Genomic DNA, 57671 nt, shown 5'->3' with positions numbered 1-57671 from the left:
TCAGCGACTCCCACGTCTCGTTGGGCAGGCCGAACGCGCCGAACGCCTCTTGGGTGGCGTGGTCGCCTGGGGCCAGCATCAGCCGCTTGGGGGTGGTCAGCGCGCTGTAGAAGTCGATGATCTGGCCGGGCGGGAAGATGCCGTCGTTCCAGGCGTGCGCGATCATGACCGCGGTGCCGTGCGCGTTGATGGCGTCGACTTTGGTCGCGGGGGAGCGCACGGGGGCGGCGTCCAGGGCGGGCTGCACGTCGCCTCGGCGGTAGCCCTGCTCCATCTCCTGGAGGGTGGTGCCGGGCCGCCCGGTCAGGTGGGCGGAGGAGAGCAGGAGTTCGACGGCCTGGGTGCTGAAGGTTTCGTTGGGGTAGATGGAGGCGGTGAGGTCAGCCCAGCCGCTCATGGCGCCGACGGCTTTGATCCGCGCGTCTTCGGCGGCGGTGAGCAGGCTGATGCCTGCGCCGTAGGAGATGCCGGCCATGCCGATACGGTCCGGGTCGGCGTCGGTGTTGGCGAGCGCCCAGTCGATGATGGCGCGGGCGTCGGCGACGTCCCGTGGTCCGGCGACTTCGATCCGGCCCCCGGATTCGTGGAAGCCGCGGGAGGTGTAGCTGATCACCTGGTAGCCGGATTCGCGGGCGAGTTTCCAGGCCGCGCCCACGTAGAGCAGTTTGTTCGTGGACCAGGCCGAAGGCATGACGAGGAGGGGGTGGGGGCCTTCGGTGCCGGTCGGGGTGATGACGAGTGCGCTGAGTTCCGTCCCGTCGTCGACGGGGATGCGGACTTTCTGGGTGGTGGACCCGACAGTAGCGTGAGCGGGGGGTGACAGTACTGCTGCGCTGAGTAGCGCAGCAAGGGTGACGCTGATGACTGCGGACAGTCGTTTCATAAGACCTCGTTCCGGAATGAGCGGGAGATACCGACGGCCGCGCCTGCCGTCGCATCCCGGGTGGGCCGTAGGGGGCCTTTGGGGAGGCCCCCGCTACTGTGAAGTAAGTTACTTCGTCGTTAAGTTAAAGCCGGGATAAGTCTTTTGTAAAGGCCTTCTTGTGAAGGCACTCACTCTTCCTGGTGGGGAAGGCCACTGGGCTGCGTGTCTCCTGGCTTCACCGGTACCGCGCCCTCGAAGCCGCCGATCCAGGACAAACGAAGCGGACGCTACGCCACAATGGGGGTGTGACCACTGCTGTTCCACCCCAAGAGGTGTTCGACCCGACCCCCGCACCGGCTGCCCGCATGCCACGCAGAGTCGTCATCCTCGGCTCCACCGGATCGATCGGCACCCAAGCCATCGAGGTGGTCCGGCAAGAACCCCACCGCTTCGACGTGGTCGGACTCGCCGCTGGCGGCGGACGCCTCGACCTGCTCGCCGACCAAGCCTGCGCCCTCGACGTCCAAGCCGTCGCGGTCGCCGACGCCGTCAAAGCCGCTGAACTGCGCGACAAGCTCTCCGCACGGGGCAGTGCCGCCAAAGTCCTAGCCGGACCCGAAGGAGTCGCGGAGCTCGCCGCCTGGGACTGCGACGTGGTGCTCAACGGCATCACCGGGGCGCTCGGCCTGGAATCCACCCTCGCTGCGCTGCGCGCCGGACGGCTGCTCGCCCTTGCCAACAAAGAATCGCTGATCATCGGCGGCCCGCTCGTCCGGGAGCTCGCCGTCCCCGGACAGATCGTGCCCGTGGACTCCGAGCACTACGCGATCGCCCAGTGCTTCCCCCGCCTGCCCGCCGACCAGCTCACCAGCCTGGCGCAAGGCAACCTCGCCGCCCGCCGCGACCACGTGCGCCGCCTCGTCATCACCGCCAGCGGCGGACCGTTCCGCGGCCGCTCCTCCGCCGAGCTCGCCGACGTCACCCCCGAGCAGGCGCTCGCCCACCCCACGTGGCGCATGGGCCCGGTCATCACCATCAACTCCGCGACCCTGGTCAACAAAGGGCTGGAAGTCATCGAAGCGCACCTGCTCTTCGACATCCCCTTCGAACAGATCGAGGTCGTCGTCCACCCGCAGTCGGTCATCCACTCGATGGTGGAGTACGTCGACGGCTCCACCATCGCCCAGGCGAGCCCGCCCAGCATGCGCATCCCCATCGCCTACGGCATCGCCTGGCCGGACCGGGTCCCGGAAGCCGCTCCCGCCATCGACTGGACCCGGGCCCACCAGTGGACCTTCGAACCCCTCGACCACGAGGCGTTCCCCGCCGTGCGGCTGGCCTGCGAAGTCGGATCTGTGGGCGGGACCGCGCCGGCCGTGTACAACGCCGCCAACGAGGAGGCCGTCGCCGCTTTCCTCGCCGGGCGTCTGGCATTTCCGGCGATCCTGGACACCGTGGCGCGGGTAGTCTCAGAACACCGGGGAGAGAGCCGAGGGACTGTGCCGCGGCTCGAAGATGTCTACGAAGCCGACGACTGGGCCCGACAACGGGCCAAGGAGCTCATCTCCCGGCAGGGATGAGGAGACGTACATGGTGGCGTTGCTGACCGTGCTGGGGATCGTCCTCATGATCCTCGGCCTGCTGTTCTCAATCGCCTGGCATGAGCTGGGACACCTGGTACCGGCCAAGCTGTTCGGTATCCGCTGCACCCAGTACATGGTCGGCTTCGGAAAAACGCTGTGGTCGGTCAAACGCGGCGACACCGAGTACGGCCTCAAAGCGATCCCGCTCGGCGGATACGTGCGCATGGTCGGGATGATCCCGCCCGCCGCGCCCGCCGACCCCGACAAGCCCATGTCGCGGTGGCGCGCCATGATCGAGGACGCGCGTGAAGCGTCCTACGTGGAAGTCGAACCCGGCGACGAAGACCGGCAGTTCTACCAGCGGCCGCCGTGGAAACGGCTCATCGTCATGTTCGGCGGGCCGTTCATGAACCTCGTCCTGGCCGTGGTCCTGTTCGCGGTCCTGCTCATGGGGATCGGCGTCTACCAGCCCACCACCGTGGTCGGCGCCGTCCACGAATGCGTGGTGCCCGCCACCGCGGCGACCAGCGAATGCCCGGAGGACGCCGACCCGTCCCCCGCTGCCGCGGCCGGGCTGCAAGTCGGCGACCGGATCGTCGCGGTCAACGGCCAGCCCACCCCCGACTGGGAGGCCGTGCAGTCCGCGATCCGCGCGCACATCGGTCCCGGCACGGTCGACGTGATCCGGGACGGCGAGAAGATCACCCTGCACGCCGACTTCATCGAAAACCAGGTGGTGAAACGGGACGAGGACGGCAACACGGTCGTCCGCCGGGACGCCGACGGCGATCCGATCCTCGACGAGGAAGGACGGCAGATCCCGGAGACGGTCACCGCCGGCTTCCTCGGTTTCGCGCCGCAAGAGCAGCGGCAGACGCTCAGCGCCGCAGAGACCGCTGCGTTCTTCGGTGACACCGTGGTCTCCGTCGGCAAGGCGATCATCACGCTGCCGTCGAAGATCCCCGACGTGTTCGCGGCGGCGTTCCTCGGCGCGGAACGCACCCCCGACTCCCCCGTCGGCGTGGTCGGCGCCTCCCGCATCAGCGGCGAGATCCTCGCGATGCCCGCCCCCGTCCTGGACCGGGTCGCGATGCTGATCAACCTGCTGGCCGGGATCAACCTGTTCCTCTTCGCCTTCAACATGCTGCCGATCCTGCCGCTGGACGGCGGGCATATCGTCGGCGCGCTGTGGGAGTCGGTCCGCCGCTGGACCGCCCGGATCTTCAAACGCCCCGACCCCGGACCTTTCGATGTGGCCCAGCTCATGCCCGTGGCCTACATCATGGTCGCCTGCTTCGTGGGCTTCAGTCTGATGCTGCTGGTCGCCGACATCGTCAACCCGGTCCGCCTGATCTACTAGCAGCCCGGGGAGTACCTTCGGTGATACGTCGGCAACACACAGGTGAACCAGCGGGAATGCCTGGGCGAAGTCCGAGGCGTTCCCAGCCCGACCATGGCAGGGAACGGTGCCCGATCCGGGTAGCCTTGTGACACATCGACTCACGGCGAGGTCTCCATCCCCCGTGCCCTGCCGCGACGCAGGTCTGCGCCGCGGCGACGTTCCCCGGTAACCAAGTAAGTCGAGCGATGCCGTCGGCCACCCCGGCGGCCAGCGAGGTGAAATCGCGTGTCCGTCGATCTCGGAATGCCCGTTGCTCCTCCGCAGCCGCTGGCGCCGCGCCGCAAAACGCGGCAGGTCATGGTCGGCAACGTCCCCGTGGGCGGCGACGCTCCTATCTCGGTGCAGTCGATGACCACCACGGTCACCGCGGACATCAACGCCACGCTGCAGCAGATCGCCGAGCTGACCGCGGCGGGGTGCCAGATCGTGCGGGTCGCGGTGCCGAGCGCCGACGACGCTGAAGCGCTGCCGATCATCGCGAAGAAATCGCAGATCCCGGTGATCGCCGACATCCACTTCCAGCCCAAGTACGTGTTCGCCGCGATCGACGCGGGCTGCGCGGCGGTACGCGTCAACCCGGGCAACATCAAGAAGTTCGACGACAAGGTCGGGGAGATCGCCAAGGCCGCCTCTGAAGCGGGGATCCCGATCCGGATCGGCGTCAACGCCGGGTCGCTGGACAAGCGGCTGCTCGCCAAGTACGGCAAGGCCACGGCCGAAGCGCTCGTGGAATCAGCCCTGTGGGAGTGCTCCCTGTTCGAAGAGCACGGCTTCCACGACATCAAGATCTCGGTCAAGCACCACGACCCGGTCGTCATGATCCGCGCCTACCGGATGCTCGCCGAACGCTGCGACTACCCGCTGCACCTGGGGGTCACCGAAGCGGGCCCGGCCTTCCAAGGCACGATCAAGTCCGCGGTGGCTTTCGGTGCACTGCTGGCCGAAGGTATCGGCGACACGATCCGGGTCTCCCTGTCGGCTCCCCCCGCGGAAGAGGTCAAGGTCGGCATCCAGATCCTGGAGTCGCTCGGGCTGCGGCAGCGCGGCCTGGAGATCGTCTCCTGCCCGAGCTGCGGACGGGCCCAAGTCGACGTCTACACCCTCGCCAACCGGGTCACCGCGGGCCTGGAAGGGCTGGACGTGCCGCTGCGCGTGGCGGTCATGGGATGCGTGGTCAACGGCCCCGGTGAGGCCCGTGAAGCGGACCTGGGCGTGGCCTCCGGCAACGGCAAGGGCCAGATCTTCGTCAAGGGCAAGGTCATCAAGACGGTGCCGGAGTCGCAGATCGTGGAAACCCTGATCGAGGAGGCTCTGCGGATCGCTGAGGAGATGCGCGCCGAAGGCGTGCCCTCGGGCCAGCCCAGCGTGGACGTGGCGGGCTAGACCGCACAGTCTTCGCGCGGGGGCCGGACCGGCCCCCCTTTTTTTTGGTGGGACACCGGTCCTGAAACACCGGAGACCCCAGCCCTGCCCGCGGGGAGGGGAGTGTCGTTTCCTGACTCTGCGGCCCCGCCTCGGCAGAATGCCCCCGGAACTGCTGTCACTCACAGAGGCGGGATCAATGCGGTACGTGGTGGCGAAGCTGGTCGGGGCTGTGGTGGCGGGCGTGCTGGCCGCCTCCGGGACGGCTGTGCCCGCGGCAGCGGACGACATCCTGGACTGGTCTGAGTGCGCCGACCTGGAACCCCCCGACGACGAGATCCTGCTGGAGTGCGCGGAACTCAGCGTCCCCCTCGACCACGGGCGCGGCCCGTCCGCTGGCGAGACCGTGGTGCTCGCCCTCTCCCGGGTGCCGGCGAGCGGGCAGCGGCGCGGGGTGCTGGTCGTCAACCCGGGAGGCCCAGGCAGTCCCGGCCGTGCCTGGGCGGGCATTGTCGCTATGCGGCTCCCTGACGACCTGCGCGCCGCCTACGACGTCGTGGGCTTCGACCCGCGGGGGACAGGCGCGTCCCGGCCCGCTGTCGTCTGCGATCCCGCCTACTTCGCCCCGGTGCGCCCCGACACGGTTCCCGCGGACGAGCAGGCCGAGCAAGAGCTCGTGGACCGGGCCGCCGCCTATGCGCGCGCCTGCGCGGAGCATTCAGGGCCCCTCCTGCACCACATGACCACCGTGGACCACGCCACCGACCTGGACGCTCTCCGGCGGGCGCTCGGCGTGGCGCAGATCGACTACCTCGGCTACTCGTACGGCACCTACCTGGGCGCGGTCTATGCCACCCGCTACCCCGAGCGGGTGCGCCGCCTCGTGCTGGACAGCATCGTCCACCCTGGTCGGCCCTGGTATGAGGGGAACGTGGCGCAGAGCCGCTCCCTGGACGCCACTGCCCGCCACTTCTTCGCCTGGGCTGCCCGCCACCACGACACCTACGGGCTGGGAACCACGGGGGACCAGGTCGCCGACCGCTACTTTGCGCTGCGGGACGAACTGGCCCGGCAGCCGCTCGCCGGTCTCCTCGGCCCCACCGAGCTGGAGACCCTCGTCCTCTACGTCGCCTACACCAGCGCGGCCTGGCCGCCGATCGCCCAAGCCCTGTCCGCGCAGGTCGTCCACGACGACAGCACCCTGCTGCTGGACCTCCACGAGAGGTTGGGGGAAGACGCCGCCAGCGACCCCGAGTACGGGGCCTACCTGGCCACCGAGTGCACGGATGCGCCGTGGCCTGCCGACTGGGGGAGGTGGCGGGAGGACGCGGTGAAAACCCACCGCGACGCACCCTTCATCGCGTGGAACAACGTCTGGTACAACGCGCCGTGTCGATTCTGGTCCGCCCCGGCCCGTCCCTGGTTCGACGTGGACGGCACCGCGGTGGACAGCGCCCTGCTCCTGCACGCCACCGCGGACGGGCCGACCCCGGTGGACGGGGCCTATGCGATGCGGGCCCGGTTCCCGCACGGGCGGCTCGTCATCGAAGACGGGGGAGTGGACCACGGTATTTCGCTCAGCGGCAACCCGTGCATCGACGACACGCTCACCGCCTATCTGCGCGACGGTACCCTGCCCGCCGCGCAGGGCGGAGCTGACGGCGCCGACCTGACCTGCGCGGCCCGGCCCTTGCCGGAACCGTCCCCTGTACAGAAGGACAGTGAAGACGCCCGGACAGTCCTCCGATACGCCCAAGAAAGGTGATCTTGCGGTAAATCATGGTCGGCAAACCGTCAAACCGGTAAGAAAAGAGCGCAGCAGTGCGTTTCCCGTACCGGTACCGCGGCTACGATTGCCCTGAGGCGGAAGCCGATCCCGCCCTGGAAACGCGCAGGTGAGGTGATACGGATGCTACGGACCTCGCCGATCCGGGTGCTTGGGGAACGGGACTATCCCGAGGTGTGCGCGCTGCTTGACCGGGATCCGGTCGGGAACGTGTTCGTCGCCTCCCGGCTGCGCGTCGCGGGCCTGGATCCTGCGCGGCTCGGCGCGGAAGTGTGGGGGTACATCGAAGACGAAGCCATTACCGCGCTGTGCTACGCGGGTGCGAACCTGATCCCCGTCAACGCGGGTCCCGAAGCGATCCGACACTTCGCCAACCGCGCTCGCTGGCAGGGGCGGCGCTGCTCGTCGATCGTGGGGCCGATCCCGGCCGTGACCGACCTGTGGCGCAGGCTGCGGCCCTACTGGGGGCCTGCCCGGGCAATCCGGGCCCGGCAACCGGTGATGGCCACCTCCCAGGAGCCTGCGGTGCCCGCCGACCCGCTCGTGCGGCGGGTCCGGCTCGACGAGCTGGGCATCCTGCTGCCTGCCAGTATCGCCATGTTCACCGAAGAAGTCGGGCTGCCCCCGGATGTCGGGGACGGCGGCCTGCTGTATCGGGCCCGGGTGGAGGAACTGATCCGGATGGGCCGCGCATTCGCCCGGATCGAGGACGGCCGGGTGGTGTTCAAAGCGGAGATCGGCGCGGTCACCCCGCGGGCCTGCCAAATACAGGGGGTCTGGGTGCATCCGGAGCTGCGGGGCCGCGGCCACGCGGTGGCCGGGATGGCTGCCGTGGTGCGGTATGCGCTCGCGGAATTCGCCCCTGTCGTCACCCTCTACGTCAACGACTTCAACGCTCCGGCCCGCGCCGTCTACCGCAAAGTGGGTTTTGAAGAGATCGGCGAAGTCATGTCGATCCTGTTCTAGCCGGCCGCCGCCCCCTCGACCGGGGGGCTTTCTGCCACCGCGAATCTCCGTAGGCCGGGGTGGAGGCGTGCCCGCGCTCCACTGGCAGGCTGCTGCACGGAATTCGTTCCGATCTGATGAGCGGAATGATTACGACCCATGGTGACGGAATAGCGGTTCTGTATTACGCATCGGAATTCCGTGAAAACAGAGCGTGGTCGAGTGTTTTGGTGGGTCGCGACGACGTTGGAAAATGTCGCGAAAGGTGAAGAGGGTTATGTATGGCCACGTCACGGGTAAAGTCTGACCAATTGGAGCAACCACACATAGGGTGGAAAATGTGATTGACGACGCATATCCTGGAGTGCCTAAAGGAGGTGGCGTAGGCGGTCCCGGCCAGTCACCTTTGTGGCTTTGGAGTCCGCCCTGACATGACCCAGACCGACCAGCGCGGTACGACAAAAAAGTCCAAATCTTTCATATTCGTCGCCGCCACAGTTCTCTCCTCGTTCTTCATCGCCCTGTGGCAGGAGTTCTTGGGGCAGACCCTCGGCGCGCTGCTGGGAGACCTCCTCTGGGTCGGCTCGCTCCTCCTCTTCTCCGGGTCCCTCATCTTGCTCCTCGCGCACGCACAGCGGGACAGCCCGCACGAAGGACTCCGCCTCGTCGCTAAAACGCTGCCTGACTCGCCCGTCACCGGATACGTCCTCACCGTGCTGGCCGGGATCGCCGCGGCCGCTTTCCTCGCCCCCTGGATCTGGCCGATACTGCGGCCCGCGTGCCCGATCCCCACCCAGATCGTCGTCGCCACCGCGACAGACAGTGAAGCGGTGCTGCGAGCCGCCGCCGACAAATACGAGATCATGCGCCGTGACGAAAACGGCGGATGCCGACCGGCAGACGTGGTGGTCTACTCGGCGGGAACGACAGAAGTCGTCCAGAAGACTTTGCAGAACAACTGGCAGCTTCCCACCACCGCGGAACCCGGATCCGGATCAACAGGGCCTAGTTATCTCATCGACCGCTCTTTAGGAGCCAAACCCCATTACTGGATTCCTGAATCCACTGTTGAATACCTCGATTTAGTGAACCCGGTTGATAAGCGGATCATCAAGAGCGCGGAACTCGACCACAACGAAGAGGCAGGAGGGCTCGAATACCTGGGGGCCACGCGGCTGACCCCGCTGGTCTGGGCGGTTCCCACGACATTTCCCCACGACGTGGAACCGGGAATTCCCTACGACGACCCGGACGTGAACTGGGCGCGCCCCGGACTGCGGTGGACCTCGGTGGGACGGCTGCACGGCGCCCACCAGACCCGCCTGCTGGTGGAAGACGACCGGATACTCGACGTGGAAGAAGCCGAGGCCCGTTTCGTTGGGGACGAGGGGGCGGACAGCAGCGCGGCGCTTCTATGCCGCCTCGACACAGGGTCCGACACGGTCGCGCTGGTCAGTGAAGCGGCCCTGTACCGGGCCTACCACGCCAGCGACAGCGTCTCCCCTGACTGCCCGGAGGGGATCAGAACCGACCTGGTCCCCCGCTACAGTCCGGACCTTCCCTTCCTCGACCATCCGCTCATCCGGGTGAACTGGGAGACGGTAGAGCCCGACGACATCACCAAGGAACGCCGGAAGTTCGAAGACTTCCTCCTCGACCTCGCCGACGACGAGGAGGCGTACCGCAGCTCCGGCGTCTACGCCGGATACCGGTCGGTGACCGGGCAGGGTGCTGCGGCCGCCGAGCTGGCGGCCGGCCACGGCGTCTCGCGGGAAGGGGAAATCCCCCAGTGGGCGGCCCAGTTCGACGCCGTGGAATGGTTCTCCTGGGCGACCCGGGCGAAGACCGCGCACGAGAAAGCCGCCGAACCCGCGACCGTGCTGCTCGCCTTCGACCGTTCCACGTCGATGGCTTCGCTCCCGCAGCAGTTCGACGCTGCCCGCACCGCTGCGACCACGATCATCCGGGACCTGCGGGAACAGGACCGCTTCGGACTGTGGTCCTATCCGGCGGGCGACACCGGGGCAGCCGCGACCACCGCCGCCACCCTCGTGGACATGGTGCACCGCGACGAACTCCCTCAAGGGTTGATCTCCGCAGTGGAAGGGCTCACCCCCATCTACCGGCCCACCCCGCTGCGCGAAGTGATCCGCGACGGGGTGCTCGCCCTGGAAAAAGAGCAGGCCCCCCAAGCGGTCCTCGTGGTCATCACCGACGGGGTGCGCATCCAGGACGACCCCGGGCTGGGCCAGGAGGAACTGGAGCGGGTGCTCGACGAGAGCGACGTACGCGTGCGGATCATCGCGGTCGGCGGGGGAGCCCAGCAGGCCGAGGAGCAGAACGCGTGCGAGGTGGGACTCCTGCCCCAGCTCACCGAGCACCCGAATGTCGAATGCCGCGCCGCTGACGAGGGCAGGGCGGACGAGAGTGCGCGCGGCGTAGCCGAGGAAGCACGTGGCGGGAGGTAGTGCGGGAAGTGCGGAGGATAGCGGCCGCGGCGGCAGCGCTGGCCGTACTGGCGGCGGCCGCATGCGAGGTGGAGGAGGACCGGATCATCTACCTGGCGACCGGCCGGGACGTCAGCGGCAACAACCTCTACCTCAGTCTCATCCAGGAGTGGAACAGAGCCCACCAGAAGGAGGGCTACCGCGCCTACCTCGTGGAACTGCCGGGGAGCGCCGATGAGCAGTACGCGGAGATGGTCCGCGACGCCCAGAGCGGCAGCCCCGAGTACGACATCATCAACATTGACAACCAGTTCATCGCCATGTTCGCCGAGGCCGGGTGGATCAAAGAGATCGGCCCTGGCTGGGCAGAGGCCAACGGGTTCCCTGACGCGGACGGCACCGCCCTGCTGGAAGGGACGTTCCGGGAGAAGCTGATCCGGTCGGTGACCTACGAGGATGAGGCCTACGCGGTCCCCTTCACCGCGGACGTGGGCATGCTCTACTACCGCCGGGACCTGGTCGGCCAGGGGTCGCTGACCGCGGGGCGCACGTTCCACGAGATCCTCGCAGAGCTCGCGGACGCCGCGGAAGGCACCGACGTCGACCACCTCTACATCGGGCAGTTCGCCCAGTACGAGGGGTTCACGGTCAACACGATGGAGATCGTCGCCGGGGAGCAGGGGAGGCTCATCGTCCCCGGTGAGCAGCGCCTCGCCGACATCCACCGCAACGGGGCGGAACACCAGGCGCTCAACCTCATCGCAGCCAGTTTCGAGGACGGCACCTTCCACCCTGCCGCGTTGGACAGCAACGAAGAGGAGGCATACGTCCGCTTCCTCAGCGGGGAGACGGTGGCGATGCGCAACTGGCCGATCTGGTACCGCCGACTGCTCATCGCGTCCACGGAGAACGACTCCGGGCATGCCTCCGAGTACGCGGTGGAGGCCCTGCCCGGAGCGGTCCTAGGCGGGCAGAGTCTCGCGCTGGCAGCGGAAACCCCCCACGAGGAAGCCGCGCTCGACCTCATCCGCTTCCTCACCGGGGAGGAACAGCAGCAGCTTCTGTTCTACTGCGGCGGGTACGCCCCCACCCGCCAGGACATCTACGTGAACAAGCTGTCCCCGGAACAGGCCGCGCAGTTGTGCGCCTCCTACGAGATCACAGGGGAGGACGCCTGGCACAACCAGGCCAACCAGCTCTTGGACACGATCCGACTGGCGATCGACGACGCCCAGCTCCGGCCGGTCACCCCCTACTATTCGCAGTTCAGCGAGGAGGTCTTCTCCGGTCTGCACCCGATGTTCGCGGACGCGCTCCACGGCGCGGTCCCGCTCGATGCCAAGCGGTTGGCGCAGGTGTATACGGCGGCGGACAGGGCGCTTGACGGGAGCTGATCAGCACCACTGCCGGGACGCGGCCAGCGCCTCAGGCCCCATGGTGAACTCGGGGTCCACCTGGGCGGCCAGGTCGACCCCGGTTGCGGCGTTGGCCCATTTCTCAGCGTTGCGCAGGTGGAACTCGACGGTCTGGCGGGTGAACTTCTCCCAGTCCTGTTCGGCCGCGTCCACGAGGTCGCGCATGCGGGCGAGCGCTTTGAGGTTGTCCTCTTCCAGTTCGGCGAGGTCGAGGAACCGTCCTTTCTCCATGGCGCGCACGAAGCCGGAGTGGGTGAGGCAGACGGTGAGGGCGTCGCCGACGTGGTCGCGGAGGAACTCCACGTCGTCCGGTCCGTGCACTTTGTTGCCGATGACGTGCACGGTCACGTCGTAGTCGCGGGCGTAGTCGACGTACTGGCGGTAGACGCCGACTCCGCGCACCGTGGGCTCAGCGACGAGGAAGGTGACGTCGAAGCGGGTGAACAGGCCTGAGGCGAAGGAGTCCGCTCCGGCGGTCATGTCCACGACGACGTACTCGCCGGGGCCGTCCACCAGGTGGTTGAGGTACATCTCGACCGCGCCCACTTTGGAGTGGTAGCAGGAGACGCCCAGGTCGTCTTCGCTGAACGGTCCGGTGAGCATGAGGAGCACTCCGCCGATGTCGCGGCCGAAGCGCTGGTGCACCGGGTTGTCTGCGGAGAGGTCGAGGAGCCGGGAACCCCGCCCGGGCGGGGTGGTTTTCACCATCTGCTCCGCGGAGGCGATCCGCGGGTTGCGGCCGCGGAGGATCTCTTTGAGGTCGGTGAGGTGGCTGCCGAGCGGGGGGATCGTGCTGAGCTCGGCGGGTGAGGCGCCCAGCGCGGTGCCGAGGTGTTGGTTGATGTCGGCGTCGATCGCGACCACGGGGACGCCGCAGTGCGCGAGATAGCGGGAGAAGAGGGCGGACAGGGTGGTTTTCCCGCTGCCGCCTTTGCCGACGAATGCGATCTTCATGCGGACTCCCTCTGCTGGTCTTGAGATGGTGGCGTACCGGCCATCGGTGGTCACCGTGCGTGTCCACCATGCTATTGGAAACGATTATCGTTTTCTTTCCAGAGTAGAGAAAGGATTGAATAACGATTCAGTCGCTTATTGAATAAGGGGTGGTATCGAATCTGTGGAGGGGGTCGCTGTTGCCGGAACGTTGCCGCGCGAAAGGGATATCCATGCCCCTGACGTGGAATTCTTTGTGCTACCTCTGCGGGACACGTGACCGTGTTTTGCGGGGCTGCTGTATCCGGAAAACCGTTGGTGTGCTGTCCTGTTATTGAGTTCCGCCATGACGGCTTCGCGGGCGTGCGATCCTGGCGGTCCCACCGAAGAGCGATGGGAGTGACATGGGGACGACCGATTCACAGGAGGTGCGCACCTTCGCTTCCGCTGATACCTCCAGTGCGCCCGTGGTCGACCCCGTGGAGTACACCGGTTCGACCACTGACCACACGGTGTGGAGCTGCGTCGGCAACCTCACCGCGGTCCGCTCCATCCGATCCCGGGTCCGCGAGTTCCTCGGCCGCACCGGATGCGCTGAGCACGTCCGGGACGACGCCGAGCTCGCGGTCAGTGAACTGGCTACGAACGCCCTGCTGCACTCCCGGTCAGGTCAGATCGGCGGAGTGATGACCCTGTTCATCAGGGTCGATTCCCGGACCGTGCGCGTGGCAGTCGCCGACCAGGGCCGCAAAGACCCCCACGTGAGCGACGTGATCAGTCGGGAAGACCAGAACGAGTACGGGCGGGGCAAGCTCATCGTCGAGAACTGCTCCTCCCGCAGCGGCGAGTACTGGACTGAGGCCACCCATGTCGCCTGGTTCGAGATCGACCTGCGATGAGTGCGGGGACACGGCCGGGGCCGCGGCCAGCCCAACGCGGCCCCGGCCGTGTCATGCGGGGCGGAGGCTCATGCGAGACGGCAGCGGGACTCCCCGGACCACGGCCTGGTGAGCGCGGAGAGCCGTAGCTGCGACCGTCGCGTTCTCATCCGCCAAGGAAAGCACCGAGGCGCCGTTCCACAGCGCGACCGCAGCCAGGATGTACCGGTCGCACTCGGTCATCCCGTTCTCCAGCACCACGGTATCCCCCCGAGAAAGACGCAACCCGGTATTCAGACGCAGGAAGTGGGCGATCAGCTCCCAAGGGGAGTGGCAGACCGTGCGAGGAGAAGCGTCCGGAAGCACCGTGTAGTCCATGAGACCGCTGCCGTGCGGACCGGGCACGGTCCCAGAGCTGCTGTGCCGCGGACCCGGGCGGAGCAGGTCAGCGAAGGGTGTCGTCTCCGGGGCGCCGCCGAACGAGACCACCTGGCGCACCCGGGAGCAGTCCGCCAGCCTGACCGCCAGGGGAGCGAGTTCCCCCGTGGCCAGGATCATCCGGGCATCCGTGTCGACCAGCACCTTGATGAGAATGTCAACGTCTGAGGACGGCTGCAAGGGGAGGGCCACGCACCCCACCGCCAGGGCAGTGCAGACGGAGACGAGCCGGGCGGTGGACACCGGGGCGAGTACGGCAACCACATCTTCCGGGTGGAGCCCGCGACTGCGCAACCCCGCGGCAGCGCGGTAGACCACGCCGGCGAACTCGGCGCCGCTCATCCGCATCCCCTTGTGGTCGGCGACCATGCCGGAGTCCACGCAGTAGCGCAACCGGTCCAGCAGGCCGTGGATGAGCGACCCGTTCTGGAGTCCTCCGCGCGACGGGTGCACGGAGGACTCGCTGCCGGTGCAGGGCCGTCGCTCGACCCTCATGTGCCTCCCCCGGTTTCCCAGTGCTCCTCCCCGGTGGACGCGCCCCGGGTTCGCCACGCCCCCTCCACGTGGCGAACCCGGGGAGTCCCGCGGTCAATGCCGCGGGTCGCTTCCCCTCACAGCAACCCGCGGCGGTCGACGCCCTCAGTAGAGCCACGGCCGTCCTCCCACCGCGTGCCGTGGTCTCCGTAGCGTGCCCAAGGGCGTGATGAGGTGACCGGGGACACCGTGACGGGTGCGCCCCAACGGCGTGCGGGCCGACCGCGGTACTCTGCGCGTCACAACCGCACGGAAGAAAGACTACCCCCACAGAAATCGTCTGCACATGCATTTTCCCGTGCATATGCATATGTAGATTCCGGGTTTGGGGGTATGTAGACAGCTTTTCCGCAGTTCAAAGAAGGGGCCACCGGTGAAGGCATAACGTACCCGCTGCAGCCGTGCCGCAAAAGAACGCACTCCCTCCGCAGGCCACTCTTCACAAAACGGACATCAACGGTTGATCCACGCAGCGATCTGGTTTCGGGAGTTGAACCCCAGTTTCGTGTTGATATTGGCCACGTGCCGGGCCACTGTTGCCGGACTGATGAACAGCCGTTCCGCAATCGACCGGTTGCTCATCCCCTGGCCAATCAGCTCGGCCACCTCGCGCTCCCGCGGGGTGAGCACCGCCTCGTCCGCGTCGAGCAGCGGAGCAGCATCCGACGCCGCCCCCGCTTCCGCCACCTGCACAGCGGCACAGACCGCCTCGTCAGAGTCCATGCGGCGGCCCTCCTCCCACCGCAGCGTGAACGTCCCGCCCTGCAGCGGCCACTTCTTCCGCGGGGCGGGATGCCCAGAACGCTCCCGGAGCGCATCCGCCGCCCCCGCCAACCGGGTGGCCTCGTCCGCACGCCCCTCGGCCAGCGCCACCTTGGCGATCGCAAGCAGTCCGCGGGCCGTCCCCAGCCGCTGCCCGGTGTTGTGGCAGAGCGTCAGACTCTCCTGCAGGCAGCGGTAGGCTTCCGCGACCTTGCCCTGACTGGCCAAGACCCGGCCCACCCCGGCCAGGCAGCGGGCCAGCTCCGGGGGACCGCCGATCATCCGCTGAATGTCCAAAGCCTCCCGGAAGCACCGCTCTGCCCCGCGGAGATCCCCGCTCGCTTCCGCGACCCGGCCCCGGCCGATGAGCGTGATCCCCACCCCCCACCAGTGGTCGATCGTGCGCAGCAGGGTCAGCGCCTCCTCGTAGCGGTCCCGGGCCTCCTCCCACCGGCCCTGCCGGGCCGCCAACGCCCCCTGGGTGCTGCGGGCAATCCCCTCGTTCCACGGGTCGTCGGTGGCGCGCGTCAACGTGACCGACTCGGCAAGCCGCTGCTCAGCCCGGTCAAACCGTCCCGCGCGGATATCGCTCATCGCCAGAATGTTCAACCCCAGCGCCACCGACCCGTGGTCCCCCGCCTGCTGGCAGAGCCGGAGCCCTTCCTCGCCGATCGTGACCGCGTGAGACGGGTCAGCGCGGTCCCACGCCAGTTCAGCCCGGCGCACCATCGCCTGCCCGCGCAGCGTCTCATCGGCGCAGTCCATGGCCAAGAAACGGTCGGTCCAATAGGCCCCCTCCGCGAGCAGACCGTTGACCATCCAATACGGGCGCAGCGCCACACACAGCCGCAGCCCTTCAACAACGTCCCCGCGCTCCGCCGACCAGGTGAGCGCGGTCCGCACATTGTCGCGCTCCGCGCACACCCGCTGGAACGCGGAGAACCGCTGCTCCCACGAGACGCCGTACCCGGCGACGGCATAGTGCGCCAGCTCTTCAGCGAGCGCCAGGACCTGCTCCCGGTGGCGCAGCCGCAGCCGCGTCTCCTCCCCGCTCTCCGCCAGCCGGGCTAACGCGTACTGCCGGATCGTGTCCAGCATCCGGTACCGCATCCGGCCCTGGACTTCCCCGACCACGGTGACTAAGGAACGGTCCACCAGCGAGACCATCAAGTCCAACAGGCAGTGCGCGGGCAGGCTCTCATCCGCGCAGACCCGTTCAGCCAAGTCCAGATCCCAGTCGGAGAACACGGACAGCCGGCGCAACAGCCGCCGCTCCGGCTCGTCCAGCATGTCGTAGCTCCAGTCGAGGACTGCACGCAGCGTCCGCTGGCGCACCGGAGCATTCCGGTCGCCGTACGTCAGCATGGTGAACCGGTCGCGGAGCCGTTCGGCGATCTGCGCGACCGACAGCAGCCGCACCCGGGCGGCAGCCAGTTCGATCCCCAAGGGGATGCCGTCGAGGCGGCGGCAGATCGTCGCGATCGCCTCCAACCGCTCGGGTGTCACGGTGAAATCGTGGGCATGCGCGCGGGCCCGGTCCACGAACAACTGGACGGATTCCGCTTCGAGCGGGTCCCCGTGGCCGGGGTCAGGCACGGTCAACGGCGGGACCCGCCACAGCGCCTCCCCTTCGATATGCAGCGGTTCCCGGCTGGTCACCAGGAAAGAGACGTTCGGGCAGCGGGGCAGCAGCTGCTCGATCACGGAAGCGACGTGCTGGACCGCGTGCTCGCAGTTGTCCAACACCAGCAGCAGGCGGCGGGAACGCAGCAGGTCGACGAGGACCTGGTCGGGAGCGCACTCGTGGTCGCTCCGCACCCCGAGGACGCACGCAATCCGCGCCGCCACCGCCTCGCGGGTCGTGGTCTCGGACATTTCGCACAGCCACACGCCGTCGGAGAACCGGTCCACTGCCTGCGCCGCGGCCCGCAGAGCCAGCCGAGTCTTTCCGATCCCTCCCATCCCGCACAGGGTGACGACCCGGTGGACCCCCAGCAGACGGAGGATGGCATCGAGGTCGCGGGCACGGCCGACGAAACTGTCGAGTTCCAGGGGAAGGTTCTGCTGCACCTGCGTCGTATTCGTTGCCATGGACTCCGGTGAGATCAGGCGGTGGGGAAACGCGACATTATGCTCAGTCGAGGACGGGTGGGGGGAATGACAGACTGAAACGGAAGAAACGAACGTCACATTCTGTCTTAGTGGTTATTGACTCCCAGTGCAACCAAAACAGATATTTTCACTGTTCGGAATGGTTGTTTTGACAATACGGGTGGAAGATCACGACCGGCACGGGGAAGTGTCCGCCGATTGCGGGTGTCCGTCTGTCTGAGTTTTCCGGAGTGCGGCAAGCCGAGCGGGCAATTCAGCGCGTTTGGAGATGTTCAGTTTGGCGAAGATGTTGGCGATATGCCGCGCCACGGTTGCCTGGCTGATCACCAGCCGGGCTGCGATCTCCCGGTTGGACAGTCCCGAACCCGCGAGTCGGGCGATCTGACGCTCCCGCGGGGTGAGTGTGCGCACATCTCCGAAATGGGGGGCGGCGAGCGCGGCATCCAGCGCTTCTTCGAGGGGCAGGGTGCGGGCCCGGGTCCAGGCTGCGGCTGCGGACGCGTCCCCCCACTGTCGGGCAACGTGCTCGCGCAACCGCTGACTGCCTGGGGAAGGGGCGTGGGCCCACTGGCGCAGCATTTCCGCCTGCGCGCCGAGGAGCACAACCCGGTCGGTCATGTTCTTTGAGGCCGCGAACCAGGCCAGGTCCTCCATTGCGCGGGCCAGAGTCAGCCGCCGCCCCGACAGCCTGCTGCGGCGGACAGCCCCGCTCAAGTGCTCCCAGGCGGTCTGCGACTGCCCGCGCTGCGCGGCGAGACGGCCCAGCGCTGAGAGGCACCGCGCAGCACCCAGCGCCGATCCCAGCTCGGAGAACAGGGTGAGGGCACGGTGCAGGTGCTCTTCAGCCTGCTGAGAGGCGCCTTCCCGGAGCGCCTGGGCGCTCAGCGACTCGTGGCAGTAGGCCAGGGCCCAGCCGCAGCCGGTCTGCTCGCTCAACGCCAAGGTCCGCGACAGCCACTGCTGGGCGTCGTCGACATCGCCTGCCGCCTCAGCCAGGCGGCTCCGCACCCCCATGACGTGGACTTCGAGGAGCCGGTCGCCGAGGCGTCGCGCCAACTCCAGGGATTCCGTGGCGTGGGCGATGCCCGTCGAGAACTCTTCCTGGCGGAGCGCGAGGACCGCCAGGGCAGCCAGGGCGTGGGCGCGGGCAGTGTCGTCGCCGAGCGACTCCGCCAAGCGGAGCCCGGTGGTGAGCCGTTCGTGGACGATCTGGTCGCCGTCGAGGTCCAAGGTCAGTTCGCCGTACAGGACCAGGGCGCGGGTCCGGAGCGGCGTGGGCAGCTGGTCGGGGGCCGCGGCCAGCAGGGCGGACAGGAAGGCGGCGCCTTCCGCGCACCGGTCGAATGCGAGCCAGTAGGACCGCAGGAGGACGCAGACCTGCAGTCCGGGCTCTACGAGGTCGCCAGTGGCGGCCCGGTGCAGGAAGGAGCGCATGTTGTCCAGGTTGCGCTCCACCCGGTTCAGGAGTTTCAGCCGCTCCTGCCAGGGCAGGTCTTCGCCCATCGCGGACGCGAACTCCCCGGCCCAGTACACCCCCTGTTCGAGGGCGCGCCGCAGATAGTGCTCGGTTTCCCCCGCGGCCTGCAGTTTCTCGGCGGCGTAGACGCGGACGCTGTCGAGGATGCGGTAGTAGGCGATGCCCTCTACCTCGTCTTCCAGCACGATCAGCGACTTGTCCAGCAGCGAGGCGTGCAGTTGCAGCAGGTTGTCCCCGAAGTCGGCGGTAAAGAGGGCCTCCGCCATGTCGAGCGACCAGTTCGTGAAGATCGACAGGCGGCGGAGCAGGGCTTTCTCCGCGTCGGTGAGCAGGGCGTGGCTCCACTCCACCACGGCCCGCATGGTGCGCTGCCGTTCCGGGAGCTGCTGGTCCGTGCTGTTGAGCAGGGTGAAACGGTCGTCGAGGCGTTGCAGGATCTGTTCGACTGACAGCACCTGGACGCGGGCCGCGGCCAGTTCGATAGCGAGGGGCACCCCGTCGAGGATGCGGCAGATCTGCACGACTGTGTCGACGGTTTCGGGGGTGATGGTGAACCCCGGGCGTGCCTGGTGGGCACGCGCGGCGAACAAGCGGACCGCTGGGGAGCGCATCGCTTCGTGGACGCTCAACCGTCCCGGGGAAGGGGGGGACCAAGGGACGCTGACCGGTGCTTTTGGGGGAGCGGGGGGAAGGTCGAGCGGAGGAACCCGCCAGACGTTCTCCCCGGGGATGCGCAGCGGCTCCCGGCTGGTGGCGAGCAGCCGCAGCCGGGGGCAGGTGCGCAGGAGGCTGCGGCAGAGGTCAGCCAGCGGGGCCACGATGCGGTCGCAGGTGTCCAAGACCAGCAGCAGTTCACAGGAGCGGAGGGCCAGCAGCACGGCTTCGTGGAGTGACTGGCCGCGAGCGGTCTCGATGCCCAGAGCCTGGGCGATCGAGTACAGCACGTGGTCGCCGGCGGTGGCCGCACTCAGGTCGACGAAGAGCATTCCGTCGGCGAACCGGCTGCGCTCCTGTTCGGCGACGCGTAGCGCCAGGCGGGTCTTGCCGATACCGCCGGAGCCGGTGAGCGTCACCATGCGCACGGTGTGCAGCAGGCTGATCAGATCGGCGACGTCGCGTTCTCGGCCGATGAACGGGGTGCGGGGAGCGGGCAGGTGCTGTCGTGGCGCTGGCATGGTCTTGTCTCTGCAACCGTGGTGTCGCCCCCTTCCGTCTCCTTCCCCCGACGGATATGTGAGAGATCCGGCGATCCGGGAGAAAACGAGAGGTCGCGGCCTGAGACGCGGCCACCCGCACGGCGTGGGATTGCACCGAGGCCTGCCTTGGCCGGGGCAATCCCACGCCTCGGAGGCTCATCCGTTCCAGGAAGCGGGATCGGCTTCCACCTGCTCCCCAGTGGCCAGGTTCTTGACCTCATGGGGCCGACCGTCGTCGAAGGGCGGGAACCACACGAAGGGAATGTCCTTCTTCACGGCGTATTGGATCTGCTTACCGATTTTGGCTGCCTGGTGGTAGACCTCGGTGTTGAAGCCGCGTTCGCGCAGCTGCGCCGCGACGGCCAAGGCGGCGCTGCGCCGCTCGTCGCTGGGGAGGACGACGAGCACATCGGTGGGGCAGAAGCGGCCGCCGGTGATGCGGCCTTCGGACACGAGTTTGGCGAAGATCCGGGTCAGCCCGATGGAGATCCCCACGCCAGGCAGGGAGCGGCGGATGAACTGTCCGGCAAGGTTCTCGTAGCGGCCTCCCGCGCAGATGCTTCCGTAGCCGGGATCGTCGTTGAACGTCGCCTCGTAGACGGTTCCCGTGTAGTAGTCCAGGCCGCGCGCGATGGACAGGTCCGCGACGACGCTTCCGGAGGGCAGGTCCGACAGTTCGTCCAACACCTCGCCCAGTTCGTCCAGACCGGCGGTGAGCGTGGGGTGGGAGACACCCAGTTTGGCGACCGCGTCGACCACCGTGGTGTCGGAGCCGCGGATTTCCGCCAGCTCCAGGCAGGCCGCTGCCTGGTCGGAGCTGAGGCCGGCCTGGTCGATGAGGATCTCGCGGACCGCGTCAGCGCCGATCTTGTGCAGCTTGTCCACCGCGCGGATCACCGCGAGCGGGTCGGTGATGCCGAGGCCCTCGTAGAAGCCCTGGAGCACCTTGCGGTTGTTGATGTTGAGGGTCCACGCAGGGATGTCCAGGCCGGTGAGGACTTCGTGCACGATGCGCGGCAGTTCGGCGTCGAAGTGCAGCGGGATGCGGTCGACGTTGATGACGTCGATGTCGCACTGGGTGAACTCGCGGAACCGGCCTTCCTGGGGGCGCTCACCGCGCCAGACCCGCTGGATCTGGTAGCGCTTGAACGGGAAGACCAGGTCGTTGAAGTGCTGGGCCACATACCGGGCGAACGGCACGGTCAAGTCGAAGTGCAGGCCGAGCCGTGCGTCACTGCTGTCGTCGGCGTCCGCTTGGAGCCGCTGCAGCGTGTAGATCTCCTGGGAGGTCTCGCCCTTGGACAGCAGGACGTCGAGCACCTCCACCGACGGGGTCTCCACCGAGGAGAACCCGTACCGTTCGAAACCGCGGCGGATATGGTCCAGCCAGCGCAGCTCCACGGACCGGATGCGGGGCGTCCACTCGGGGAATCCGCTGATGGGCGTGGGTCGGATGATGCGCTGTTCGGACATGGGTGCGGTTGGCTCCTTAGCCAGGGACCGTTCGGGTACGGCCTAATCGTAGGCCCTGAAGCGGGGAAGGGCTCACACCTGGGCTCTCGCCGGCCCGGCCGGGCGGGCACGCTGCTGCTGTCCGGCCGGTTGCACGGGCAGCGGGGAGGTGGCCCGGTGCAGCGGTGGCCGCGGACCGGGAGCTGCCGGGTGCGAGCAGGAAAGAAGGAAGAAATACGGGGTGCGGACTGAATTCAGTGATGGATAAGGAGAATTCGGAAAAATCCCCCGCAGGATCGAGAGTTTTGGCATTTTCTTGACCTCGGGTGGTAGAAAGCCTAAGCTTGGTTTTGGAGATGACGAGAGGCGGTGACTGTCCCCCCTCGTGAGGTTTCTCTCCAAAACCCACGGTGTTACCGCCCTTGTCTTCCTGCCCCCGGAGCAGCCGTTCCGGGGGTTTCTTTGTGGCCAGTCCCCGACAGAAAAACGGCAGCGTTTTCTCTGGAGAAAACGCTTCGCATAAATTCTTGAGGAGGTGCCTGGAACGGTGGTGGCGGATCTGTTGCTGCCGATCCAGTCCGCCGTGGAGAAAGGACGAAAACCGCGACGGTTGCGCACTGCGCCGTGCCGAAACAAAGGACTTTCTTCCCTTGCAAACTGGACGGATGTGGGCTAGAAGCTGACCGGTGGCGGCCCGGCGCTGCCCCGGACGCGGAGAATACGCATCCGGGCCCTTCCAGGGAACAGCTCACTTGTCCGGCTGAGACCCCTATACCCCGCGATAGGCGGGCACCGCGGCACGCTACACGGAGCGCCCGCTCCGCCTTCGCCTGCAGAATCGGTGGAGAACGCCGCGGCTACCCCGAGACGGTGCTAGGTTCACCTGTGATGATCATGTCCGTCGGCCGCTCCCACCCCCAGCGGACCTTCCGGAGCGGGGCCGCGCACGCGCTCCCTCAGTGTCTCGAGGTAACGAACCCGTGAACGATTCCCCGAAACTCACCACGAAGATCATCGTCGCCGGGGGCTTCGGCGTCGGAAAGACCACGTTCATCGGCTCGATTTCCGAAATCCCTCCCGTGCGCACCGAGGCGGCGATCACGAATGCCAGTGCCGGGGTGGACGACCTGTCCATGACCCCGGAGAAGCGGAGCACCACGGTGGCCATGGACTTCGGCCGGATCTCCCTCCCCACCGACCTGGTGCTCTACCTGTTCGGCACCCCCGGCCAGCAGCGGTTCTGGTTCATGTGGGATGACCTGGTGCGAGGCGCCCTGGGTGCGGTCATCCTCGTGGACACCCGGCGGCTGGAGGACTGCTTTCCTGCCATCGAGTACTTCGAACAGCAGCACCCCATACCGTTCATCATCGCGGTGAACTCCTTTGAAACCGAGGAGGAGTACTACCACTACCCGGAGGACGAGCTGCGCGAGGCGCTCGCGCTCCCGCCCGACGTGCCGATCGTGACGACGGACGCCCGCAAGCGGGAAGCGGTGCGGGAGACACTGATCAGCCTGGTCAAGCACGCGATGGTGGTGGAGGAGCGGCGGAGCCGCCAGCTCGTCCACTAACCCCCATGGTCGGTACCGCAAGCAGCGGCGCAGCCCCGGCCTGCCGGAGGAACCGCGGTCCACAATCCGTGGTGGACGAGTAACAGCAGGTCAGAAGAGAGGTTCCGGTAGCAGGGTGCCGCGGAGCCGGTCCTACGGCGTGATCTCGCACTTTACGCAGGGAACTCGGACGGTGTGAACAGCGTTACTCTGCTGTGGTGTTCGCACGAATGGCAGAGGGCGTACGACGCCTCCTGGGGAAACCGGGATCGGTGTCACTCCAGCCCTACATCAAGCTGCTCAAGACGATTGAGGAACGCGAAGAGGCGCTGCGTAAGCTGAGCGACGCCGAGCTGACCGAGGTCGCGACCGAACTCGGGAACGCAGAACTGCCCTACGACCGCGACGACCTCGCCGAGCTGTGCGCGCTGGGCCGGGAAGCCGCCCGCCGTACGCTGGGGGAACGCCCCTTCGACACCCAGCTCATCGGCATGATGGCGCTGCTGGACGGGCACGTCGCGGAGATGGCTACAGGTGAGGGCAAGACCCTCACCGGTGCACTTGCCGCTGTCGGATTCGCCTTGCGCGGACAGCGGGTGCATGTGCTCAGCGTCAACGACTACCTGGCTCGACGCGACGCCGAGTGGATGCGGCCGCTGTACACGCTGCTCGGTGTCGAAGTCGGCTGGATCAGCCAGGAGTCCACTACGGAGGAACGGCGCGCCGCTTACGCCGCTGACATCACCTACGCTTCCGTGAGCGAGCTCGGTTTCGACGTGCTGCGGGACCGGCTCGCCACCGACGTGTCCGAACTGGTGGTTCCCGAACCGAACGTGGCGATCATCGACGAGGCCGACTCCGTGCTCGTCGATGAAGCCCGGGTCCCCCTCGTGCTGGCGGGAGCCGCCGAACCGGCCGAATCCGACGCGGCCATGGCCGAGCTGGTGCGCCGGCTGCGTCCCGGCATCGACTACAAGGTCGACGACGACGGGCGCAACGTCCACCTCACCGACACCGGGATCAACGTGGTGGAGAAGGCCCTGGGCGGGGTCGACCTGTTCTCCGCGGAGGACACGACGCTGCTCTCCCGGGTCAACCTGGCGCTCCACGCCCACGCCCTGCTCCACCGCGACGTGCACTACGTGGTGCGGGACGGCAAGGTGCGGCTCATCAACGAGTCGCGCGGCCGTATCGCGCTGCTCCAGCGCTGGCCCGACGGCCTGCAGGCCGCGGTGGAAGCCAAGGAGCACCTGACGCCCAGTGAGACCGGCGAGGTGCTGGACTCCATCACGGTGCAGTCGCTGGTGCTGCGCTATCCGATCCGCTGCGGGATGACCGGTACCGCGATGGCCGTCGCCGAACAGCTCCGCGAGTTCTACGAACTCGAGGTCGCGGTCATCGCGCCCAACAAGCCCAACATCCGCATCGATGAGGAGGACCGGCTCTACGCCACGGCCGAGGAGAAGGAAGAGGCCGTGGTGGAGAAGGTCAAGGAAGTGCACGCCACGGGTCGGCCGATCCTCATCGGCACGCAGGACGTTGCGGAGTCCGAGCGGCTCGCGAAGCGCCTCCGGCGGGCCGGGCTCGAGTGCGTCGTCCTCAACGCGAAGAACGACGCCGAAGAGGCCGCGGTGATCGCGGAGGCCGGAACCTACGGCCGGATCACCGTGTCCACCCAGATGGCGGGCCGGGGCACCGACATCCGTCTGGGCGGCAGCGACATGCGGGACCGGGACCGGGTGGTGAAGACCGGCGGCCTCTATGTCATCGGCTACGGCCGCTACCCCAGCAGCCGGCTCGACGACCAGTTGCGCGGCCGTGCCGGACGCCAAGGGGACCCCGGCGGCTCGGTGTTCTACGTCAGCGTGGAAGACGACCTGATCACCACCAACCTTCCCGAGGCGAAGGGCTACCGGGTCTCCTCGGCTGACGGGGAGATCACCGACCCGGCCTGGAAGGAGATGGTCAACCACGCGCAGCGCATCGCGGAAGGGCAGCTGCTGGAACTCCACCGCAACACCTGGCGGTACAACCAGATCATCGACGTCCAGCGTTCGGTGGTGCTCGAGCAGCGCCGGGCGGTGCTCCACGAGGACCTGGGCAGCCGCCAGCTCGCCGTGGACTGCCCCGAAACCTACCAGCGGCTGGTGGAAGAGGTAGGCGAGGAGGAGGTCGCCCGGGCGGCGCGCCTCGTCACCCTCTACCACCTGGACCGGGGGTGGGCTGACCACAACGCCTTCCTCGCCGACCTGCGTGAGGGCATCCACCTGCGCTTCCTGGGCCGCCGCGACCCGTTGGACGAGTTCAACCGCGACGCGGTCCCCGCGTTCAAGGGCTTCCTGGACGAGGCCCGGGCCCGTGCCGCGGAGATGTTCGAGAAGTTGGAGGTGGTGGACGGTCGGCTCGACGTGGCCGCAGCCGGGGTCAAACGGCCTTCCACCACGTGGACCTACATGGTGCAAGACCAGCCGTTCAGCACGGATTTGGAGAACATTGTCGGCCGGGTGAAGAACCTCATGGGCCGAGACTGACCGACTGGAGCATTCCAGTATCCCCTCCGTGGGCCCGGTGATCTCCCTCACCGGGCCCACCTATTTTTCCGGAATGACGGTTAAAGGGCTTTACGCCTCATGTGGGAACTCTGAGAAGCGAGATAAGGTCACGGAGAATCCCCGCTCACAGCGTGAAAACCGTTGTCGCGTGTGCTATCCGAAAAAGTTTCGCATCAGAGAGGACGTACTACCGTGCCCCACGAAGTCGGCGCTCAAGAGAAGATCACCTACGGCCGCAACGACCGTTTCGCCGGAGGTCCTGTCGGGGGAGGCGCGTTCTGGATTGACGACGAGGGAAGACCCGTAGCCAAACTCGGCGGCCCAGCACAATGGGGAGGGCTCCTCGAAGTCCGGGTCGGAGAAACGTTCACCGTCGACGACCAGGTGTGGCGGGTCGACGAGATCGTCAACCCGGAAACCCCGGACGCCTACCTGCTCGCCACCCGTATCGGCTGACCCCTGCTTCCCCCGGGAGCAACGAGCCCGCACCGGGCACTAGGTTGCTCCGTATGGGAATTCGGCATATCGCACTGTTCCGCTGGAACGACACTGTCACCCCTGACCAGGTCGAGCAGGTCATAACGGCCCTGAGCAAGCTGCCCGCGGCGATCCCGGAGCTGAAAAACTACGCCTTCGGTGCAGACCTCGGGCTTGCAGCAGGGAACTACGACTTCGCAGTCGTCGCCGACCTCGACGGGGAAGACGGCTTCCGGGCCTACCAGGACCATCCTGACCACCGGGCGGCGCTGGCGATCATCGCTCCGATGCTGGCAGACCGCGTCGCGGTGCAGTTCGCCCTCTGACCCGGTTCAGCACGCGCGCTGCCTTACGGAAACGCGGCCCGCCCCGCGAAGCCCGCACGGGGCGGGCCTGCCGCGGCACAGCGATCCCACCCTCATGTGTCAAGAGTGATTCTCTGGTTACATAGGGTAGTGTTTCGTTGATCTGGCGAGACACATCGTCGGCGCAACCTCCCCGCACGGCAGGGCGGACGAGGGCCGGGTGCGCACGCCGAGCAGGGACCACCAGTCGGGACAGTGACATGGCGCGAACACACTCTTCGGTGACCGACTACCGCCGCAGCGCCGCCAGCCGACGACAACGCTGGTACGGGACGAAGAAGCACATCAAAAAAGTGCTGGGCTGGCGGCTGCCCCACGTGGCGATGCGTGCCGCCGTGCGGGTCCTCGCCCCGCAGATCCGCGCCACGGGACGGCTGCCCGCCCCCGCTGCCCTCCCCGAAGTCGTCGGCCGAGTAGACGGCGTCGAATACGTGATGCGGGACCCGGCCCGCTGCGTGATCGCCAAAGAACTGTACTGGGGTGGAGGCCGCCGCCCGCAGCCCGCAGACGACCTCGCGGTCCGCGTCTTCGCCGCCGCGGCCCGCCAGGCCACCACCCTGTTCGACATCGGGGCCTACACCGGCCTGTTCACCCTGGTCGGCACCGCGGTCAACCCGATGCTCCGGGCCCACGCCTTCGAAATCGTGCCCGACGTCTACCAGGCCCTCGTGGACAACTGCGTGCGCAACCGCGTCCTGCACCGCGTCACCCTCCACCACACCGGGGTCGGCGACCCGGCGGCCACCGTCATGATGCCCGCACGCACGGCAGACTCCGCCCTCCCCTGCTTCTACTCCAGCAGGCTCGGCTTCCCCGACGGGGTGCCGGTGGAGATCGTCGCCTTGGACACGTTCACCGACCAGATCCCGCCGAATAGCTCCGTGCTGCTCAAAGTCGACGTGGAAGGCACTGAAACCGCGGTCTTCGAACACGGCCAGAAATTCCTGGCCGCCCACCGCCCCGACATCCTGTGCGAAGTGCTGGCCGACGCCGACACAGAACGACTGGCGGACCTGCTCGACCCGCACGGCTACCGCTACCACCTGGTCGGGGAGCAGGCTCTTGCACCCGCGTCCCGGCTCGTCGCCCATCCGCGGTTCCGGGACTGGTTCTTCACCACCCGCAGCCCCGCGGAACTCGCCGCGCTCGGCATCCCCGTGGGCTAGCAGCGCCGGGACGGCCGTGCATGCCTCCGCGCAGCACAGACTGCGGGCCGCCCCGGTCCGGGACGGCCCGCAGTGGAGAGTGGCGACCACTCCGCGAGAGGAGAAGAACAGGTCAGCAGCTACCGCCGCACGAGCAAGGGCCCCCGTTTTGGCAGCCGCAGCCGCAATTGGGACCGCAACTGCAGCCTCCCCTGGCCTCGGTCCTGAGATCACCCATGGGATCCCTCCTCCGTTTGGCTCGGTGTCCCGGTATCGGGATGTCTTCCGGCAACCACTCTTCCCGGGAAGCCCTGCAGCTCAACCCGTGTGGCCAGTTTCGGCAAATCCCCGCCCAGCAGGTTTAAAAACCGGCAACCGGTGCCATTCCCCTGTTACGCGAAAAATCCCGAACCGACTATCGGGCGGCGCGAAATTCGGTACAGCCACACCTGGCCCGCAACCATGACCGGAACCAGCGGGCCCGCCGCCGCGACCAGCAGCAGCAAAGAGTTCCGCTCGACAGCGGGCGCGGGAAGTTCGGCTCCGACCGCGAGCACCACCGGCAGCACGGCCATGCCCAGCGCCGACAGCACGCGCGCCCACCCTCGACCCGCGTCCACCGCGGCTGCGGCAAGCACCACCTCGGCTCCGGCCACCACGACCGCCGGCGCCGCCCCCGCCGACACCCAGAGCACGCCGGCGGCCACCGGAACCACCACCAGCCCGGCCCGCACGAGCACCCGGAAGGCCCGGGCCGCCCGCTCTCCCGGCTCAGCACCCCCGACACCTTCCGCGGCAGCGAGCCGCTCCGCCCCGAACGCGGCCCCCCGTACCGCAAACAAGAGCACGACCAGTGCCACGCACACGAGGGTGACCCCGGGCCGCAGCGTTCCCCCGCCCACCAGGGCAGCGACGACGAATCCCCACGCCACCGCGAGCAGCCAGCTGCCTGCCGCCACTGCCCCGTCCCACACGGCACGCCACCTCGCGGCGGGCAGCCGCCCGCGCAGCCACAGCCCCGCATCGCGTCCCAGCCACGCGGCGAGCAGGAGCACGAAGACCGGCCACTGCGCGGTCACCACCGCGGCCTCCCACACCGGGACCAGGCCCGCCACCACACCGATGGTGGCCACCAGCCACACTTCGCTCCCCAGAAAGTAGGGGGCGATCACGGCGATGAGACGGCGGCGCTCCGCCGGGGAACGCGCCGCATACGGCAGCAGCATGCCCAGCCCGATGTCGCTGCCCGCGAAGACGAAATAGCCTCCCAGCAGGACGAGCAGCAAGACGACAGCCACGGATTCCACAACGACTCCCTCACCTGGAAACGCCGACAGCTAGTAGGTGTGGACGGGGACGGCGGGCGCGTCGTCCCCCGACGGGGCAGGGGCCAGCGGACCCCCGTGCGGGCCGCGGCGCGCATAGCGGACCAGCAGCCACCATGTGATCCCCGCCAGCACTGCGAACGCCCCGGTGAACACCACGAACGAGGCCACTGCGTGCGGTACTGACAGCGGAGTGATCGCCTCCGCGGTCGTCATGTGGTGCCAAACCGCCCACGGTTGGCGTCCCAGCTCCCGGTAGAGCCAGCCAGCGACCCCGGCGAGCAGCGCCAGCACCGGCATCACCGAGAGCAGCCAATGCAGCCAGCGCCAGCGGTCCAACCTGCGCACCAGCCAGGCCAGCAAGGCCACGGGGAGAACGAGGAAGAACACCGTCCAGCACAGGGTCATCACGCCGTTGCCTACCTCGGCAAGCACCATGGTGGACTCCGGCCGCGCCGCTTCGATCTCTGCGATCTCGGCTGAGCTGAGCGTCAGCCCGCTCGTCGGGGGCGCGCCCGCCAAGGAGTATTGGGCACCCCCGGCCGCCGGGGTCGGGAACAAGGCGAGCGACGCCACCGCCACCCCGCGCCGCACCCCGCGGCGGAACATCCCGTCCGGATCGTTGCCGCGGCGCAGGTGGTAGGCGCTCACCCCGGCCATCACCAGGCCGCCCACCAGCAGCGCGCTCGTGGCCACGTGCGCGAAAGCCAGCAGCGCCGCCGGATTGGTGACCAGGGCCACAGGGTCGGTGAGCACGGCCACACCGTCGCGCAGCGCAAAACCCACCGGGTTCTTCAGGAAGCCGTTCGCGACCAGCACCCAGAACGCCGACAGGTAGGCGGTCAAAGTCACCACGCCGAAGCACGCCAAGTGCAGCCAGCGGTTCATGCGGTCCCAGCCGAAGATCCACAGCCCCAAGAACGTGGACTCGGTGAAGAACGCGGCGACCGTCTCCACCGCGAGCGGAGCGCTGAACACGTGGCCGAACACGTCGTTCAACCCGCTCCAGTTCAGCGCCAACTGCAGCTCCATCACCAGGCCGGACAGCACTCCCATGCCGTAGTTCACGACGTAGAGGCCGCCCCAGAACCGCACCGCGGCCAGCCGCGCCTCGTCCCGGCGCAGCAGCGCGCTGCCCTGGGCGACGAGGATGAGCGGCGCCATGCCCAAGGTGAAGGCCACGAACATGTAGTGGACACCTGAGGTCAGCGCGAACTGCAGCCGTGCCCACAGCAACGGATCAGTGAACATGGGAAGGCGAGCTCCTCGACCGGATCGTCCTCGGAACACTCTGATGCTCTCCGGTTGCCAGGGCACGCCACATCCCCCACAGGGAGGCAGTTGCGCTACGCCGTAGCGTGCGGATCAGCGCGGTCAGCCACCACCCCAGGACTACGGGGGTCGTCTGCGGGGAGTACAGGACAACCCTGAGCCGCCGTCGGGGGAAAACCCTTACCCGAAAAGCGGGGCCCTATCCGCCCGTCACTGCATCCACCCCGGAGCCACCAGGCCGGTCTCGTAGGCGACCACCACCAGTTGGGCCCGGTCACGGACCCGCAGTTTGGCCATGGCCCGGCTGACATGGGTTTTCACCGTGGCTGGGCTCAGCACCAGGCGGGCAGCGATCTCCTCGTTGGACAGCCCTTCCCCCACCAGGGCCACCACTTCGCGTTCCCGGTCGGTCAGGTCGCGCAGCCGCCGGTCCGGGGCGGGGCGGCGCGGCCGTCCCGCGTACTCGGCGATGACGCGGCGGGTGACGCTCGGAGACAGCAGCGCCTCGCCCCGGGCCACGACCCGCACCCCGTTGATCAAGTCCTCCGGCTCGGTGTCTTTGACAAGGAATCCGCTCGCCCCCAGGCGGAGCGCCTCAAAGATGTACTCGTCGAGGTCGAACGTGGTGAGGATGACCACCCGGGTCGACGACAGCCGGGGGTCGGCGAGGATGCGTTCCGCGGCAGCCAACCCGTCCAGCTCCGGCATGCGGATGTCCAGCAGGGCGATATCGGGGCGCTCCGCCACGGCCAACCGGACTGCTTCGGCCCCCGTCGCAGCCTCAGCTACCACGCTGATGTCCGGGGCACTGTCGAGCAGGGCCCGGAACCCTGCCCGCACGAGCGCCTGGTCGTCGGCGAGGAGTACGCGGATCACAGATCCTCCCAAGAAGTCGCACCTGAACGGGACGGCCGGTCAGCCGGGCAGCCACGCCTCCACCGTGAACCCGCCCTCCGGATCGGGCCCTGCCCGTAGTTCGCCGCCCAGCGCGGCAGCGCGGTCCCGCATGCCGGCAATTCCGTGCCCGGCTGCCCAATCCGCAGCGGCGCCCTGGCCGTCGTCCGACACCCGGAGGGACACCCCGTCGGGGGTGTATCTGACAGACACGGTGACCGTATCCGCCTGCGCGTGCCGTACCACGTTCGTCAGCGACTCCTGCACGATCCGGTAAGCGGCCGAGTCCACGGCGGCCGACAGGGGACGGGGGCGTCCGGCGACGTCGACGTGCACGTCGACCCCCGAGGACCGCACCCCGGCGACCAGTTCGTCCAAGCGGTCCAGCCCGGGGGCGGGAGAGCGGGGCGCTGTCTCGTCGACCGCGCGGAGCACCCCGAGGATCGCCCGCAGCTCCTGCAGGGTCTCCCGGCTGGCCTGCTTGATCGCGGCAAGCGCCTCGGCGGCCCGCTCCGGTTGGGTGTCGATGAGGTAGAGGGCACTCCCCGCCTGCACGTTAATCAACGAAATATTGTGGGCGATCACATCGTGCACTTCGCGAGCGAACTTCAACCGCTCCTCGGAGATCCGGCGGCGAGTCTCCTCCTCCCGGGTGCGTTCCGCCTCCGCGGAATGCTTGCGCGCCATGTCCAGGTACGCGCGATGCTTGCGTACCACCTCTCCGCTGATGAACACCACGAGCACCCAGGCGAGCATGCCCAGCGCATACACCGTGCGTGGTGCCCCGAAGTACAGCGTCTCCGCGACGTGGACGACAAGGTACTGGGAGAACCCGAGCAGCCAGCCGGTCAGCCGGAACCCGCGGGCGACCAGGGTGAACAGTGCTACCGCACCCGCCAGGATGACGAAGTTGTCGGGATAGCCCAGCGGATAGTAGGCGGTGGTGGCCAGCACGGTCACCACGGCCACGGGAATGGGGAACGCGCTCAGCCACAGCAGCGGCACCACCGCCACCACCAGCAGCGCCAGCCCCCACGGCAGCAGCACCTGCAGGGAGGCGAGGCCGCCAGGGGAGTCCACTGCGGGAAGCACCGTGGACACCGCGGTGATCCCCGCCACGGCCAAGGTAATTCCCGCGTCGAGGAAAGTGATCCGCCACAGCCGTTCTCTCACAGGTCGACCGTACGGCGCAACGACGTCCAGCTCCATAAGCCGCAGGGAGGATCTCTTCGGTCGCGCCTCCACCGTACGGAGCAGGCGAGGGCCCTGGTCACCGGCGGGGCGGGCGGACGTATTCCAGCAGGATCGCCCCGAACAGTAGGACCGCTCCCACCGTTCCCGTCGGGGTGAGCACCTCCCCGAGGAGGAGCAGCGACAGCACGGTCGCAGTCAACGGTTCCAAGATCACGGCGAGGGCCGCGACCGGAGCCGGGGTGGTGCGCATCCCCCCGAAATAGGCCAGGTAGGCCAAGGCTGTGGGCGCCAGACCCAGGTACAGCAGCACCCCCACCGCGGGAAGCGTCGGCGTGAACGTCATTCCCGTGGCCGCGGCGAGTGGCACGAGCAGGGTGCCGCCGAGCAGGCACCCCAAAGCGGTCACCCGCAGCGGGTCCAGGCCCGGAACGGGACGGCGGTTGACCAGCGTCAGCGCAGCGAACGCCGCGCCCGCCCCCAGGGCACAGCCCACGCCGAGCGCCACCCGCCCCGGCGGCACGTCCCCGCCCGGGTCGCCGCTGAGCAGCACCAGGCCCAGCACCCCGCAGCAGACCGCGGCCAGCAGCGTAGGCCGGGGCAGCCGCCGCTCCAGCACCGCCGCGGCGCATGTGACGAACACGGGAACACTGCCGATCGCGATCAGGGTGGCGAGGCTCACCGACGAGACCGCGATCGCCGCAAAATAGCAGGCTTGGAACGCGGCCAGCAGCACCCCCGCCGCTGCGACCCGCCGCAGGACCGCCGGACTGCGGGGCAGCCCGCGCAGCTGCCCGCTGACCCCCAGCGCCACGATCGCCAGTACCCCGCCTGCGAGCAGCCGGTAGCAGGCGGTGGCGATGGGGTGGATTCCTGTCAACTGCTGCAGGAAAGCGCCGGCGAACCCTCCGGTTCCCCACAGCACTCCCGCCAGGGCGAGCAGCAGCGGCCCCCGCCAGCGGGGCAGGGCAGACGGAGGGGAAGAACGGGGCAGAGACACGGTGGAACTCCACACACGGGCAGGGGGCACGCCAGGGGAGCGGAGAACAGGCGTCCGCTGTCCCCTGTATGGGAGGAATCTAGCCCAGCGGCACGGCGGGGCAGCCGCCGCGGGCTGTCAGCGGCCAGCGATACCGTACAGAAGCAGCAGAGACCCGTAGACCGTGGACAAGACCACAAGGAAATACCAGACCCCATGCACTTTCCCCACCCCGGACGCTACTCCACCCCCCAGGACAACCTGCACGAAGAGCTGCTGCGCGTCCCCTTCGACGTGGCGGCCCCGTGGCTGCGCGTCCTGATGATCGGGGACCCTGCCGCGGCAGGTCCCTACGACAAGCTCGCCTACTCCATCAACCCTGAGCTGACGGCGCTCCTGGTGTACCGGACCGACCCCGGCAACTACAGCGGCGTAGTCCTCGACAAACGCCACACCCAGGCCTGGGGGCGCACCAAACAGGACCTGTGGTTCACCGCCTTGGGCAACATGGCCTACGACCAGTACCAGGAGTACACGGTGTCGTCCGGGGGCGACACCGACGTGCACGTGGTGCAGGGGATCGGCTGGGCCGGGTCCGCCCACGTGATGCGGCTCTCCGACGTCATGCAGCAGCCCGCCCCCTACGGCGCCCTGGTGATGCTCCCCGACACCAACGTCCTGGCCTATACGGTGCTGCGGAGCCGCCGCTCCCTCCCGGCGATCTCCACCCTCTACTCCGTGTTCCAGCAGCTCAACGAAGGGAACGCGGTCACCGACCAGATGCTGTGGTGGCGGGACGGCCGCCTCCAGGGCATGGCCACCCGGCCTGCCGGCAACGGCGGAGTTCAGGTCAGGCACTCCCCGGAGTTCGACGCGGTGATCGACCGGGAACTTCCCGCCTGACACCGCGGGACGGGTTAAAACAGGCTCTCCGGCGGTGCGGGGGAGTCCTGCGCTTCGGCGTCGTGCACCACGGCCGCACCCGCAGCCCACCGGCGGAGCTCGTCCCCGGCCAGGACCCGCGCCATCGCCGGATCCCGGTGGGCCCGCCTGGCCAGCTCGTCCACGGGCAGTGCCTCGTGCCCAGCCACCAGCACCAGGTTCCCGAACCGCCGCCCGCGCAGCACTCCCGGCTCCGCGACCAGCGCCACATGCTGGAAGACCTGGGCCACCGTCGCAACCTGGGAGCGGGTGTAGCGCAGCCCGCGGCCGTCGCTCACATTCACCGCGTACATGCCGCTGAGCCGCACCACCCGGGCCGCCTCCGCGGCGAACTCCACGGACGTGAGATGGGCAGGTGTGCGCGCCCCCACGAAAACGTCGCAGATGACGAGGTCGGCACTGGCTGCGCGGCGCGCCGCCAGCCAGGCCCGGGCATCCCCGGTAGCGACCCGCAGATCCGCCCGACGGTCCCAGGGGAGCTGCTGGCGGACCAGCGCCACCAGGTCCGGGTCGATGTCCACGGCCCGCTGCCGGGACCGGGGCCGGGTCGCCGCCACGTAGCGGGCCAGGGTGAGCGCCCCCGCCCCCAGGTGGTAGGCGTCGATCGGGGCGCGCTCCGGTGCGACCAGGTCCACGACGTGGCCGAGGCGGCGCACATATTCGAAGTCGAGATAGGTGGGGTCGGCGAGGTCCACGTGCGACTGCGGGATGCCGTCGACCAGCAGCATCCACGAGTCGGGACGGTCCGCGTCCCGCAGCAGCTCCATCCGCTCCCGTTTCGCCGTCGTCGCCCCGCGCCTGCCCATCCGTCCTCGTCTCCTCACGTCACGGTCGTGCCGGTCCTACGGTAGGCGCCCGGAGCCGGGACGGCACACCGCGCCTGGGGTGGAAACCGGGAAGCAGCGCTGTGCAGGAGTCCACGGCGCCCGCCCAATACCGCTAGCCTGGAAACCCCTTCCGGGCGAGGCCACCGACCCGCCCAGTCCAGTGTCCAAAAGTCCCAGCGGAATACCTCCGCGCTCTCACCGAGGAGTGGTGGTCGTGCTACTGCGGATGTCGAACCTGTTCCTGCGCACCCTGCGTGAGGACCCGGCGGATGCCGAGGTACCGAGTCACAAGCTTCTGGTGCGCGGCGGGTTCGTACGCCGTACCGCGCCCGGCGTCTACTCCTGGTTGCCCCTCGGCAAGATCGTGTTAGAGAACGTCGCCGCGGTGGTCCGCGAGGAGATGAACCGCATCGGCGCGCAGGAAGTGCTGCTGCCCGCGCTGCTGCCCCGCGAATACTACGAGGCCACCGGGCGGTGGACCGAGTACGGCGACACCCTGTTCCGACTCAAGGACCGTAAGGGCGCCGACTATCTGCTGGGCCCCACCCACGAAGAACTGTTCACCCTGCTCGTCAAGGGCGAGTACACCTCGTACAAGGACTACCCGGTCATCCTCTACCAGATCCAGGAGAAGTTCCGCGACGAGGCGCGGCCGCGCGCCGGGATCCTGCGGGGCCGGGAGTTCCACATGAAGGACTCCTACTCCTTCGACCTCGACGACGAAGGGCTGCAGCGCTCCTATGAGGCGCACCGCCAGGCCTACATCCGCATCTTCGACCGGCTCGGCCTGGAGTACGTGATCGTCAAGGCCACGTCCGGCGCGATGGGCGGCTCCGCTTCCGAAGAGTTCCTGGCGATCGCCCCCACCGGGGAAGACACGTTCGTGCGCAGCACCGGCTCCGACTACGCCGCCAACGTGGAAGCCGTGGTCACCCCGGCGCCGCCCGAGCGGCCCATCGACGGCCTGCCGGAGGCGCGGGTGCACCACACCCCGAACACCCCCACCATCGAGTCCTTGGTGGAGTTCCTCAACAACGCAGGCCTGGGCCGTACGTTCACCGCCGCCGACACCCTCAAGAACGTCATGGTCAAGACGCGGGCCCCGGGTGAAAAGGAGTGGGAGCTCCTCGGGATCGGCGTTCCCGGCGACCGCGAAGTGGACATGAAGCGCCTGGAAGCCTCGCTGGCCCCGGCGGAAGTGGCCCTGCTGGACGAGGAGGACTTCGCCAAGCACCCCTTCCTGGTGCGGGGCTACATCGGCCCGGGCGCGCTGCAGGCCAACAAGGTCCGCTACCTGGTCGATCCCCGCGTCGTGACTGGCACCGCCTGGGTCACCGGTGCGGACAAGGCCGACCACCACGTGGTGGACCTCGTCTGCGGTCGTGACTTCACCCCCGACGGCACAATCGAGGCCGCGGAGGTCCGCGACGGAGACCCCGCCCCCGACGGCAAGGGCACCCTCTACACGGCGCGCGGTATCGAGATCGGGCACGTCTTCCAGCTCGGCCGCAAGTACACGGACGCGTTCTCCCTGGACGCGCTCGGCCCCGACGGCAAGCCGGTGCGCATCACCATGGGCTCCTACGGCATCGGGGTGTCCCGCGTGGTCGCCGCGATCGTCGAGCAGTCGCACGACGAGCGGGGCATCATCTGGCCGCGGGAAGTCGCCCCCGCGGACGTGCACGTGGTCGGCACCGGCAAGGGCGACCAGGTCGAGGTGGCGCTGCGGATCAGCCAGGAGCTGGTGGACCGCGGGGTGCGGGTGCTCGTGGACGACCGCAAAGGGGTCTCCCCGGGCGTGAAGTTCACCGACGCGGAACTGCTCGGCGTGCCCACCGTGCTCATCGTGGGCCGTGGCCTGGCCAACGGGGTCGTGGAGTTGCGCGACCGTGCCAGCGGGGACCGTAGCGAAGTCTCCGTGGACACCGTGGTCGACACGATCGTCAACCTGGTGCGGGGCTAGTGCCACCCGGTAGGGGCGTTCCGTACGGAATGCCCCTACCGGTTTCGGTGCTAGAGCTCTCCGCCGGGGAAGCCGGGGAACGCGCTCAACTGGCCGCCCAGCGCCAGCATCCGCAGGGTGGCCTCGCCCAGGGCACGGCCCGCCAGGTCGCGCAGCCCCGCATCGGGGACGGCAGCCAACTCCAGGTAGGCCTGCGCGGTAGTCTCCTCAAGCCCTGCGGCGAAGCTCCGCAGCTCTTCAGGCCCGGTGTGCTCCGGCAGCTGGTAGGCGTCCTCCCCGCCCGGCGGCACCGCGTCCCGGGCCACGAGCGCGCTGTGCAGCGTGTCCCGCCACGCGCGGTGCTTTTCCAGATGGGACAGGCACAGGCTGCGCAGGTCCGCGTCAGTGTGGGCAGCGGCGAAACTGTACCCGTACACGGCCGCATGCTCGGCCAGCAGCGCGTCCCGCAGCGCGGCGGTTGCGGCTCCTGCCTCCCCGCTGGGGGTGGGGTCAAGAGTCCCGGTCAACTATGCCTCCGAAAGTAGGTGGACGTGTCCCGCCTCACAGGCGCCGACGCTGGCGAGGAGCTGGGCCAGCGCCGGGTCGGTGACCTCGCTGAGCTGGCGGAGCCGGTTGGCGACGGCCCCTTCCTCCGCCATCCGGAGCCCTGCCCGGTCGGTGGCCGCGGGGGGAGGCGTCTCAGGGAGGGCGGAGACCTCCGGTTCTGGGCCGTCCCGTTCCGGAAGCCGGTCCCGCAGCACCGCCAGGTGGCGTTCGTGGTGGCCGCGCAGCTCCTCGTAGAGCCCGGGGTCGTCGGCGGTGCCGCTGTTGAGCGTCGCCGTGTAGCGCGCCACCAGCCGCTCCTTTTCCGCGATGACCGAGCGCAGCAGATACTCGTCGGGGGTGACTTCGCTGGGGTACCAGTCGGACCCCCGGCAGCCGCTCAGCCCCATCACGGCCGCAGCCAGCGCGCCGCCCGCCAAGACCGCGCGGCGGGAGGGAGCGTGGTGGCGCAACGGTACCTCCTGAAAACGTGACGGAAGGGGAACCGAACGCGCCCTATCTTCGCACGCCGCAGCCGGTCTGCAGAGCCTGGTGCTGCCCGCGTTGACGGGCGGGGAGTAGCGTGCTGCTGGCGCACGCAATGGTCAAACGATGCCGGAGAGGCACAGACTGCGGATACCCTTGAACCTGAAATGGTCGCCGTAAAGGCGATCAGTAACCGAGTGGACAACTGGACCGCCCCGCGACCGTCGGACCGGGACGGGAATCGCCGAGGAGGATCATGATGGGCGCGCAGGCCCGCCGCGAGCGTCTCGCGCAGCTAGTGGCCCCCATTCTGGCCGAGGCGGGACTCGACTTGGAGGGACTGGACATCACCCCGGTGGGGAAGCGCCGTCTGGTCCGGGTGGTGGTGGACTCCGATGACGGTGTCGACCTGGAGCGGATCGGCGAGGTCAGCCAGAAGATTTCCACCGCGCTTGACGAGGTCGACGTCATGGGGCAGTCTCCGTACGTACTGGAGGTGACCTCGCCTGGCGTGGACCGGCCACTCACCGAGCCACGGCACTGGAGGCGCGCCCGGGGACGCCTGGTGCACGCGCCGCTGGTCGCCGGCGGCCAGGTGAAGGGGCGTGTCATTGACGCTGACGAGACGGGCGTCACCTTTGATGTTGACGGTCAAAGCCAGGTGTACGCCTTCTCCGACCTGGGACGAGGCAAGGTCCAGGTGGAATTCCGCCACGACGACGCGGCGGATTAGAGGGGGAGCCCCGTGGATATCGACATGAGTGTCCTGCGCAGTCTGGAACGCGAGAAGGACATCTCGGTGGACCTCGTCGTCAAAGCCATCGAGGACGCGCTCCTGATTGCGTACCGCCGCCAGGAGGGGCCCGACACCAACGCCAGGGTGGAATTGGACCGCGCTACGGGACACGTCACGGTGTGGGCCGAAGAGCGCGACGAAGAGGGGCGGCTGATCCGGGAATACGACGCCACCCCCTCCGGGTTCGGGCGGATCGCCGCGTCCACGGCGAAGCAGGTCATCCTGCAGCGGCTGCGGGACGCCGAGGACGAGATCACCCTGGGCGAGTTCGCCGGGCGGGAGTCCCAGATCGTCTCCGGTGTCGTCCAGCAGGGCAAGGACCCGCGCAACGTGCTGGTCGACCTGGGACGGGTCGAGGCGATCCTGCCGCCGCAAGAGCAGGTACCCACCGAGACCTACACCCACGGTGAGCGGCTGCGGGCCTATGTCGTGCAGGTCCGCCGGGGGCACCGCGGCCCTTCGATCACCCTGTCGCGCACCCATCCCAACTTGGTGCGCAAGCTCTTCGAGCTCGAGGTTCCCGAGATCGCCGACGGCACGGTCGAGATCGCAGCGATCGCGCGGGAAGCGGGCCACCGCACCAAGATGGCGGTCAAGTCCAACAAGCCCGGCGTCAACGCGAAGGGCGCGTGCATCGGACCGCTTGGCAGCCGTGTCCGCAATGTGATGAACGAGCTGCGCGGGGAGAAGATCGACATTGTCGACTACTCGGACGACCCGGCGCAGTTCGTCGCGAACGCCCTGTCGCCGGCCCAGGTGACGCACGTGGAAGTGCTTGACGCTGCGGCGCGGGTGGCGCGGGTCATCGTGCCCGACTACCAGCAGTCGCTGGCGATCGGCAAAGAGGGGCAGAACGCGCGGCTGGCTGCCCGCCTGACCGGGTGGCGCATCGACATCCGCTCGGACACGGAGATGGCCGAACAGCACGGCGAGGAATAGCACGAGCGGAAGAACGGTTCGCATAGGTCGATGAGCCCACGGGGTAGAATGGGTGACAACTCAGCGGCTCCCGTGCGCACGTGCGTGGGCTGCAAGTCAAAAGCAGCCCAGTCAGACCTCATTAGGCTGGCGCTGGACGGAGATGCGGTCGTTTGCGACCACGCCCGGCGGCTGCCGGGGCGGGGAGCCTATCTCCACCCCGACCGACGGTGTTGGGAGGCCGCGCAGCGGCGCCAGGTCTGGCCGCGGGTGTTCCGCGTCAAGCGGGCCCTCGATATCTCACCCGCTGCCGAGTGGTTTGCCGCGGTCTGATTTCGAGTTGGCCGAGGTTCTGGATTAGGGTTGGAATGATCACGCCGCCCGCTCGGTTGTACTAACCGGGTACGCGGCGGGTCTTGTCATGCCGGAAGATCCGGCGTCACCCACCCATTGTTGTGTAGCAAACGAGTCGGAAGCGGGTCGAGATTGCGATGAGCGCTCGATGAGTACGCAGCGATGAGTACGTCAAGCTAGCGACGGTCCGGCACAGGCTCATGTCCCGGACCGAGATAAAGGAGAGCAGTGGCGAAGGTCCGGGTATACGAGCTCGCTAAAGAGTTTGGTGTGGAGAGCAAGGCTGTCCTGGCCAAACTCCAGGAGATGGGCGAATTCGTACGTTCGGCGTCCTCGACGGTAGAGGCGCCTGTGGTACGTCGACTCAAGGAAGCTTTCAGCCAGAGCAGCGAGAGCACTGAGGGCGCGAAGGGCGGACAGGAGAAGAAGAAGCCCAGCCCCAAACCGCAGCCCAGCCCGCAGCAGCAGACTAAGGCCTCGGCCCCGTCGGCCGGTGGTGAGACGCCACGTCCGGCGGTGCCTAAGCCCGGCCCCGGCCTCAAGCCGGGACCGCGTCCGGTGCCCAAGCCGGGACCGCGCCCCGGTCCCCGGCCTGAGGGCGGTGCGGGCAAGGCCGGCCAGCAGCCTTCCGGTGCCCAAGGTCCCGCACGTCCTGAATCTGGGAAGACGCCGCGTCCGGTGCCCAAGCCGGGACCGCGTCCGGGCAACAACCCCTTCAGTTCGACCGCCAGCGGTATGGGCACGCGGCCTACGCCGCGTCCGCCGGCGTCCGGCGGTACGGGTGCGCCTCGTCCGGGGCCGCGTCCGCACCCCGGCATGATGCCGCCCCGCCCCGGTGCGAGTGCAGGCGGACCGCCGCGTCCCCAGGCACCGCGCCCCCAGGCGCCGCGTCCTGGTCCTGGCACGGCTGGCGGACGTCCCGGCTCGAGCGCAGGCGGGCCGCCGCGCCCTGTCCCGCGTCCCGGTCCGCGGCCCAGCCCGATGAACATGCCTGCGTCGCGGCCCACCCCGCCTGGTGGGGCCCGTCCGAGCACGTCGAGCCGTAGCGGCGGCGGTCGCGGCCGCGGTGGTGGCGGCGGCGCTGGACCGCGCGGTGGCGGAGCGGGCGGCGGCGCGCCGCGCACCGGTTTCGGCGGCCGCCCCGGTGGTGGTCGCGGTCGCGGCGGAACCGCTGGAGCGTTCGGCCGTCCCGGTGGCCGTCCGAGCCGTTCCCGCAAGTCGAAGAAGCAGCGGCGTCAAGAACTCAAGGACATGCAGGCGCCGTCGTTCGGCGGTGTCAAGATCCCCAGCGGTAACGGCAAGGTGATCCGGCTGTCCCGTGGGGCGTCGCTGGCCGACTTCGGTGAGCGCATCGACGTCAACCCGGCCTCGCTGGTGCAGGTCGTCATGACGCAACTGGGCGAGATGGTCACGGCCACCCAGTCGCTGCCGGACGAGACCCTGCAACTGCTGGGCGAGGAGCTCAACTACACGGTTGAGGTCGTCAGCCCCGAGGACGAGGACCGCGAGCTGCTGGAGTCGTTCTCCATCGAGTTCGGTGAGGACATCGGCAGCGAGGAGGACCTCAAGCCGCGTGCGCCCGTGGTGACCGTCATGGGTCACGTCGACCACGGTAAGACCCGGCTGCTTGACGCGATCCGCAACACCAACGTGGCCAGCGGTGAGGCCGGCGGCATCACCCAGCACATCGGCGCCTACCAGGTCACCACCACGGTGGACGGGGAAGAGCGCAAGATCACCTTCATTGACACCCCGGGTCACGAGGCGTTCACCGCGATGCGTGCCCGCGGTGCGCAGGCCACCGACATCGCGGTGCTGGTGGTCGCGGCCGACGACGGTGTCAAGCCGCAGACGGCGGAGGCGATCGATCACGCCAAGGCGGCCGACGTGCCGATCGTGGTGGCGGTCAACAAGATCGACCTGCCTACCGCTGACCCGCAGAAGGTGCGCGCCCAGCTCACCGAGTACGGCCTGGTGGCTGAGGAGTACGGCGGTAACGTCCAGTTCGTGGACATCTCCGCGAAGGAGAACCTCAACATCGACCAGCTCCTCGAGGCCATCATCCTGACGGCGGACGCCGAGCTGGACCTGAAGGCCAACCCGGACATGCCGGCCCAGGGCCTGGCGATCGAGGCCTACCTGGACCGCGGTCGGGGCTCCATGGCCACCGTGCTGGTCCAGCGCGGCACGCTGCGCGTCGGCGACTCGATCGTCTGCGGTGACGCCTACGGCCGGGTCCGCGCGATGCTTGACGAGAACGGCAACCGGGTCAAGGAAGCCGAGCCGTCCCGTCCGGTCCAGGTGCTGGGTCTCACCAACGTGCCCAGCGCGGGCGACAGCTTCCTGGTGGTCAAGGACGACCGGGTGGCGCGCCAGATCGCGCAGCAGCGCGAGGCCCGCGAGCGGTTCGCCCAGCAGGCCAAGGCCAGCCGCCGGGTCACCCTCGACAACTGGCAGAAGACCCTGGAGGAGGGCCAGCGCGAAGAGCTGCTCCTCATCATCAAGGGCGACATGTCTGGTTCTGTCGAGGCGCTTGAGGAGTCCCTCCTCAAGATCGACCCGGGCACCGATGAGGTCGCGATTCGGGTGATCGGCCGCGGTGTCGGTGCGATCACGCAGAACGACATCAACCTGGCTGCCTCGTCCGGCGCGGTCATCATCGGCTTCAACGTCCGGCCCGAGGGCAAGAACAGCGAGCTGGCCGAGCGCATGGGCGTGGACATCCGCTACTACTCGGTCATCTACCAGGCCATCGAAGAGGTCGAGGCTGCCCTCAAGGGCATGCTCAAGCCCGAGTACGAGGAAGTCCAGCTCGGTACCGCGGAGATCCGCGAGATCTTCAAGGTGCCGCGGGTCGGCAACGTCGCCGGTGCGGTGGTCCGCAGCGGTGTCATCAAGCGGAACGCCAAGGCCCGGCTTATCCGCGACGGGGTGGTCGTCTCCGACAACCTCACCGTCGAGTCGCTGCGCCGGTTCAAGGACGACGTCACCGAGGTCCGCGAGGGCTTCGAGTGCGGTATCGGAATCGGCTACAACGACATCCGCGTCGAGGACATCATCGAGACGTTCGAGATGCGGGAGAAGCCGCGCGACTGACCTTCCAGGGCTGCTTTCGGGCCCCGACGCCCTCCGTCGGGGCCCGAAGCCCGGTGGCCACGGTGGGTCGCACCGGGAAATCGGCACCCATAACTCCAAATCCTTCCCCGGGGTGAGTGCGTGTACGTCGGAGCCCTGACGCTGGACCTGCTGTTGGGCGACGTCCGTTCATTGAAGCAGAAGCGTTCCGTTATTCGACCCATCGTGGCCGAACTCCAGCGCAAATACAGCGTCTCGGTTGCGGAGACCGGCAACCACGACCTGTACCGGCGGTGCGAGATCGGAATCGCGGTGGTCGCGTCCACGGCAGCGCACTGCACCGCGTTGATGAACTCCTGTGAACGCCTAGTCGCCGACCGCCCCGAAGTCGAGCTGCTGTCTGCCCGGCAGCGGCTCTTCAACGATGAGGAATAGACCGATGGTTGACGCCGCACGTGCGAGCAAACTCGCCGACCGCATCCAGCGGATCGTGGCCGAGATGCTGGAACGCCGGATCAAGGATCCGCGCCTGGGTTTTGTGACCGTCACCGATGCGCGGCTCACCAATGACCTGCGTGACGCCACCGTCTACTACACGGTGTTCGGCAGTGATGCGGAGAAAGCCGCGACGGCGGCTGCGTTGGAGAGCGCGAAAGGCTTGATCCGCTCCGAGGTCGGCCGCCGCACCGGGCTCCGGCACACTCCCACCATCACGTTCGTCATCGACGAGGTTCCCGACAACGCCCGGCACATCGAAGAGCTGCTCGCCAAAGCCAAGCAGGCCGACGCGGAGGTGGCTCGGGCCGCGGCCAACGCCCGTCCGGCCGGGGACCCCGACCCTTACCGGGAGCCGCGTCCGGCCGATGACGACGACGAGGACGACGAGGACGAGTGATTCATGGCCGACGGCGTTGTCATCGTCGACAAGCCCGCAGGCTGGACTTCCCACGACGTGGTGGCCCGGGTGCGGCGCCTTGCCGGCACTCGTCGGGTCGGCCACGCCGGCACCCTTGACCCGATGGCGACGGGGGTGCTGGTCGTCGGAGTCGGCAAAGCGACCCGGCTGCTGGGGTATCTCGCGTTGACGGAGAAGGTCTACGAGGCGACAATCCGCCTCGGCCAGTCCACCACCACCGACGACGCGGAGGGAGAGCTGCTGGAGCGCCGCCCCGCCGACCACATCGACGAGGCCGCGGTCCACGCGGGGACCCGCGCGCTCACCGGCGTGATCCACCAGGTTCCGCCGCAGGTCAGTGCGGTCAAAGTGCGGGGGCAGCGCGCCTACCGCCGTGCCCGGGCAGGCGAGACGGTGGAACTGAAAGCGCGCGAGGTGACCGTGCACGAGTTCACCGTCACCGGGTTCCGCCGCGTCGACAGCCCGGACGGCGCCTTCGTCGACGTTGACGCCCGCGTGACCTGCTCCAGCGGCACCTACATCCGTTCCCTGGCACGCGACCTGGGGGCGGACCTCGGCGTGGGCGGGCACCTGACCGCGCTGCGCCGCACCCGGGTAGGGCCCTACACCGTGGAGCAGGCCGCCACCCTGGACGAGCTGGCCGCCGAGTTCACCGTGATGCCGCTGGCGGAAGCGGTGGCTGCGGCGTTCCCGGTCCGTCGGCTCAGCGCGGGCGAAGCCCGCCGTGTGGTCCACGGCCACCGGATCTCCCCGAGCGGGCATTCCGGTCCGGTGGGGTTGTTCGCCCCCGACGGCCGGGTGCTGGCCCTGGCGGAGAACCGGTCGGGCAGCAGCCAGCCCGTGGTGGTCTTCGCGGGAAGCTGAGGCGGGCGGGCTCCGCGGCGTGCTGCAGAGGGCTGCGGACCGTCCTTCCCGGAAGCGGAACCGCGGCGAGTACCATGACGCGGGGCGGCCGCTCGGCTGCCGTCCCGTGCTGGTGAGCATGGCGGATGGGAGAACGGTGAGCGTGCGGCTTTGGCGCGGACTCGGCGAGGTACCCGCGGACTGGAAGCGTTCCGCGGTGATAGTCGGCACTTTCGACGGGGTCCACCGCGGCCACCAGAGGCTCCTCCACCAGGCACGGGAGCACGCTGACCGGCTTGGCCTGCCTCTCGTGGCCGTCACCTTCGACCCGCCCCTCGGTCTGGTGGCGGGCACGCTCGACCCCCCTGTGGTGCTCACCGGTGCGGAGTACCGGGCCGGACTGCTCGCCCAGCACGGGGTGGACGCGGTGTGCGTCCTCGAAGCCACCCCGGATCTTGCCGCCCTGCCCAGCCGGGACCTCGCCCACCGCATCCTGGTCGACGGGGTGCCTGCGGCGGTAGCGCTCCTTGCTGAGGAGGACGACGACGGCGTGGTTTTCGACCTCGCGGCCGTGCACGCCCTCGGCAAAGAGCACGACTTCTCCGTGGTGGGCCTGGCTGCGGGCAGCGGCCCCGAGGCGGTGACCGCAGCGCAGGTGCGTTCCCTGGTGCTGGCCGGGGATGTCGCCGGCGCGCACACGGCACTGGGCCGCCCGCACCGGGTCGAAGGGGTCGTGGTCCACGGCGCGGCGCGGGGACGGGAACTGCTGGGTTTTCCCACCGCGAACCTGGACTGCCCGCCGCGCAGCGCGGTGCCCGCCGACGGGGTGTATGCGGGCTGGCTGCTCCGGCTCGACACCCCGCCAGAAGGGACGGAGGCCCGTTGGCCGGCTGCGGTGTCCGTAGGCACCAATCCGACGTTCGACGGCCAGGTGCGCACGGTGGAGGCCTACGCGCTCGACCGGGACGACCTCGAACTCTACGGGCTGCCGATGGCGGTGGAGTTCACCCACCACATCCGACCCATGCTGCGTTTCGACAGCATCGACGAGCTGATCGAGGCGATGCAGCGCGACGTCGACCGGTGCCGGGAACTGCTGGCAGGCCGCTGACCGGGGCGGCTCTGGTCCTGGACGGTGCGCATCGGTAGTAAGCTTTGTTTTCTGGGAGCCGTTCGTGTCTGCTCTGCTGCGCTAGTGATTCCGCGACACGTCCGGCTGGGTATTCCCCTCCGACGACTGTGGGCGCGCACGGTTGTCGGCTTTCGACGGCCCGCTCGGGCCACTGTCTTCGAAAGAATCCCGCAGTACGGTTCGCGCGCCACGTATGGGAAAAGGAGCGTCGTGCCGATCGACACCGCTACCAAGCAGAAGATCATTGCCGAGTACGCCACGAAGGAAGGCGACACCGGTTCTCCCGAGGTGCAGGTCGCGCTGCTGACGCACCGCATCAACCAGCTCACGGAGCACCTCAAGGAGCACAAGCACGACCACCACAGCCGTCGTGGTCTGCTGCTGCTGGTCGGTCGTCGGCGCCGTCTTCTGCAGTACGTCGCGAAGAAGGACATCAACCGCTACCGTCGGCTGATCGAACGCCTCGGTCTGCGGCGCTAGCGGCGTGCTCGAAAAAGGGAGTGGCCTCCGCCGCTCCCTTTTTCTTAGTAGTGTGGACTCGTTACCGGCCGCCGAGACAGGGTAGATACTCTGCCGCGGTGTGTCGGATGACAACTGAACAGTCAGGCATTCCCGCGCTCCCACCCTCGGCCGTCTCTAGCCACGGTGGCATCTTCCGGTAGGCGAGGAGAACACCCTCGCCACGGTGTCGAGAAAGGCCGGTCTTCGGTAGTGGTTCTCCGACACGCCCGCACCAGGGGTCTCGGGGAACTTCGATCGATGGCCGGCCGTCGGGGCCATCGCGGTACGGCTGCGGCGGTCCGCCCGGCCTACCGCGGAGTCCTCACGACTCTCGAGACGGACACCTACGGGGCACGGACGCGGGATCTTCGTTATCCGTGTAGGAGGTCGCCCATGGAGGGCGTGTATTCTGCCGAGGCCGTCATCGACAACGGCCGTTTCGGCACCCGTACGATCCGCTTCGAGACCGGTCGCCTGGCCCGCCAGGCCACAGGGTCGGCTACGGCCTACCTTGACGACGAGACGATGGTCCTGTCGGCGACGACCGTGTCGAAGCGCCCCAAGGAGGCCCTGGACTTCTTCCCGCTCACGGTCGACGTTGAAGAACGCATGTACGCCGCGGGGCGCATCCCCGGCTCGTTCTTCCGCCGGGAGGGGCGTCCCTCGGAGGACGCGATCCTCACCTGCCGGCTCATCGACCGGCCGCTGCGTCCGTCCTTCCAGAAAGGGCTGCGCAACGAGATCCAAATCGTTGCGACCGTGCTGGCCCTGCACCCGGACCATCTCTACGACGTCATCGCGATCAACGCCGCGTCGATGTCCACCCAGCTTGCCGGACTGCCGTTCTCCGGCCCGATCGGCGGCGTGCGGGTGGCCCTGGTCGAAGGCCAGTGGGTGGCGTTTCCCACGCACTCGGAGCTGGCCAACGCCACGTTCGACATGGTCGTGGCCGGCCGGGTGCTGGACAACGGCGACGTCGCGATCATGATGGTGGAGGCCGAGTCCACCCCGCACACCCTGCGACTGGTGGCGGAGGGAGCGATCGGCCCCAACGAGCAGACCGTCGCGGAAGGCTTGGAAGCCGCCAAGCCGTTCATCAAGGTGCTGTGCCGCGCCCAGCAGACCGTGGCTGAGGCCGCGGGCAAGCCGCCCGGCGAGTACCCGATCTTCATCGACTACCAGGACGACGCGTACGCCGCCGTCGAGGAAGCGATCCATGACGAGCTCGCCGCCGCGCTCACGATCGCGGACAAGCAGGAGCGGGAAGCCGAACTCGACCGGGTCAAGGCGCTGGTCGCCGAGAAGCTCGCCGAGGACTTCGAAGGCCGCGAAAAGGAGCTGGCCGCAGCGTTCCGCGCGCTCACCCGGAAGCTGGTGCGGGAGCGGATCGTCAAGGACGGGGTCCGTATCGACGGCCGCGGTGTGAAGGACATCCGGTCTCTCACCGCCGAAGTCAACGTCATTCCGCGCGTGCACGGGTCGGCCTTGTTCGAGCGCGGGGAAACCCAGATCCTGGGGATCACCACGCTGAACATGCTCCGCATGGAGCAGACCATCGACACGCTCAACCCGGAGCGCACCAAGCGCTACATGCACAACTACAACTTCCCGCCGTACTCCACGGGGGAGACCGGGCGGGTCGGCGCGCCGAAGCGCCGCGAGATCGGGCACGGGGCGCTCGCCGAACGCGCTCTCGTCCCGGTGCTGCCGTCGCGGGAAGAGTTCCCCTACGCGATCCGGCAGGTGTCGGAGGCGATCGGCTCCAACGGCTCCACGTCGATGGGGTCGGTGTGCGCCTCCACCATGTCGCTGATGGCGGCGGGTGTGCCGCTCAAGGACATGGTGGCCGGTATCGCCATGGGCTTGATCTACGAGGACGGCAAGTACGTCACCCTTACCGACATCCTCGGTGCGGAAGACGCCTACGGTGACATGGACTTCAAGGTCGCGGGCACGCGCGACCTCATCACCGCGCTGCAGTTGGACACCAAGCTCGACGGGATCCCCGCCGAGGTGCTGGCGTCCGCGCTGCAGCAGGCCCGCGGGGCGCGGCTGGCCATCCTCGACGTCATGTCGGAGGCCATCAACCGGCCCGCTGAGATCAGTCCGCACGCGCCGCGTATCCTTACGGTCAAGGTGCCGATCGACAAGATCGGCGAGGTCATCGGCCCCAAGGGCAAGATGATCAACTCGATCCAGGACGAGACCGGCGCCGAAATCACCATCGAGGACGACGGCACCATCTACATCGGCGCCACCGACGGGCCGTCCGCGGAGGCCGCCCGCGACGCCATCAACAGCATCGCCAACCCGACCATGCCCGAGGTCGGGGAACGCTACCTCGGCACGGTCGTGAAGACCACCGCGTTCGGGGCCTTCGTGTCGCTGCTGCCCGGCAAGGACGGGCTGCTGCACATCTCGCAGATCCGCAAGATGCACGGCGGCCAGCGGATTGAGAACGTCGAAGATGTCATCGGCATCGGGGAGAAAATCCACGTCGAAGTCCGGGACATCGACGAACGGGGCAAGCTCTCCCTGGTGCCCGTCGAAGTCATCGAAGCTGAAGCTGTTGCCGCCCCCAACGGCGGGGAGAGCCCGAACGGGGCGAAGAAGACCGACGCCAGCGGCAACGGCGCCAAGCAGCCGCGCCGCCGTCGCCGCACCCGGTCGTCCAGCCGTTCCAGTGAGAACACCTGACCGGCTCTCCCACCCCGTCTGAGGGCTCCTCGGGAGGGGTGAGAAAACCGTCGGGCGGCCGTACCGTGAAGGGGCGGCCGCCCTCCGTTATGTGCTGGGGGGGAGGACCCGCAATCGTTTTCGCTTTCGCTGAAGAAGGACCCATGACGACAGTTCCGATCGCGGCCGAGCAGGAAGTCGGCACCACTGTCACCCTCCTCGAACCCGGGGACGGCACTGGCCTGGTGCGCCGTACCGTACTGCCGGGTGGTCTGCGGGTAGTGACCGAGACCATGCAGGGGGTGCGTTCCGTAGCTTTTGGGATTTCGGCGACCACCGGGTCCCGTGATGAGGACGCGGAGCACGCGGGGGCCGCGCACTTCCTGGAACACCTGCTGTTCAAGGGGACGGAACGGCGGAGCGCTCTGGACATCTCCGCGCTGCTCGACGGGGTGGGCGCCGACTACAACGCCTACACCACCAAGGAGCAGACCACGTACTATGCCAAGGTCCTCGACCGCGACCTGCCGTTGGCGATCGACGTCATCAGCGACATGGTCGCCAATTCGGTCGTCGACCCTGCCGAAGTGGAAACTGAGCGCGGGGTGATCCTCGAAGAGATCGCCATGTATGAGGACGAGCCTGCCGACGTGGTCGACGACGTGTTCGCCGCGCACTTTTTCAAAGGCTCGCCCCTGGGCCGCCCCATCCTGGGCACCAACGACACGATCCGCGCGTTGACCCGCGAGCGGATCCTCGAACAGTACCGGAGCGCCTACGTGCCCTCCGAGCTCATCGTCGCCGCCGCGGGCAACCTGGACCATGACACGGTGGTGCGCCAGGTCGCGGAAGCGTTCCGGGACAAGCTCGACGCGGCCGGGGACGCCCGCCCTGCTGCGCCGCGGATCGGCACCGAGCCTCCCGCCACCAATCCGGGAACGGTCCTCGTCAGCCGGGACAGTGAGCAGGCCCACCTGATCCTGGGGCGTGAAGGGGTCAAACGCACCGACCCGCGCTGGTATGCGCTGCGGGTGCTCAGCGCCATCCTCGGCGGGGGCATGTCGTCCCGCCTCTTCCAGGAGGTGCGGGAGAAACGCGGGCTGGCTTACGCCGTCCACGGCTACACGTGCAGCTATTCCGACACGGGACTGTTCCAGGTGTACGTGGGCTGCCTGCCCGACAAGATCGACGAAGTCCTCGACGTCTGCCGCACCGAACTGGAGCGGGCAGCGGCTCACGGGGTGGACGCTGCGGAACTGGCCCGAGCCAAGGGGCAGATCCGCGGCTCCTGGGTGCTGGGTACCGAGGGGACCAATGCGCGGATGAGCCGGCTGACCAGCCACGAACTCGGCTACCGCCGCCACCTGTCACTGAGCGAGGACCTCGCCCTCTTCGACGCGGTCACTTCTGAGGACGTCAGCGAGGTCGCCGCGGAGATCCTCACCCGCCCTGAAGCGCTGGCGGTGGTCGGCCCGTACGAGGAGGGGCGTTCGTTCGTCTGAGCTGTTGAACCAGCCCGGCGTGCTGCGGGGAGGGCCGGCCGGACGCGCCGGTCTCCCGCAGCCGCCGCGCCCTCGGGTGCCGCACGCTTTCCGGTACGGTGAGACCCGTGATTAAGGTAGGAGTGTTCGGCGCTCTCGGGCGCATGGGATCAGAAGTCGTCAAGGCCGTGGAAGCGGCCGACGACACCGAACTGGTAGCCGGAATCGACGTCGGGGACGACCGCGGCAAGGTGCTCGGCGCCGACGTGGTCGTCGATTTCACCCACCCCGATGCGGTGATGGACAACCTGCGCTGGCTCATCGAGCACGGGATCCACGCCGTGGTGGGCACCACCGGGTTCGACGACGCCAGACTCGCCGAAGTCCGCCGCATGCTGGACGCGAAGCCGGGCGTCAACGTGCTCATCGCCCCCAACTTCGGGATCGCCGCCGTACTCATGATGCACTTTGCGGCGAAGGCGGCCCCCTACTTCGAGTCGGCGGAGATCATCGAACTGCACCACCCGAACAAGGCTGACGCGCCCAGCGGAACCGCCTACCGCACCGCCGAACTGATCGGCGCGGCCCGCGCCCACGCTGGTTTGGGCGACGCCCCGGACGCCACCACGTCGGAGCTGCCTGGTGCGCGCGGCGCCCAGGTGGACGGGGTGCGGGTCCACGCGCTGCGGATCACCGGCATGATCGCCCACCAGGAGGTCGTGTTCGGCACCCACGGGGAGACGCTGCGGATCCGCCACGATTCGATGAACCGCGAATCGTTCATGCCGGGCGTGCTCTTGGGGGTCCGCAAGGTCGCGTCCCTGCCGGATCGGCTCACCGTGGGTTTGGAGTCCCTGCTCGGCCTGTAGGAAGGCAGCGGTCGCTGTCCCGCTGCGGCGTACGTGGCGGGAGCCCCGGGCCGAGGAACGCCGGAAGGCCGCGGACGCTGCCGGATGTGCAGCGGGGAGCCGCCCGCGGCCTGTCGGCCAGCCCGCGTCAGGGCCCCGGCCCGGTCCACCGGTCCAGGGCAGGCTGCCGCCGGGGAGGGCCGGGCCCAAGGCAACCGGAAGCCGCAGAAGCGCCGTACCCGCGGCACCGGCTGCGCTCCCGGCGGCCATGCCGGGGCACGCGTCAGGACGCGTCCTCCTCGGATTCCACCCAGCCGAAGGTGCGGCGTACCGCTTTCGTCCAGTTGCGGTATTCGCGGTCCCGCACCTGCGCGTCGATCTGCGGCGTCCACGTGGCGTCGTGCTGCCAGTTGGCGCGCAGACTGTCCAAGTCCGGCCAGTAGCCCACGGCGAGGCCCGCCGCGTAGGCAGCCCCGAGGCAGGTCGTCTCCGCCACTTTGGGCCGCACCACTTCCACGTCCAGCACGTCGGCGAGGATCTGGTTCAGTAGCCGGTTGGCGACCATGCCGCCGTCCACTTTCAGCGAGGCTAGCGGGATCCCTGAGTCGCTGTTCATCGCGTCCACCACTTCGCGGGTCTGCCACGCTGTCGCTTCCAGCACTGCGCGGGCCAGGTGCGCTTTGGTCACATAGGAGGTCAGGCCGGCGATGATGCCGCGGGCGTCGCTCCGCCAGTGCGGCGCGAACAGCCCGGAGAACGCGGGCACGATGTAGCAGCCGCCGTTGTCTGCGACCTGCGAAGCGAGTTCTTCGATCTCCGCGGCGTGCGTGATCATCCCCAGGTTGTCGCGGAGCCACTGCACGAGCGAGCCCGCCATCGCGATCGACCCTTCGAGCGCGTACACCGCGGGCTGGCCGCCGATCTGGTAGCCCACCGTGGTGAGCAGCCCGTTGGTGGAGACGACCGGCTCGGTACCCGTGTTGAGCACCAGGAACGCCCCCGTCCCGTAGGTGCCTTTCACATCGCCGGGGTCGAAGCAGGTCTGCCCGAACAAGGCGGCATGCTGGTCGCCCAGAGCTGCGGCCACGGGCACTCCCGCCAAGGGGCCGGTGGCTGTGCCGTACACCTCCGCACTGGACCGGATCTCCGGGAGCATCGCTGCGGGGATCCCCATCGCGTCCAGGGTTTCGGCATCCCAGTCCAGGGTGCGCAGGTTCATCAGCATGGTACGGCTGGCATTGGTGACGTCGGTGACGTGCCGCCCGGTGAGCTGCCACACCAGCCAGGTGTCCATGGTGCCGAACAGCACTTCGCCGCGCTGCGCCCGCTCCCGCAGCCCGGGGATTTCGTCGAGCAGCCAGCGCAGTTTCGGCCCGGAGAAGTAGGTGGCGAGCGGGAGTCCGCACCGCTGCCGGAACCGGTCCTGGCCTTCCGTCCCGCCCAGGACTCGCAGCAGGCGGTCGGTGCGGGTGTCCTGCCACACGATCGCGTGGTGGACGGGTTGACCGGTCTGCCGGTCCCACACCACGGTCGTCTCCCGCTGGTTGGTGATCCCGACCGCGGCCAACTGGTGGCGGCGCAGCCCGCCCGCGGCGAGCGCCTCCTCCACGACGGCGACGACGTTCGCCCAGATCTCTTCCGCGTCGTGCTCGACCCAGCCCGGGCGGGGGAAGATCTGGCGGTGCTCCCGCTGCCCGAGGGCGACCACGTCGCCGTGGCGGTTGAAGATGATGCAGCGACTCGACGTGGTGCCCTGGTCAATTGCCGCTACGTACTGTTCGGTCACCGGCCCTGCTCCTCTTCGTGTGCCGCGTCTACCGATTTTTCCTGACGTTAGCGGCCCATCCCCCTGTCGTGGGGAGAACAGGAAACCGGTGCCTCCCGCCCCGCCCCGGCGTCTGAAGGCGATTATCCCAGGGCCAGGCCCGCGGTGAACAGGATCCCGAACGCCAACTGCAGCTGCCCGGTCTCCGCCAGTCCGCGGATCAGGCCGGGACCGGTGTCGCCGCCCAGCACCCGGCGGCAGGGGCGCACCGCAAGCGGCGCGGCCAGCAGCACGAGCAGCACCCACCACGACCACGCCACGGCCGCCAGGGCGGCCACGAACGCGCCCGCCACACATCCGGTGAACAGCAGCCGCGCCCCCCGGTCGCCGAGCACCACGGCCAGCGTCCGCTTCCCACTCGCCGCATCAGTGGGCAGGTCGCGCAGATTGTTGATGACCAGCATCGAACACGACAGCAGCCCCACGGCCACGGCTGCCGCCCACCCCTGCCACGGCACCGAACCGGCTTGGACGAACACGGTGCCGGCCACCGCCACCAGGCCGAAGAACACGAACACCGACACTTCGCCGAGCGCCCGGTAGCCGTACGGGTTCTTCCCCCCGGTGTAGAACCAGGCGGCGGCGATCGCCGCCGCACCCACGAGCAGCAGCCACCACGAGGACGTCGCTACCAGCACGAGACCGACGAGCGCAGCCGCCGCAAAGCACACCCACGCGGCGGTGAACACCTGCCGGGGCGCGGCCAACCGGGTCGCGGTCAACCGCACCGGCCCCACCCGGTTGTCGTCGGTGCCGCGGATCCCGTCGCTGTAGTCGTTGGCGTAGTTCACTCCCACCTGCAGCGCTACCGCCACGACTAGCGCAAGCAGTGCCTTCCACCACACGGCGGCGCCCAGGCCGAAGGCGAGCCCGGTGCCTACCGCCACTGGAACCACCGAATTCGGCAGGGTCCGCGGCCGGGCCCCCGCCACCCACTGGCTCACCGTGGCCACGTGTCGGCCTCACTTCCTCCGTCCCGCCTGCGCGGGCGGGACACGCCTGTCCGGATTCTCCGCTTTTCCACGGTAGCGCTGTCTGCGACCAGCACGGTCAGCGGATCGCTGCGTGCAGCCGCACCATGGGCACGACAGTGCCCGGGTCCAGTTCCCGGCGCGCCCCGTCCGGGGCCCACCCTGCCTGTTCCAGGAACGAGCGCACCGGGTTCGCCTGCTCCAGCGTCCACACGTACACGGCGTGGAAACCGTCGTCGACGAGGTGGTCGACGACGGCGTGCAGGAGGCGGCTGCCGTGCCCCCGCCGGGTCAGCCCCGGGGCGATGTGGAACGCGAAGATCTCCGCGTCCGTGCCGGGCCACCGGTCCGGGTCCTGGGCCGGGCCGAACGCCGCGAACCCTGCCACTGCCCCCTCGTCCACGGCGACCAGCAGCCGGTGCCGGGATGTGGGCGGGGAGGACACCGCGGAACGCCACTGGGCGGTGAACGCTGCCCGGGCCTCAGCGCCCGCCATTTCCGCCAGCACGGGCTCCGGGAGGAGCGCGTGGTACATCTCCTGCCACGCCGCGACTTGCACGTCCACGATCGCTTCGACGTCCTCGGCCCGGGCAGGACGGACAAAACGCTGTGTCGACACGGCAGGGCCCCTCACTCGTTCACCGGCTCCAGATACCGTGCCCATCGTCCCAGGAACACCCGGGCACCGGGAAACCGCGGGTGCGGCCGAACCCCGAAAAACCCCTGAATCGTCCATTGGGGACTGCAAAGAGACCGCTGCGGCGTGGGAGTATCAAGGTGTGAGCATCATTCTGAGAGTCATCGTCAACGCTATCGCGCTCTGGGCCGCGGTGCTCCTCGTTGACGGGATCGAGGTGTCCGCCGACACCACGGTCTCCACGATCGCCACCTACCTCGGTATCGGAGCACTGTTCGGTATCGTCAACGCTGTCATCAAACCGATCGTCAAGACGGTCGGCTGCATCTTCTACTACGTCACCCTGGGGCTTGTCGCTCTCGTCGTCAACGCTCTTCTGCTGTGGCTCACCGCCTGGCTGGCTGGGGTGCTGGGCATCCCCTTCGAGATCGACGGCTTCTGGGCGGCGTTCTGGGGAGCCATCATCGTGGCGATCGTGAGCTGGCTCCTGAGCCTGTTCGTCGGCAAGGACGACGACTGACCGACCGTCCTCGTGCGGATCGGAGCGCGCCACAGACCTTCCCAAACGGGGAGGTTGGCGCGCTCTGTCCAGCTTTCGCGGTACCGTTTGCAACATGGTAGGCAGTACGACGCCGAACGCGCCCTTCGGCCAGATGTTGACCGCGATGATCACCCCCATGCTCGACAATGGGGAGGTGGACTACGACGGGGTGGCCCGCCTCGCGACCTACCTCGTCGATGAGCAGCGCAACGACGGCCTCATCGTCAACGGAACCACCGGAGAGTCCGCCACCACCAGCGATGAGGAGAAGGAGCGCATCCTCCGCACCGTGATCGACGCGGTCGGCGACCGCGCCACCATCGTTGCCGGAGCGGGCAGCAACGACACCAGGCACAGTATTGAACTCGCGCGGACCGCGGAACGCGCCGGAGCAGACGGCCTGCTGCTCGTCACCCCCTACTACAACCGGCCGCCCCAAGAAGGCCTGCTGCGGCACTTCACGGCCATTGCCGACGCCACAGGGCTGCCGATCATGCTCTACGACATTCCTGGCCGCACAGGCACGCCGATCGACTCCGAAACCCTGGTCCGGCTCGCCGAGCACCCCCGCATCGTCGCCAACAAGGACGCCAAAGACGACCTCGGCGCCAGCTCGTGGGTGATGTCCCGCACCGACCTCGCCTACTACAGCGGCAGCGACATGCTCAACCTGCCGCTGCTGTCCATCGGCGCCGCGGGCTTCGTCAGCGTGGTCGGCCATGTCGTCGGCTCCGAACTGCACGACATGATCGACGCCTACCGGGCCGGGGACGTGGCCCGGGCTTTGGACATCCACCGCCGCCTGATCCCCGTCTACCGGGGCATGTTCCGCACCCAGGGAGTCATCACCACTAAGGCGGTGCTCGCCATGTTCGGGCTGCCCGCCGGAGTGGTCCGCGCCCCCCTGCTCGACGCGTCCCCCGAACTCAAAGAGCTGCTCCGCGAAGACCTCGCCATGGCCGGGGTGAAGGGCCCCACTGGCCTTGCCTCCGCTCACGAGGACGCGGCCAGCGGGAGGGAAGCGGAACGACTCACGGAGGGGACCGCATGAGCCACCCGCACCCCGAGCTCGGGCCCCCGCCGCCACTGCCCCGCAACACCCTGCGGATCATCCCCTTGGGCGGGCTGGGTGAGATCGGCCGCAACATGGCCGTCCTCGAATACGAGGGGAAAATGCTCATCATCGACTGCGGTGTGCTCTTTCCCGCGGAAGAGCAGCCCGGAGTCGACCTGATCCTCCCCGACTTCGAATACCTGCGGGGGCGCCTCGACGACGTCGAGGCGATCGTGCTCACGCACGGCCACGAAGACCACATTGGCGGCGTCCCCTTCCTGCTGCGGGAACGCACCGATATCCCGCTGGTAGGCTCCCGCCTCACCCTGGCCCTGCTCACCGCCAAACTCGGGGAACACCGCATCAAACCGACCCTGATCCAGGTCGCCGAAGGCGAACAGCACACCTTCGGCTCCTTCAACCTCGAGTTCTTCGCGGTCAACCACTCCATCCCGGATGCGCTCGCGGTCGGTGTGCGCACCCCGGCCGGCAACGTGCTGCACACCGGCGACTTCAAAATGGACCAGTTGCCGCTGGACAACCGCATCACCGACCTCGGCGGGTTCGCGCGGTTCGGCGCGGAAGGCGTCGACCTGCTGATGTCGGACTCCACCAACGCGGAAGTCCCCGGCTTCGTCACCAGCGAACGCGACATCGCCGGCGTCCTCGACACGGTCTTCGCGAAAGCCGAGAAGCGCATCATCGTCGCCTGTTTTGCGTCCCACATCCACCGGGTCCAGCAGGTCCTCGACGCGTCCCAGGCCCACGGCCGCAAAGTCGCCTTCGTGGGCCGCACCATGATCCGCAACATGAACATCGCCCGGGAGCTCGGCTACCTCAAAGTCCCCGGCGACCTGCTCGTGGACGCGCGCGACCTCGAGGCGCTGCCCTCCGACGAAGTCGTCCTGGTGTGCACCGGCTCCCAGGGCGAGCCCATGGCCGCCCTGAGCCGCATGGCCAACCGGGACCACCAGATCCACATCGAACCCGGGGACACGGTCATCCTGGCTTCCTCGCTCATCCCCG

At 68.4% G+C, this 57671-nt stretch carries 47 protein-coding genes (2 of these 47 only partly in view); 30 read left to right on the top strand and 17 right to left on the bottom strand.

Annotated features, from left to right (window positions below; translation table 11 throughout):
- Nucleotides 1–883 carry the 5' portion of a CocE/NonD family hydrolase gene (locus tag TF1_RS03940; RefSeq protein WP_011291193.1) on the bottom strand. The gene continues 716 nt to the left of window position 1, outside the view, so only the first 883 of its 1599 coding nucleotides appear in the window; it begins with the start codon at nt 881–883; the stop codon falls past the left edge of the window.
- A gap of 347 nt (nt 884–1230) precedes the next feature.
- Here TF1_RS03940 and dxr point away from each other — a divergent pair, with 347 nt between their 5' ends.
- The 7 genes from dxr to TF1_RS03905 all read left to right on the top strand — a co-directional run bounded on the left by dxr (nt 1231) and on the right by TF1_RS03905 (nt 11784).
- Nucleotides 1231–2445: a 1-deoxy-D-xylulose-5-phosphate reductoisomerase gene (dxr, locus tag TF1_RS03935; RefSeq protein WP_011291194.1), complete on the top strand. Its 1215-nt coding sequence runs from the start codon at nt 1231–1233 to the stop codon at nt 2443–2445.
- A gap of 10 nt (nt 2446–2455) precedes the next feature.
- A complete protein-coding gene (locus tag TF1_RS03930; protein WP_011291195.1) occupies nt 2456–3808 on the top strand; it encodes a M50 family metallopeptidase in 1353 nt (450 codons plus the stop codon).
- Between the two features lie 267 nt (nt 3809–4075).
- Nucleotides 4076–5233: a flavodoxin-dependent (E)-4-hydroxy-3-methylbut-2-enyl-diphosphate synthase gene (gene ispG / locus TF1_RS03925; protein WP_011291196.1), complete on the top strand. Its 1158-nt coding sequence runs from the start codon at nt 4076–4078 to the stop codon at nt 5231–5233.
- 178 nt (nt 5234–5411) lie between these two features.
- Nucleotides 5412–6977 carry an alpha/beta hydrolase gene (locus TF1_RS03920; protein WP_016188322.1) on the top strand — a complete coding sequence of 522 codons (1566 nt, stop codon included), beginning with the start codon at nt 5412–5414 and terminating at the stop codon, nt 6975–6977.
- Nucleotides 6978–7121: 144 nt separating this feature from the next.
- The gene (locus TF1_RS03915) at nt 7122–7964 is read left to right on the top strand and encodes a GNAT family N-acetyltransferase (protein WP_011291198.1); all 843 of its coding nucleotides are present in this window, start codon (nt 7122–7124) and stop codon (nt 7962–7964) included.
- A 410-nt stretch (nt 7965–8374) separates the two neighbouring features.
- Nucleotides 8375–10411, top strand: coding sequence for a vWA domain-containing protein (locus tag TF1_RS03910; protein WP_016188325.1), 2037 nt, complete (start codon nt 8375–8377; stop codon nt 10409–10411).
- 8 nt (nt 10412–10419) lie between these two features.
- Nucleotides 10420–11784 carry an extracellular solute-binding protein gene (locus tag TF1_RS03905; protein ID WP_107491357.1) on the top strand — a complete coding sequence of 455 codons (1365 nt, stop codon included), beginning with the start codon at nt 10420–10422 and terminating at the stop codon, nt 11782–11784.
- On the opposite strand, the gene TF1_RS03900 is transcribed toward TF1_RS03905, so the two are convergent.
- Nucleotides 11785–12759, bottom strand: a complete 975-nt coding sequence (locus tag TF1_RS03900; protein ID WP_011291201.1) for an ATP-binding protein — start codon at nt 12757–12759, stop codon at nt 11785–11787.
- Between the two features lie 383 nt (nt 12760–13142).
- Between TF1_RS03900 and TF1_RS03895 the strand changes: the two genes are divergently transcribed.
- Nucleotides 13143–13637 (top strand): ATP-binding protein, encoded by a 495-nt coding sequence (locus tag TF1_RS03895; RefSeq protein WP_011291202.1) that lies wholly within the window; start codon nt 13143–13145, stop codon nt 13635–13637.
- Between the two features lie 51 nt (nt 13638–13688).
- Here the strand turns inward: TF1_RS03895 and TF1_RS03890 are convergent, their stop codons facing one another.
- The 4 genes from TF1_RS03890 to hisS form a co-directional block, all read right to left on the bottom strand.
- A complete protein-coding gene (locus TF1_RS03890; RefSeq protein ID WP_011291203.1) occupies nt 13689–14549 on the bottom strand; it encodes an AMP-binding protein in 861 nt (286 codons plus the stop codon).
- A 492-nt stretch (nt 14550–15041) separates the two neighbouring features.
- Nucleotides 15042–17441 (bottom strand): tetratricopeptide repeat protein, encoded by a 2400-nt coding sequence (locus TF1_RS03885; RefSeq protein WP_061783635.1) that lies wholly within the window; start codon nt 17439–17441, stop codon nt 15042–15044.
- Between the two features lie 189 nt (nt 17442–17630).
- Entirely contained in the window at nt 17631–20114 is a 2484-nt protein-coding gene (locus tag TF1_RS03880) for an ATP-binding protein (RefSeq protein ID WP_061783634.1), read from the bottom strand.
- Nucleotides 20115–20291: 177 nt separating this feature from the next.
- On the bottom strand, nt 20292–21608 hold the full coding sequence (gene hisS, locus TF1_RS03875; protein ID WP_011291206.1) for a histidine--tRNA ligase: 1317 nt from the start codon (nt 21606–21608) through the stop codon (nt 20292–20294).
- Between the two features lie 959 nt (nt 21609–22567).
- Between hisS and TF1_RS03870 the strand changes: the two genes are divergently transcribed.
- The 5 genes from TF1_RS03870 to TF1_RS03850 all read left to right on the top strand — a co-directional run bounded on the left by TF1_RS03870 (nt 22568) and on the right by TF1_RS03850 (nt 27697).
- Entirely contained in the window at nt 22568–23158 is a 591-nt protein-coding gene (locus TF1_RS03870) for a GTP-binding protein (protein ID WP_011291207.1), read from the top strand.
- Between the two features lie 209 nt (nt 23159–23367).
- Nucleotides 23368–25668: an accessory Sec system translocase SecA2 gene (gene secA2, locus TF1_RS03865; RefSeq protein ID WP_038043394.1), complete on the top strand. Its 2301-nt coding sequence runs from the start codon at nt 23368–23370 to the stop codon at nt 25666–25668.
- Nucleotides 25669–25881: 213 nt separating this feature from the next.
- Nucleotides 25882–26145: a DUF6406 domain-containing protein gene (locus TF1_RS03860; protein WP_011291209.1), complete on the top strand. Its 264-nt coding sequence runs from the start codon at nt 25882–25884 to the stop codon at nt 26143–26145.
- 53 nt (nt 26146–26198) lie between these two features.
- Nucleotides 26199–26492 (top strand): Dabb family protein, encoded by a 294-nt coding sequence (locus TF1_RS03855; RefSeq protein ID WP_011291210.1) that lies wholly within the window; start codon nt 26199–26201, stop codon nt 26490–26492.
- A 239-nt stretch (nt 26493–26731) separates the two neighbouring features.
- Nucleotides 26732–27697, top strand: coding sequence for an FkbM family methyltransferase (locus TF1_RS03850; protein WP_011291211.1), 966 nt, complete (start codon nt 26732–26734; stop codon nt 27695–27697).
- Between the two features lie 371 nt (nt 27698–28068).
- Here TF1_RS03850 and TF1_RS03845 read toward each other — a convergent pair whose 3' ends face one another.
- From TF1_RS03845 to TF1_RS03825, 5 genes are all read right to left on the bottom strand, one after another.
- A complete protein-coding gene (locus TF1_RS03845; RefSeq protein ID WP_227481005.1) occupies nt 28069–28974 on the bottom strand; it encodes a cytochrome d ubiquinol oxidase subunit II in 906 nt (301 codons plus the stop codon).
- A 39-nt stretch (nt 28975–29013) separates the two neighbouring features.
- Complete coding sequence (locus TF1_RS03840) at nt 29014–30252, bottom strand: cytochrome ubiquinol oxidase subunit I (protein WP_061783633.1); 1239 nt, start codon at nt 30250–30252, stop codon at nt 29014–29016.
- Between the two features lie 231 nt (nt 30253–30483).
- Nucleotides 30484–31149 carry a response regulator gene (locus TF1_RS03835; protein WP_011291214.1) on the bottom strand — a complete coding sequence of 222 codons (666 nt, stop codon included), beginning with the start codon at nt 31147–31149 and terminating at the stop codon, nt 30484–30486.
- A 39-nt stretch (nt 31150–31188) separates the two neighbouring features.
- Entirely contained in the window at nt 31189–32340 is a 1152-nt protein-coding gene (locus TF1_RS03830; protein WP_234351622.1) for a sensor histidine kinase, read from the bottom strand.
- A 97-nt stretch (nt 32341–32437) separates the two neighbouring features.
- Nucleotides 32438–33358, bottom strand: coding sequence for a DMT family transporter (locus tag TF1_RS03825; RefSeq protein WP_011291216.1), 921 nt, complete (start codon nt 33356–33358; stop codon nt 32438–32440).
- Between the two features lie 195 nt (nt 33359–33553).
- Here TF1_RS03825 and TF1_RS03820 point away from each other — a divergent pair, with 195 nt between their 5' ends.
- Nucleotides 33554–34240, top strand: a complete 687-nt coding sequence (locus TF1_RS03820) for a hypothetical protein (protein ID WP_016188336.1) — start codon at nt 33554–33556, stop codon at nt 34238–34240.
- 14 nt (nt 34241–34254) lie between these two features.
- Here the strand turns inward: TF1_RS03820 and TF1_RS03815 are convergent, their stop codons facing one another.
- Nucleotides 34255–35085, bottom strand: a complete 831-nt coding sequence (locus TF1_RS03815; protein WP_011291218.1) for a spermidine synthase — start codon at nt 35083–35085, stop codon at nt 34255–34257.
- Nucleotides 35086–35320: 235 nt separating this feature from the next.
- Between TF1_RS03815 and TF1_RS03810 the strand changes: the two genes are divergently transcribed.
- A complete protein-coding gene (locus TF1_RS03810) occupies nt 35321–37069 on the top strand; it encodes a proline--tRNA ligase (RefSeq protein ID WP_011291219.1) in 1749 nt (582 codons plus the stop codon).
- A gap of 50 nt (nt 37070–37119) precedes the next feature.
- On the opposite strand, the gene TF1_RS03805 is transcribed toward TF1_RS03810, so the two are convergent.
- Together TF1_RS03805 and TF1_RS03800 are read right to left on the bottom strand one after the other, a co-directional pair.
- Complete coding sequence (locus TF1_RS03805; RefSeq protein ID WP_011291220.1) at nt 37120–37575, bottom strand: ferritin-like domain-containing protein; 456 nt, start codon at nt 37573–37575, stop codon at nt 37120–37122.
- On the bottom strand, nt 37576–38064 hold the full coding sequence (locus tag TF1_RS03800) for a ferritin family protein (RefSeq protein ID WP_011291221.1): 489 nt from the start codon (nt 38062–38064) through the stop codon (nt 37576–37578).
- 272 nt (nt 38065–38336) lie between these two features.
- On the opposite strand from TF1_RS03800, the gene rimP reads away from it, so the two are divergent.
- The 12 genes from rimP (at nt 38337) to dapB (ending at nt 51638) form a co-directional block, all read left to right on the top strand.
- Complete coding sequence (gene rimP / locus TF1_RS03795; protein WP_011291222.1) at nt 38337–38810, top strand: ribosome maturation factor RimP; 474 nt, start codon at nt 38337–38339, stop codon at nt 38808–38810.
- A 24-nt stretch (nt 38811–38834) separates the two neighbouring features.
- The gene (gene nusA, locus TF1_RS03790) at nt 38835–39812 is read left to right on the top strand and encodes a transcription termination factor NusA (RefSeq protein ID WP_016188338.1); all 978 of its coding nucleotides are present in this window, start codon (nt 38835–38837) and stop codon (nt 39810–39812) included.
- 30 nt (nt 39813–39842) lie between these two features.
- A complete protein-coding gene (locus tag TF1_RS15720) occupies nt 39843–40124 on the top strand; it encodes a YlxR family protein (protein ID WP_011291224.1) in 282 nt (93 codons plus the stop codon).
- Between the two features lie 249 nt (nt 40125–40373).
- Entirely contained in the window at nt 40374–43241 is a 2868-nt protein-coding gene (infB, locus tag TF1_RS03785) for a translation initiation factor IF-2 (protein WP_011291225.1), read from the top strand.
- 120 nt (nt 43242–43361) lie between these two features.
- Nucleotides 43362–43655, top strand: coding sequence for a DUF503 domain-containing protein (locus TF1_RS03780; protein WP_016188340.1), 294 nt, complete (start codon nt 43362–43364; stop codon nt 43653–43655).
- Nucleotides 43656–43659: 4 nt separating this feature from the next.
- Entirely contained in the window at nt 43660–44115 is a 456-nt protein-coding gene (rbfA, locus tag TF1_RS03775; RefSeq protein ID WP_011291227.1) for a 30S ribosome-binding factor RbfA, read from the top strand.
- Nucleotides 44116–44118: 3 nt separating this feature from the next.
- Nucleotides 44119–45000, top strand: a complete 882-nt coding sequence (gene truB, locus TF1_RS03770) for a tRNA pseudouridine(55) synthase TruB (protein WP_011291228.1) — start codon at nt 44119–44121, stop codon at nt 44998–45000.
- 142 nt (nt 45001–45142) lie between these two features.
- Nucleotides 45143–46090 (top strand): bifunctional riboflavin kinase/FMN adenylyltransferase, encoded by a 948-nt coding sequence (gene ribF, locus TF1_RS03765; protein WP_061783647.1) that lies wholly within the window; start codon nt 45143–45145, stop codon nt 46088–46090.
- A gap of 231 nt (nt 46091–46321) precedes the next feature.
- Nucleotides 46322–46591: a 30S ribosomal protein S15 gene (gene rpsO / locus TF1_RS03760; RefSeq protein ID WP_011291230.1), complete on the top strand. Its 270-nt coding sequence runs from the start codon at nt 46322–46324 to the stop codon at nt 46589–46591.
- A 414-nt stretch (nt 46592–47005) separates the two neighbouring features.
- Nucleotides 47006–49309 (top strand): polyribonucleotide nucleotidyltransferase, encoded by a 2304-nt coding sequence (locus tag TF1_RS03755; RefSeq protein WP_016188343.1) that lies wholly within the window; start codon nt 47006–47008, stop codon nt 49307–49309.
- A gap of 143 nt (nt 49310–49452) precedes the next feature.
- Nucleotides 49453–50790: a M16 family metallopeptidase gene (locus TF1_RS03750; protein WP_061783632.1), complete on the top strand. Its 1338-nt coding sequence runs from the start codon at nt 49453–49455 to the stop codon at nt 50788–50790.
- A 107-nt stretch (nt 50791–50897) separates the two neighbouring features.
- Nucleotides 50898–51638 (top strand): 4-hydroxy-tetrahydrodipicolinate reductase, encoded by a 741-nt coding sequence (gene dapB / locus TF1_RS03745; RefSeq protein ID WP_011291233.1) that lies wholly within the window; start codon nt 50898–50900, stop codon nt 51636–51638.
- A 262-nt stretch (nt 51639–51900) separates the two neighbouring features.
- Here the strand turns inward: dapB and glpK are convergent, their stop codons facing one another.
- From glpK to TF1_RS03730, 3 genes are all read right to left on the bottom strand, one after another.
- Nucleotides 51901–53403 (bottom strand): glycerol kinase GlpK, encoded by a 1503-nt coding sequence (gene glpK, locus TF1_RS03740; RefSeq protein ID WP_011291234.1) that lies wholly within the window; start codon nt 53401–53403, stop codon nt 51901–51903.
- Between the two features lie 122 nt (nt 53404–53525).
- Nucleotides 53526–54395, bottom strand: coding sequence for a 1,4-dihydroxy-2-naphthoate polyprenyltransferase (locus TF1_RS03735; protein WP_016188346.1), 870 nt, complete (start codon nt 54393–54395; stop codon nt 53526–53528).
- A gap of 97 nt (nt 54396–54492) precedes the next feature.
- Entirely contained in the window at nt 54493–55032 is a 540-nt protein-coding gene (locus TF1_RS03730; RefSeq protein WP_016188347.1) for a GNAT family N-acetyltransferase, read from the bottom strand.
- Nucleotides 55033–55192: 160 nt separating this feature from the next.
- On the opposite strand from TF1_RS03730, the gene TF1_RS03725 reads away from it, so the two are divergent.
- From TF1_RS03725 to TF1_RS03715, 3 genes are all read left to right on the top strand, one after another.
- Complete coding sequence (locus TF1_RS03725; RefSeq protein WP_011291237.1) at nt 55193–55570, top strand: phage holin family protein; 378 nt, start codon at nt 55193–55195, stop codon at nt 55568–55570.
- Nucleotides 55571–55664: 94 nt separating this feature from the next.
- On the top strand, nt 55665–56642 hold the full coding sequence (gene dapA / locus TF1_RS03720) for a 4-hydroxy-tetrahydrodipicolinate synthase (RefSeq protein ID WP_011291238.1): 978 nt from the start codon (nt 55665–55667) through the stop codon (nt 56640–56642).
- Nucleotides 56639–57671: the 5' portion of a ribonuclease J gene (locus TF1_RS03715; protein WP_011291239.1), read on the top strand. The gene runs 653 nt beyond the window's last position; the window shows 1033 of its 1686 coding nt (coding positions 1–1033); it begins with the start codon at nt 56639–56641; its stop codon lies off the right edge, out of view. Before dapA ends, TF1_RS03715 begins: the two co-directional genes overlap by 4 nt.

Origin of the sequence: Thermobifida fusca NBRC 14071 = JCM 3263 (assembly GCF_001592045.1) — a bacterium.
Taxonomy (GTDB): Bacteria; Actinomycetota; Actinomycetes; order Streptosporangiales; family Streptosporangiaceae; genus Thermobifida; species Thermobifida fusca.
Note: the sequence above shows the minus strand (reverse complement) of the source record. Positions and strands in the feature narration are given on the sequence as shown.

Bases quoted from the DNA above. Each gene is read 5' to 3' on its own strand.
- dxr (WP_011291194.1), top strand. From the start codon at position 1,231: ATGCCACGCAGAGTCGTCATCCTCGGCTCCACCGGATCGATCGGCACC.
- TF1_RS03930 (WP_011291195.1), top strand. From the start codon at position 2,456: ATGGTGGCGTTGCTGACCGTGCTGGGGATCGTCCTCATGATCCTCGGC.
- TF1_RS03920 (WP_016188322.1), top strand. From the start codon at position 5,412: ATGCGGTACGTGGTGGCGAAGCTGGTCGGGGCTGTGGTGGCGGGCGTG.
- TF1_RS03915 (WP_011291198.1), top strand. From the start codon at position 7,122: ATGCTACGGACCTCGCCGATCCGGGTGCTTGGGGAACGGGACTATCCC.
- TF1_RS03910 (WP_016188325.1), top strand. From the start codon at position 8,375: ATGACCCAGACCGACCAGCGCGGTACGACAAAAAAGTCCAAATCTTTC.
- TF1_RS03900 (WP_011291201.1), bottom strand. From the start codon at position 12,759: ATGAAGATCGCATTCGTCGGCAAAGGCGGCAGCGGGAAAACCACCCTG.
- TF1_RS03895 (WP_011291202.1), top strand. From the start codon at position 13,143: ATGGGGACGACCGATTCACAGGAGGTGCGCACCTTCGCTTCCGCTGAT.
- TF1_RS03890 (WP_011291203.1), bottom strand. From the start codon at position 14,549: ATGAGGGTCGAGCGACGGCCCTGCACCGGCAGCGAGTCCTCCGTGCAC.
- TF1_RS03885 (WP_061783635.1), bottom strand. From the start codon at position 17,441: ATGGCAACGAATACGACGCAGGTGCAGCAGAACCTTCCCCTGGAACTC.
- TF1_RS03880 (WP_061783634.1), bottom strand. From the start codon at position 20,114: ATGCCAGCGCCACGACAGCACCTGCCCGCTCCCCGCACCCCGTTCATC.
- hisS (WP_011291206.1), bottom strand. From the start codon at position 21,608: ATGTCCGAACAGCGCATCATCCGACCCACGCCCATCAGCGGATTCCCC.
- secA2 (WP_038043394.1), top strand. From the start codon at position 23,368: ATGGCAGAGGGCGTACGACGCCTCCTGGGGAAACCGGGATCGGTGTCA.
- TF1_RS03855 (WP_011291210.1), top strand. From the start codon at position 26,199: ATGGGAATTCGGCATATCGCACTGTTCCGCTGGAACGACACTGTCACC.
- TF1_RS03850 (WP_011291211.1), top strand. From the start codon at position 26,732: ATGGCGCGAACACACTCTTCGGTGACCGACTACCGCCGCAGCGCCGCC.
- TF1_RS03840 (WP_061783633.1), bottom strand. From the start codon at position 30,252: ATGTTCACTGATCCGTTGCTGTGGGCACGGCTGCAGTTCGCGCTGACC.
- TF1_RS03820 (WP_016188336.1), top strand. From the start codon at position 33,554: ATGCACTTTCCCCACCCCGGACGCTACTCCACCCCCCAGGACAACCTG.
- TF1_RS03815 (WP_011291218.1), bottom strand. From the start codon at position 35,085: ATGGGCAGGCGCGGGGCGACGACGGCGAAACGGGAGCGGATGGAGCTG.
- rimP (WP_011291222.1), top strand. From the start codon at position 38,337: ATGGGCGCGCAGGCCCGCCGCGAGCGTCTCGCGCAGCTAGTGGCCCCC.
- nusA (WP_016188338.1), top strand. From the start codon at position 38,835: ATGAGTGTCCTGCGCAGTCTGGAACGCGAGAAGGACATCTCGGTGGAC.
- TF1_RS15720 (WP_011291224.1), top strand. From the start codon at position 39,843: ATGAGCCCACGGGGTAGAATGGGTGACAACTCAGCGGCTCCCGTGCGC.
- rbfA (WP_011291227.1), top strand. From the start codon at position 43,660: ATGGTTGACGCCGCACGTGCGAGCAAACTCGCCGACCGCATCCAGCGG.
- truB (WP_011291228.1), top strand. From the start codon at position 44,119: ATGGCCGACGGCGTTGTCATCGTCGACAAGCCCGCAGGCTGGACTTCC.
- TF1_RS03755 (WP_016188343.1), top strand. From the start codon at position 47,006: ATGGAGGGCGTGTATTCTGCCGAGGCCGTCATCGACAACGGCCGTTTC.
- TF1_RS03750 (WP_061783632.1), top strand. From the start codon at position 49,453: ATGACGACAGTTCCGATCGCGGCCGAGCAGGAAGTCGGCACCACTGTC.
- dapA (WP_011291238.1), top strand. From the start codon at position 55,665: ATGGTAGGCAGTACGACGCCGAACGCGCCCTTCGGCCAGATGTTGACC.